General features: G+C 38.0%; 37 protein-coding genes and 9 pseudogenes (2 of these 46 cut by a window edge). 29 read left to right on the forward strand and 17 right to left on the reverse strand.

From position 1 onward, the window contains the following. From H3Z85_03480 to H3Z85_03490, 3 genes and pseudogenes are all read right to left on the reverse strand, one after another. Nucleotides 1-2,867, reverse strand: partial view of an RHS repeat-associated core domain-containing protein gene (locus tag H3Z85_03480; protein QPQ52546.1) — the 5' portion only. It extends 958 nt beyond the left edge of the window; only the first 2,867 of its 3,825 coding nucleotides appear in the window; its start codon is at nt 2,865-2,867; the stop codon falls past the left edge of the window. 4 nt (nt 2,868-2,871) lie between these two features. Next, nucleotides 2,872-5,688, reverse strand: coding sequence for an RHS repeat protein (locus H3Z85_03485; GenBank protein ID QPQ52547.1), 2,817 nt, complete (start codon nt 5,686-5,688; stop codon nt 2,872-2,874). A gap of 5 nt (nt 5,689-5,693) precedes the next feature. Beyond that, nucleotides 5,694-7,306: pseudogene (locus H3Z85_03490) on the reverse strand (T9SS type A sorting domain-containing protein). A 367-nt stretch (nt 7,307-7,673) separates the two neighbouring features. Here H3Z85_03490 and H3Z85_03495 point away from each other — a divergent pair. Further along, the gene (locus H3Z85_03495) at nt 7,674-8,078 is read left to right on the forward strand and encodes a helix-turn-helix transcriptional regulator (GenBank protein ID QPQ52548.1); all 405 of its coding nucleotides are present in this window, start codon (nt 7,674-7,676) and stop codon (nt 8,076-8,078) included. Nucleotides 8,079-8,937: 859 nt separating this feature from the next. On the opposite strand, the gene H3Z85_03500 is transcribed toward H3Z85_03495, so the two are convergent. The 3 genes from H3Z85_03500 to katG all read right to left on the reverse strand — a co-directional run bounded on the left by H3Z85_03500 (nt 8,938) and on the right by katG (nt 13,442). Then, nucleotides 8,938-9,120, reverse strand: coding sequence for a hypothetical protein (locus H3Z85_03500; GenBank protein QPQ52549.1), 183 nt, complete (start codon nt 9,118-9,120; stop codon nt 8,938-8,940). A 104-nt stretch (nt 9,121-9,224) separates the two neighbouring features. Continuing rightward, the gene (locus tag H3Z85_03505) at nt 9,225-10,262 is read right to left on the reverse strand and encodes a phage integrase SAM-like domain-containing protein (protein QPQ52550.1); all 1,038 of its coding nucleotides are present in this window, start codon (nt 10,260-10,262) and stop codon (nt 9,225-9,227) included. 903 nt (nt 10,263-11,165) lie between these two features. Further along, complete coding sequence (gene katG / locus H3Z85_03510; GenBank protein QPQ52551.1) at nt 11,166-13,442, reverse strand: catalase/peroxidase HPI; 2,277 nt, start codon at nt 13,440-13,442, stop codon at nt 11,166-11,168. Nucleotides 13,443-13,888: 446 nt separating this feature from the next. On the opposite strand from katG, the gene H3Z85_03515 reads away from it, so the two are divergent. Together H3Z85_03515 and H3Z85_03520 are read left to right on the forward strand one after the other, a co-directional pair. After that, the gene (locus H3Z85_03515; GenBank protein ID QPQ52552.1) at nt 13,889-14,356 is read left to right on the forward strand and encodes a heme-binding domain-containing protein; all 468 of its coding nucleotides are present in this window, start codon (nt 13,889-13,891) and stop codon (nt 14,354-14,356) included. A 5-nt stretch (nt 14,357-14,361) separates the two neighbouring features. Next, nucleotides 14,362-14,772 carry a DUF393 domain-containing protein gene (locus H3Z85_03520; GenBank protein QPQ52553.1) on the forward strand — a complete coding sequence of 137 codons (411 nt, stop codon included), beginning with the start codon at nt 14,362-14,364 and terminating at the stop codon, nt 14,770-14,772. Between the two features lie 139 nt (nt 14,773-14,911). Here the strand turns inward: H3Z85_03520 and H3Z85_03525 are convergent, their stop codons facing one another. Next, entirely contained in the window at nt 14,912-16,348 is a 1,437-nt protein-coding gene (locus tag H3Z85_03525; protein ID QPQ52554.1) for an alpha-amylase, read from the reverse strand. A 188-nt stretch (nt 16,349-16,536) separates the two neighbouring features. On the opposite strand from H3Z85_03525, the gene H3Z85_03530 reads away from it, so the two are divergent. Both H3Z85_03530 and murA read left to right on the forward strand, forming a co-directional pair. After that, a complete protein-coding gene (locus tag H3Z85_03530; protein QPQ52555.1) occupies nt 16,537-17,199 on the forward strand; it encodes a DUF4290 domain-containing protein in 663 nt (220 codons plus the stop codon). Continuing rightward, nucleotides 17,199-18,506, forward strand: a complete 1,308-nt coding sequence (gene murA, locus H3Z85_03535) for a UDP-N-acetylglucosamine 1-carboxyvinyltransferase (GenBank protein ID QPQ52556.1) — start codon at nt 17,199-17,201, stop codon at nt 18,504-18,506. Before H3Z85_03530 ends, murA begins: the two co-directional genes overlap by 1 nt. 377 nt (nt 18,507-18,883) lie before the next feature. Here the strand turns inward: murA and H3Z85_03540 are convergent, their stop codons facing one another. Together H3Z85_03540 and H3Z85_03545 are read right to left on the reverse strand one after the other, a co-directional pair. Continuing rightward, nucleotides 18,884-19,195, reverse strand: a complete 312-nt coding sequence (locus H3Z85_03540) for a cysteine methyltransferase (GenBank protein QPQ52557.1) — start codon at nt 19,193-19,195, stop codon at nt 18,884-18,886. A 153-nt stretch (nt 19,196-19,348) separates the two neighbouring features. Next, on the reverse strand, nt 19,349-20,017 hold the full coding sequence (locus H3Z85_03545; GenBank protein QPQ52558.1) for a hypothetical protein: 669 nt from the start codon (nt 20,015-20,017) through the stop codon (nt 19,349-19,351). A 99-nt stretch (nt 20,018-20,116) separates the two neighbouring features. On the opposite strand from H3Z85_03545, the gene H3Z85_03550 reads away from it, so the two are divergent. Both H3Z85_03550 and H3Z85_03555 read left to right on the forward strand, forming a co-directional pair. Continuing rightward, complete coding sequence (locus tag H3Z85_03550; GenBank protein ID QPQ52559.1) at nt 20,117-20,827, forward strand: response regulator transcription factor; 711 nt, start codon at nt 20,117-20,119, stop codon at nt 20,825-20,827. A 10-nt stretch (nt 20,828-20,837) separates the two neighbouring features. After that, nucleotides 20,838-22,198, forward strand: a pseudogene (locus H3Z85_03555) (HAMP domain-containing protein). Nucleotides 22,199-22,256: 58 nt separating this feature from the next. On the opposite strand, the gene H3Z85_03560 reads toward H3Z85_03555, so the two are convergent. Beyond that, nucleotides 22,257-23,105 carry a DMT family transporter gene (locus tag H3Z85_03560; GenBank protein QPQ52560.1) on the reverse strand — a complete coding sequence of 283 codons (849 nt, stop codon included), beginning with the start codon at nt 23,103-23,105 and terminating at the stop codon, nt 22,257-22,259. 589 nt (nt 23,106-23,694) lie between these two features. Between H3Z85_03560 and H3Z85_03565 the strand changes: the two genes are divergently transcribed. From H3Z85_03565 to H3Z85_03585, 5 genes are all read left to right on the forward strand, one after another. Next, nucleotides 23,695-24,393: an MgtC/SapB family protein gene (locus H3Z85_03565; protein QPQ52561.1), complete on the forward strand. Its 699-nt coding sequence runs from the start codon at nt 23,695-23,697 to the stop codon at nt 24,391-24,393. Between the two features lie 100 nt (nt 24,394-24,493). Beyond that, a complete protein-coding gene (gene mgtA / locus H3Z85_03570) occupies nt 24,494-27,166 on the forward strand; it encodes a magnesium-translocating P-type ATPase (GenBank protein QPQ52562.1) in 2,673 nt (890 codons plus the stop codon). 169 nt (nt 27,167-27,335) lie between these two features. Next, nucleotides 27,336-28,439 carry an efflux RND transporter periplasmic adaptor subunit gene (locus tag H3Z85_03575; GenBank protein QPQ52563.1) on the forward strand — a complete coding sequence of 368 codons (1,104 nt, stop codon included), beginning with the start codon at nt 27,336-27,338 and terminating at the stop codon, nt 28,437-28,439. 73 nt (nt 28,440-28,512) lie between these two features. Further along, the gene (locus H3Z85_03580; protein ID QPQ52564.1) at nt 28,513-31,623 is read left to right on the forward strand and encodes an efflux RND transporter permease subunit; all 3,111 of its coding nucleotides are present in this window, start codon (nt 28,513-28,515) and stop codon (nt 31,621-31,623) included. Next, the gene (locus H3Z85_03585; GenBank protein ID QPQ52565.1) at nt 31,613-32,881 is read left to right on the forward strand and encodes a TolC family protein; all 1,269 of its coding nucleotides are present in this window, start codon (nt 31,613-31,615) and stop codon (nt 32,879-32,881) included. The genes H3Z85_03580 and H3Z85_03585 overlap by 11 nt, the downstream gene beginning before the upstream one ends. A gap of 197 nt (nt 32,882-33,078) precedes the next feature. On the opposite strand, the gene H3Z85_03590 is transcribed toward H3Z85_03585, so the two are convergent. The 4 genes from H3Z85_03590 to H3Z85_03605 all read right to left on the reverse strand — a co-directional run bounded on the left by H3Z85_03590 (nt 33,079) and on the right by H3Z85_03605 (nt 38,114). Beyond that, entirely contained in the window at nt 33,079-33,534 is a 456-nt protein-coding gene (locus H3Z85_03590) for a DUF1801 domain-containing protein (GenBank protein QPQ52566.1), read from the reverse strand. A gap of 24 nt (nt 33,535-33,558) precedes the next feature. After that, the gene (locus H3Z85_03595) at nt 33,559-34,980 is read right to left on the reverse strand and encodes a hypothetical protein (protein QPQ52567.1); all 1,422 of its coding nucleotides are present in this window, start codon (nt 34,978-34,980) and stop codon (nt 33,559-33,561) included. Nucleotides 34,981-34,995: 15 nt separating this feature from the next. Beyond that, the gene (locus H3Z85_03600; GenBank protein ID QPQ52568.1) at nt 34,996-36,180 is read right to left on the reverse strand and encodes a hypothetical protein; all 1,185 of its coding nucleotides are present in this window, start codon (nt 36,178-36,180) and stop codon (nt 34,996-34,998) included. A 140-nt stretch (nt 36,181-36,320) separates the two neighbouring features. Continuing rightward, nucleotides 36,321-38,114: a T9SS type A sorting domain-containing protein gene (locus tag H3Z85_03605; protein ID QPQ52569.1), complete on the reverse strand. Its 1,794-nt coding sequence runs from the start codon at nt 38,112-38,114 to the stop codon at nt 36,321-36,323. A gap of 220 nt (nt 38,115-38,334) precedes the next feature. Between H3Z85_03605 and H3Z85_03610 the strand changes: the two genes are divergently transcribed. The 4 genes and pseudogenes from H3Z85_03610 to H3Z85_03625 all read left to right on the forward strand — a co-directional run bounded on the left by H3Z85_03610 (nt 38,335) and on the right by H3Z85_03625 (nt 42,094). After that, nucleotides 38,335-39,540 (forward strand): pyridoxal phosphate-dependent aminotransferase, encoded by a 1,206-nt coding sequence (locus tag H3Z85_03610; protein ID QPQ52570.1) that lies wholly within the window; start codon nt 38,335-38,337, stop codon nt 39,538-39,540. 10 nt (nt 39,541-39,550) lie between these two features. Next, complete coding sequence (locus tag H3Z85_03615; GenBank protein QPQ52571.1) at nt 39,551-40,036, forward strand: hypothetical protein; 486 nt, start codon at nt 39,551-39,553, stop codon at nt 40,034-40,036. Continuing rightward, nucleotides 40,033-41,052, forward strand: a complete 1,020-nt coding sequence (gene murB / locus H3Z85_03620) for a UDP-N-acetylmuramate dehydrogenase (protein ID QPQ53833.1) — start codon at nt 40,033-40,035, stop codon at nt 41,050-41,052. Before H3Z85_03615 ends, murB begins: the two co-directional genes overlap by 4 nt. Before the next feature lie 237 nt (nt 41,053-41,289). Continuing rightward, nucleotides 41,290-42,094, forward strand: a pseudogene (locus tag H3Z85_03625) (pyrroline-5-carboxylate reductase). Here the strand turns inward: H3Z85_03625 and H3Z85_03630 are convergent. Continuing rightward, nucleotides 42,084-42,496 (reverse strand): annotated as a pseudogene (locus H3Z85_03630) (VanZ family protein). The pseudogenes H3Z85_03625 and H3Z85_03630 overlap by 11 nt on opposite strands. Nucleotides 42,497-42,551: 55 nt before the next feature. On the opposite strand from H3Z85_03630, the pseudogene lnt reads away from it, so the two are divergent. Beyond that, nucleotides 42,552-44,187: pseudogene (gene lnt, locus H3Z85_03635) on the forward strand (apolipoprotein N-acyltransferase). Nucleotides 44,188-44,393: 206 nt separating this feature from the next. Here lnt and H3Z85_03640 read toward each other — a convergent pair. Then, a complete protein-coding gene (locus tag H3Z85_03640) occupies nt 44,394-46,076 on the reverse strand; it encodes a T9SS type A sorting domain-containing protein (protein ID QPQ53834.1) in 1,683 nt (560 codons plus the stop codon). Between the two features lie 270 nt (nt 46,077-46,346). Between H3Z85_03640 and H3Z85_03645 the strand changes: the two genes are divergently transcribed. The 6 genes from H3Z85_03645 to H3Z85_03670 all read left to right on the forward strand — a co-directional run bounded on the left by H3Z85_03645 (nt 46,347) and on the right by H3Z85_03670 (nt 48,798). Further along, nucleotides 46,347-46,589 (forward strand): 50S ribosomal protein L28, encoded by a 243-nt coding sequence (locus H3Z85_03645; GenBank protein ID QPQ52572.1) that lies wholly within the window; start codon nt 46,347-46,349, stop codon nt 46,587-46,589. A 6-nt stretch (nt 46,590-46,595) separates the two neighbouring features. Next, entirely contained in the window at nt 46,596-46,778 is a 183-nt protein-coding gene (gene rpmG, locus H3Z85_03650; protein QPQ52573.1) for a 50S ribosomal protein L33, read from the forward strand. Nucleotides 46,779-46,797: 19 nt separating this feature from the next. After that, complete coding sequence (locus H3Z85_03655) at nt 46,798-46,947, forward strand: DUF4295 domain-containing protein (protein QPQ52574.1); 150 nt, start codon at nt 46,798-46,800, stop codon at nt 46,945-46,947. Between the two features lie 89 nt (nt 46,948-47,036). Next, nucleotides 47,037-47,504: a RidA family protein gene (locus H3Z85_03660; GenBank protein ID QPQ52575.1), complete on the forward strand. Its 468-nt coding sequence runs from the start codon at nt 47,037-47,039 to the stop codon at nt 47,502-47,504. Between the two features lie 15 nt (nt 47,505-47,519). Continuing rightward, nucleotides 47,520-48,473 (forward strand): signal recognition particle-docking protein FtsY, encoded by a 954-nt coding sequence (gene ftsY / locus H3Z85_03665; protein ID QPQ52576.1) that lies wholly within the window; start codon nt 47,520-47,522, stop codon nt 48,471-48,473. Nucleotides 48,474-48,543: 70 nt separating this feature from the next. Then, nucleotides 48,544-48,798 carry a GlsB/YeaQ/YmgE family stress response membrane protein gene (locus tag H3Z85_03670; protein QPQ52577.1) on the forward strand — a complete coding sequence of 85 codons (255 nt, stop codon included), beginning with the start codon at nt 48,544-48,546 and terminating at the stop codon, nt 48,796-48,798. Between the two features lie 68 nt (nt 48,799-48,866). Here the strand turns inward: H3Z85_03670 and sppA are convergent, their stop codons facing one another. Continuing rightward, a complete protein-coding gene (sppA, locus tag H3Z85_03675; protein ID QPQ52578.1) occupies nt 48,867-50,621 on the reverse strand; it encodes a signal peptide peptidase SppA in 1,755 nt (584 codons plus the stop codon). Nucleotides 50,622-50,642: 21 nt separating this feature from the next. Here sppA and folK point away from each other — a divergent pair. The 6 genes and pseudogenes from folK to H3Z85_03705 form a co-directional block, all read left to right on the forward strand. Continuing rightward, nucleotides 50,643-51,058 (forward strand): annotated as a pseudogene (gene folK, locus H3Z85_03680) (2-amino-4-hydroxy-6-hydroxymethyldihydropteridine diphosphokinase). A gap of 17 nt (nt 51,059-51,075) precedes the next feature. After that, the gene (locus tag H3Z85_03685) at nt 51,076-52,200 is read left to right on the forward strand and encodes an OmpA family protein (protein ID QPQ52579.1); all 1,125 of its coding nucleotides are present in this window, start codon (nt 51,076-51,078) and stop codon (nt 52,198-52,200) included. 61 nt (nt 52,201-52,261) lie between these two features. Further along, nucleotides 52,262-53,784, forward strand: a pseudogene (locus tag H3Z85_03690) (OmpA family protein). Between the two features lie 211 nt (nt 53,785-53,995). Then, on the forward strand, nt 53,996-55,429 hold the full coding sequence (locus tag H3Z85_03695; protein QPQ52580.1) for an OmpA family protein: 1,434 nt from the start codon (nt 53,996-53,998) through the stop codon (nt 55,427-55,429). A gap of 77 nt (nt 55,430-55,506) precedes the next feature. Continuing rightward, a pseudogene (locus H3Z85_03700) lies at nt 55,507-57,412 on the forward strand (RecQ family ATP-dependent DNA helicase). A 119-nt stretch (nt 57,413-57,531) separates the two neighbouring features. Continuing rightward, a pseudogene (locus H3Z85_03705) lies at nt 57,532-57,671 on the forward strand (methionyl-tRNA formyltransferase) (it continues 810 nt past the right edge of the window).

A 57,671-nucleotide genomic window follows, 5' to 3' on the forward strand; every position in this document is an offset into this window, starting at 1 on the left:
CAAGTTGAGGGAGCATCAGGTCTGGTATCTGTAGGCATCGAAAACTGACGAGGTTGCATCCCATCCGGATCTATAAAGCTTATCGGGTTGTTAAAGGCATAATTATAAGGAGAATATCTTCTCATAGCTTCTGCCATAGGATCTATAACGCCCCATCTTCCTAGATCAGGCATATACATTCTAGCTTCAAAATCATACATTCCTGTTTCCTGGAGTTCTTTACCTCCAAACTTGTAAGAATGATAATTAGAGAATGGGGACATGTTACTGCCTCCAATATGGTTGAGCCCAAATGGATAGTAGTTGTTGGTTCCGGTAATTTCAGGAGCACCTGCGCTGTTTCTTGTGAAACTTACTCTTACATTACCTAAATGGTCTTTGTATTGGTAAATATAACGGTTTTCCGTGAAACTATAAAAGCCTTCTGCGGTAGGGATAAAATCCAATGTCCATAAAGGTCCGCCGGGGAAAACAGGACCAATAATTTTGGTATAGGCCTGCTCTTCATAGGCACTTTCAGTTTTACAGGTACGGCATCCTTGTCCATCATCTATATTGGTATACTGAAAGCCATCCAGATAATCTGTGGTTTGCGTTCTGGGTAGTCCCATATAAGCCTGTTGAACAGATATTTTTCGGAGTTTTGCTCCGTCTGCTCTATAGATGTGATCAATATTTGTGTTAGACACTTTTCCTGCCCCATTGGTTGATGAAATAGATAACTGATTCTGAAGACTTAACAGATTATAACCCATCTTCTGAATTCCCTTATCCTTCATATTGATCATATTTCCGTTCAAGTCATAGTCAATCGTATTATTTCCGCCTTCATATCCGGTGTCGTTCAATGCGTTTTCAATGACTTTATCCAAACGGTTTCCGGTATACTGATACACCAGGTCATCAACCTGAGTGGCCGTAGTTCCTGTTATTGGAAAAGCATTCCTTTTCAGGGTTTTGATGTTTCCGTTCAGGTCATAAGTCGCATATTCATTATAATAATTGTTATACGGATTGGTCGTATTGGGTTCTGTATATATGGCATCTTTTAACCTGTTTAACGGATCATAGGTGTAAGAATATCTTTTCAATACGCCGTCTGAAGCAGACTTCCAGTCAATTTCAGAGATATTTCCATTGCTTTTTCCCGGAGCAATATTGGTGTAGGCCGGGTTCTGGTATTTCAGTTCATACCCGAACAGTTTAGTGCCCAATGCTACCGGATCATTGATTTTCGTAAGAGCCCCACGAATGTCATACTGATAATCGATACTCTCCAGACCATTTCCTACTTTTTTGTTGGTGATCTGTGACAATTCATTATAGGCATTTTCAGCCAGCATTTCCACAGCTTGCCCTCCTACCTGATGACGATGTCTGATCATTCTGTTTTGTCCGTCATAATCAAAACTTTGGGCAATGACCATTTCTTTATCACCACTCAGTCTTTTGTGATATATTTTGGTCTGTTTTGTTACACCTGCAAAATCCAGCTCATTTTCAATTCTGCTATAACCACCTAGGTGATTGATAGTGTATGTACTTATCAATCTTCCTTCAGCATCGTAATACGCATAATTCTTTGTCCAGTTATCATCCTCAATATTTTTGACAAAACTGAGGGTAGGCATTGCCTGTGTGTTTACCACTGCATTTCCCGTATCAGAAATAACAGGTTTTCCTAACACAGAAGATGGAAAAGGCGGATTAAAACTGTAGGCTGGATAGGTATCATAATAGTTGATTGATAGCAGTTTTACCCAACCAGCCACAGGATAAGTACTATTAGGATTATAATATACATCCATTCCTTCCCGGTTAAAGAAAACAGATGAAGTTCTACTAACATTATTGCTACCATACGCGGTGGCTATAATCTGTTCAGCACTTCTTCCTCCACCTGAATTTATCCCGGTAAATGTTACTCTTCCGAACTTATCATATTTAGTGTACAACCATTGTCCTTTTTCTCTTAAGTTGGCATCCTGAGTGGCTACCGGTCTGTCCTGAGCATCATAGATCATATAATCCCAGCCTCTCCCAGGGACTTTTTTCTCTACCAACCTCCCCTGTCCGTCGTAGCGATACTGGTAACAGAGATTATCCAATGTGGCCTGATCAGGAGTCGTACCCGTTACGGCCATCGGAGGAATGACATAGACCAGTTGTCCGTATTCATTGTGGAGATAGTAGGTATCTACATTTTGTGCCCCGTCATTTTTTCTAACGAGGATGGTTTCTCCTTTTCCGTTTTTAAATTCCGTACCGGTATTTCCGTCGGGATCGGTTATCGTATTTTTTCCCAATTGATTGGCAGGGTAAAAAACAGGCCCGGAAATAGCGGTTTCCGTCCTGCCGTCTACCCAGGTAGTGGTTACGCTATATTTTCTGACTTCGCCGTCAATATTGGTTCCGTATCCAAGGCCTACAGGCTTTTGAGACCATGTATTTCCGGCAGGAACCACCTGGCTGACACGGCCTGCAAACAGATTATCATATTTTTTTTCCGTATAAATTTTTTCATTCCCATAGCCCGCAGCAGGAGCATTGGCTAATGGATTGGCGTAAAGTGCCCCGTTCTGACTTCCGTTTTGAGGAACAGGATAATAACTTTTAGCCTGTCTTCCCTGGGCATCGTATTCCACAGGTAATACCACATCTCTTCCCAAAGGGGTCGCTTTAATGGCTATCGACTGGATGGGTCTTCCCAATCCATCAAAATACTGTACAGATTCTGATTTTTTAGTACAGTCTCCATCCATACAGGTTTTACTGTAGACATAGTTCTCATTAGTGCTGAGGTTGGTTTGCGCAAAGGAAATTCCCGCTACAAACAAGAGATTGAATCCTACTATAATTTTTTTCATGGTATTAGTGTTTGTAGTTGTATTGATTCTCCGTCAGGGTTTTTCCATCTGAATCTTTTACTTTAATTAATCTTCCCGCCGTATCATACGCATTGGTGGTTCTGATTCCGTTAGCTGATATGGAATTGGTTATTCCAACCAAAGGATCATACGTTGAAGTGGTAATACTGAAGTCTTTCAGCGCCGGATCTTTTCTTAAGGTATCCAATGCCTGAAGCAATGCAGGTTCATTAGCTGGGTTATCATTATCTGCATCAGAAGCTGCAATGGCAGCAGTTACACTGGACAAAGAAGCAACTTGAGCATAAGATGCTCCTGCAATAACAGCAATAGGCAACTTTTGATTATATCCCCAGACGGTCGTACTTGGAATACCGTTTTTTCCGGTGGCTTGCACCAGGTTTCCTTTACTATCGTAGACATCAAGGGTAGAAGTCGTAACCGGAGCCTGGGTTTGTCTGTCGTATACTATAACAGAGCTTGGATACAAATGAGATCCATTATCAAATTTGGTTTCCGACTTCCCGATTGTTTTTCCGTTTTCTTTTACTTCTGACTCAAGTAAAACCCCCGTCATATTGGCTTCCAGTAATCTGGTGTGGTTTTTATCCTGAGCATACTTATAGAACGTTTCTGTTACCGTTCCGTCAGGAGCGATACTTTTGGAGCTGGAAGGTTTGAAATTGTCTGCTCTCACATTATTTTCCCCTGAACTTTGCAGGAAAGAAGATGCGGTACCGGAAGGATACGCCACAGAACTTGTTTTGGTCTGGCTGGTAAATGCAGGTTTGGAGTAGGTTTTTGTGTCTCCTATTTCATAGACACTATTATCTACTTCCGTGAAAGTATAATTATATTCATCTTTGGCCAGCAACTGATTACTATCACTATAGATTTCTTTTTTTTCTAACACCCCTGACTTCACCAGATTATGGTAAGGACGAAGGGGAACAGTGTTTCCATTATAGACATAAGAATAGGAAGGATATTCTGATGGAAGTTTAAAATAATATTGACTGTAGCCCTTTCCTGAATCTTCGCTTACCTTTACATTCCTGTATATCACTTCACCTGATTGCATCTCTCCACTGGTATCTGTTGAATTCAATTTATTATAGCTGTATGACATCGACTGGATCGGCATTGTGCTACTTACATCATTATATCTGTTGATGGATTTGATTCTCATCCCTGCAGGACTTGAGTTCCTGTAAGGACCCGGTTTATACATCAATTCTGTATAAGAAAAATTACCGCTTCCCCCATGGACATAAGGAATCGTAATGGTAACGGTATATTGTCCCGGATAGTTATAAAACTTCTTTCCCGACACCTTAGTATTGGCAAAAATGGTTTCATTCCCTCTCTTTAAAGTATAGGACATTTTCTGGTTCTCCTTTATGGGTGGCGGTATGGTAGGAAATCCTGTATTGGGATCAATCGGTCCTGGTATAAGATTATACTCAATAGCAAAGTCAAACCATAATGTTTTTTTCTTGGTAGGATCTCCCGGAATGGTAAACGTGTAAGTTAGCGATTGAGTAGTATCAAAATTCTGCAATGGATACTGCTGAGTATATTGAATACACATATCAATAAGGTCGCCACTTATTGATTCCAGATAAGCTGCTGAGTTTCTATCCTTATAAACCTCTCCGGTTTCATAGACATATTCTGTTGCGCCTTTTGTCGGGAAAATAATTTTATTCAGCATTCCGTAAGGTTTGATGATCTGTGTGCCCCCACAATTTAAGCTTCCTGAAGAGTTTGAACTTAAAGGGTTATATAAAAATGACGTTTCTTCCAAAACGGTCTGCCCATCCATTTTTTTGATCTTATCCAACTGTCTTATTTTTGAAGTACTTTCTACAGAACCCGAAGGAAACGGATAAGAATATTCAAAGGCATATTCTGCGGTTTTGGCGTATTTGTTATTGAGAATAATCTTTTTAATACTATAAGGCTCATTCTTTGTTTTTTCCAGTGCCTCATCATAATCGTACACCATTTCTATATTTCCGAAAGCCGTGCTTATTTTTTCCAGCTGGCAGGTTTTATAGAAAAGTGTGGTTTTATCGTCAAGATATTTAGCTTCTTTTTTATAGGTAAAGCTGGCGACCTCCACTCCGCTGGCATTTTTGATGCTGCTCAGATAAAATGCAGAATTGAATTCTGTAGAAGAGATCTCACCAATATCATTACTACTTAATAGCGCAGCAATTGAACTGTCATTAAAGTGATAGGTATTTCCCTGGTCATCAGTAATGGTAAAGGAATCTACGATAAGCGTTGCTACGTTATTTTTTCTGGTATAGGCTATCTTAACATGATTGAGTGGGGAGAGGTCAATCAGGCTAAAGCTATTCTGCTGTATATTTCTTTCGATTTTAAACTTTCCTGAAAGACCGGGAACACTGTAATAGTATTCGTCATCAAACACATTTTTCTCATAATCCGGGCTGTTCAGATCCTGATGGATTTCATCCAGCAAACCGTTAATTTTTCTGGAAATAGCTCCTCCTTTAGGCATAAACCAGCCTGCCCCCATTTCTCCTACCGTTTCACCAGAACCCGCACGGTCATAGCTGAGCTGCAACCCCACTCCGGAACCATATCCCGGAAGACTCAGTAATGGCATTGAGATTTCAGGAACTCCCGACGCAAGAGAAGGCGGATTATCATTAAAACTGGCAAGAGGGGCCAGAGAAGGAACGGGATTGGGCATATTTCCAAAATTGACTCCTTGAAAGTTATTAAGCTGTCCCATGGCAGTCCCGCACCATAAGGCCAGAACCGCAGCATAAAAATAATTTTTCTTCATATTGGTTATTGTTTGATAAGCTTAGCGTTAGCTGTTTTATTGGTATCTGTTTTTATCGTCACCAGATAAGCACCCTGTGCTAAAGCCTGCGTGTTGATCTTAGTTACTTTATTCTTCGTTTTCAAACTCTGAAGCTGTCTTCCACTCATATCATACAACACAATCTCAGCTTCTTTGAAATCAAACCCTATTTCTACATACGCATAGTCTGAAACAGGATTCGGATAGATTTTAATATCGTATTTAGGAATCAACTGATCTACTTGTTTGTCGCCCAGCTTCACAATCTTCCAGTTTTCTTTTCCTAATTCTTTGGCACTGGTTCCGGCCAAGATAATGGAGCCGTCTCGGTTTAATTTCAGGTCTGCCAGTCTTTCCTCTTTTTGTCGGGATTCTCCGCTTACGTGCTTTCTCCATTGTTCATTTCCGTTTCCGTCCAGGTAAAGCATCCAGAAGGTTTCGTCATCTTTTTCAACGCGTCCTTCGGCTTGAGTGTAACCACCTAAAAGAATTCCTTTTGTAGATTCTCCGTTGATGACGTTCATTCCCATCAGAATGTCGCGGTTTTTGAAATTGTAGGACTTTTGCCATTGTTCATCGCCTCTTTCATTTAAAGCAATTAACCAAAGGTCTGTTCCTTCTTCAATCCCTACAGTTTTGTTTCCTGACCTTTCCGATCTTGATTCTCCACCGATGACAAATCCTGTAGACGTTAAAGCAAGCGTTCTGATATGATCATCTCCTTTCCCGCCAAAATTCTTTTCCCATTCTACTTTGCCTTTTTTGTCGAGCTTTACAATCCAGTAGTCACCTTCCCCGAAATTGCTGCTGGATTTTGGCATCTGGCTGATGGCTATTGAAGTTGTTGTCCTTTCAGATTGCTCTCTGTTTCCTGTTGTTGATGACGCATTTCTCACCCCAGTCGTAGCGCTTCTGGAATAGATGCCCAATAATGCTCCACCATCTTTCGTAGGAATCATTTTTTCAACCTCATCAAGACCTTTTCCGCCTAGGATTAATTGAGAAAGTTCTTTCCCATCTTTATCCAGTCTCGTGATCCAGACATCTTTTAAGCCATAGCCTTTAGATGAGTTTTGAATATTCCCGGCCACAAAGAATCCTAAATCCGTCGTTTGGATGACGGCTCTGGCTTCTTCATCAGAAGTACTTCCCAACGTTTTCTGCCATAATTCATCTCCGAATTCATTGATTCTGATCAGCCAGATGTCTGCTCCTCCTTTGGAATCATCTTTTTATCTAATCCTTTTCCTGACCAGGACGTACCAGATAGCAGAAAGCCACCCTCCTGTGTAGTTACGGTAGCCGATAAATAATCGTGATTTGTTCCTGAGAAATACTTTTCCCAGACCTGTTCTCCTTGCTGATTAAGTTTAATGAAATGAAAGTCATAACCGTTGTTTTGTTTACTTTCCTGCTGTAATTTATTGCCCTGAATAGAGCTTCCTGTGATCAGATATTGTCCGTCAATAGTAGCGGTCACCTGACTTACAAAATCCTGCGTTGAGGATTTAATGTCTCGTTGCCAAAGAACTTCCTGAGCATCGAAATAACCAAAGACCGTGCATATCAGAAATGCGCTGAAATAAAGTTTTTTCATTTTTGTTATTTAATAATTTGATGTGAATTTAAAAACTAATTACAATTCCCAGTATAGGGAAAATCCCATTTTAACATGGGTTTTTTACGGTAGACTATTTTTAGCCCGATTGATAATGCATTTTCATAGATCTGATTTATATTATGGTATTTCAAAGCTATCAAACCAATGCGACAAAGCATGTCGCATATTATTATTTTAGGTTGCATTTCGATAAAAACGTATTAAACACTATTTTACGAAATGGCTTTTAAAGATGTCAAATAATGCTTTATAAAACAATTCCAGTATGAATAAAATACAATTCCATTTGGAATAAAGTTTTTCTATAAAAATATTACCTTTACAAACATAAAAATTATGTAATATGAATAACGGCATAGGTTTCAAAATAAAAAGATTGAGAGAACAGAAAGAAATTTCTCAAGAAACTTTGGCATATCAATTAGACATTTCTCAAAGTTATCTCAGTAAAATAGAAAACGGAGTAATAGAAAAAATTGATTTCCTTTTTATGCAAAAGATAGCCGATTTTTTTAAGGTAGAACCGCAATATTTTTTGGAAGACCAGATCGTTCAAAACAATACCGATAATAACCATAATTCTGCTGTGGGCAATATTTATAGTACTGTCACAATACATAATACAATTTCTGAAAATGTCTTAGAAAATTTAATTGAAAACCAAAAACAGCTAACGGTACAACAGGAACAAATAACTCAACTTATGACAATGCAAAATAAGTTAATAGAAAGTTTACTAAAGAATTAAATTTATAGAGAATAAAGTCTGCTGCTATTAGGAATTCTTTATAAAATAAATTTTTAGACTATCTTTTTATTCTTTTTCACATGCGTGGTGAATAGTGGGATAGAGATCAAAGAAAGTATTACTTGTATTTTCGCGCATAATGAGATAGGGATAAACTCGGCTCATGGTTTTATTCCAAACTGGTTTTAAGGTTTGTGATAACCTAAATCACCAAGAAATTTTGAATAAAAAAAATACCTTTTAATATTATAATCTATTAGGTGATTAAATCTGGCCTGAGATATTTTTTATCGAGTAAGAAAAACGGCTATATCAATAATTCTTTACAATTCAGAATATATTTTTTCAAGTCTCAGTTTTGATAATAGAAGATATTAGTCTTTGTTCATAACTAAACTCTTTTTTACAAGTAAGAATACTCGGTTGCCCTGTTAATAATTACCGAAGCTCCTGTACATAAAGTGAGCTTTGCCGATTATGTTATGACATGCAAAGAATCTTACTCAAGTATAGCATTTATTTTCTGATTCTGTCAACGTTTAGGTTTACGTCATTTTCTGCTATGCATAAATACTTAAAAGCTGACAGGACAAAAAAAAAGATCAAAATAAAAACCAGTGGGTTATTTTGGTTTTGCAATTTCAGATATTTTCAAATTCTGGATGTCAAGTTTTGACAAGTTTTTATCATCTTCTGTTCTTTGTTTTTCTATATTTAAAGTATTTTAATATTGGTTTTGTAGGTTTCAAACATTAACATTTACTCTACAACATTTCATACTTTTTGATTTGGGTTATTTTACTGGGTTTTTGGGATTTTATTTCTCTTTAATATTAATTAAAACACTTTTAAGTTTCATTTAAACACTATTTCTAACCTCATTAGCATCTTTTTTAGTTTCCTTATCCAATTGCTCCCAATAAGAAAACATCTGCTCAGAAAGGGTACTGTTATCTATTCCAATATATTCCAGAAACTCCTTTTCTGTTTTATGACCTGTAACACTCATAATGATAGCAGTAGGAATTTTTGTATAATACATCGTGGCAAAGGTTCTTCTACAAATATGGGAAGAAGCTAATTCATGCATAGGATAATCACCAAATACAAAATGTTTTTTATCATAATCATATACCCGTCCATACTCTATCCTATCAATACCTGCCAGTTTGCAAATCTTTTTAGATTCTCATTAAAAATAGTTTTCGCACTTTCTATATTTTCTGAAAATCGAGCAGGAAACTTGCCCACTCTTTTATCCAGTATCTTTCTTACTTCAATATGAATAGGAACCAAAACAGGAGCCTTAGTTTTCTTCTGACTCAGGTTAATAAATTCTTTACCATTAATCATAAGAATTCTTTCAGTGGTCATTCTAAAAAGATCAGAAGCCCTCTGACCAGTATAACATCCAATGATCAGCCAATCACGAGTTTGTTCTAGCCTTTCTCCTACAAGCAGTAAGTCCTGTATCTTTTTTAGCTCTTCAATTTTTAAATAAGGGGTTGGGGTAAATGTTGTAAATCCTTTGATTTCTGTAAGCTGATCATGCACTTCTATATTATCAATTTTAGCATCTTTAAATATTGTTTTGGTATACTTCAGATATTTCCCAACCGTGTTATCATTTAAATTCTGTTTTCTCAAAAAAGAAACAAATCTATTACCGACCGAAATATTATAGTCCGATACTTTCAACTTCTTTTTTTCAGTCTTCAAAAAATCCTGAAATTTATTTATTATAGTCAGATGCTTTTGCTGAGTTCTTTTTGAAATGGGTTTACCTTTATATTTCCGGTATGGCAGAATATTAAGTGTATAATGTACTAAATAATTTTCTATAAAATCCAACTGCTCTGTTTTTCTCCCACCTGAATAATAAGCTTCTATGATTTCTTCTAGCCACTCTCCATTAATAATCTCACTCTCTGAACGTTTTCTGTACTGTTCTAAAATAAATGCTTTCAGCTTATCTAAAACACTTTCCAATTCATTTTGTCGATATTGATCTTCCCTGCTTAATGCCGTTCTTTGGATCACCATTCCTTTTTTAGCATTCCAATCCTCTGGATTAATAGTCTCTCTTGTAGCTCTTTTATATACTTTATTTGCCCCTATAGAAAAACGAGCATGTAATGTGGAATTAGGTTTCTTTGACTGGAGTATATATTTTAAAGTGGCCATAATTGAATGGTTGAATTTTGAATAAGACAAAATTAACCATTTAGTCAATATCTAGTCAATTTTATTGCTTTTTATTTTAAATCTATTTTAATTCATTTAACTAATAGTGAAACAAAACCAAATATAAATAGCTCATTATCAATAATTTAAATAATCTCAAAATACAACCCATATAATATAAATTTAAGTTAATTAAATCATTACACTCCCTGTGGGTCTACCAACCACCCTTTTTTAAGGGTGGTTTTTGTTTTTCTAATATATAGTCAATAAGTTATTTTTTTCATAATTTATACCTTGTTTGGATAAAATATGATTCCGTTCCAAGAAACGGAATCATATTTCATATTTCAAAATGTCATTGAGGAGTTTATTCATAGAGGAAACTAAATAATTCACATAACGGTTTTTCATCTGGAATATCATCAGCAGAAAGTATTAAAAAATGAATTACAGGCACTGAAACTTCTATAACCTTAGATATTTTTTCCAATGTTTCATCTGCAAATAATATTATCCTTTGATAACTTACGATATAGCAGTTGTACTTTTATCTATACTTTCAGGTAATGAGGATGACTATGGATCAAAGTTCTATATGGCATACATTACACTAAAGGATTTGTGTGATATTTTAAAATATGAAATAATATAGTATAAAGAATCAAAAATAAAAGATGATTATTAGTAGTCTTTTTTAAAGAATAAGAAGTATAGTTTTTAATCCCACGCTGTCGCGCGAATCCTTTCGCATGGCATTTTTATTACAACTACTTTGTATAAATCCTCCTAATTTATATTTTACCAAAACCTATCTTATAAATAAAAAGCCTGTTGATAATATTCAACAAAAAAGACAGCAACCCACTGTTGCTGTCCCTTTGATATAAAAACATTACATTATTAAACAAGATCAAATCGGTCCAGATTCATCACTTTCGTCCAGGCTGCCACAAAATCATTAATAAATTTACCTTGTGCATCTGCACTTCCGTAAACCTCAGCCACAGCTCTTAATTCAGAATTGGATCCAAAAACAAGATCGGCACGGGTTGCTGTCCATTTTGGCTGACCTGTTTTACGATCTGTTCCAATATACACTTCTTTTTCGTCTGACATTGCATTCCATTGAGTTCCCATATCCAGAAGATTTACAAAGAAATCATTCGTAAGAGCTCCGGGACGGTTGGTAAATACACCATGTTTCGAGCCATCAAAGTTAGCATCCAGGGCACGCATACCTCCTACCAACACCGTTAGTTCCGGAGCCGTAAGGGTTAATAACTGGGCTTTATCAATCAACAGAGATTCTGTAGACACGGTGAATTTTCTTTTCAGATAATTACGGAATCCGTCAGCAACCGGCTCCAGGTATCCCATAGATTCAATGTCGGTTTGTTCCTGAGAAGCATCCATTCTTCCCGGAGCAAAAGGAACTTTTACCTCATGGCCCGCATTTTTTGCAGCAGATTCTACGGCGGCATTTCCTGCTAAAACAATTACATCTGCTAAAGATATTTTCTTACTTCCGTTTTGAGCATTGAATTCGTTTTGGATTCCTTCCAGTACTCCTAATACCTTTTGCAATTGGGCAGGATTATTGACTTCCCAGTTCTTTTGAGGCTCCAGCCTGATTCTGGCTCCGTTTGCTCCGCCACGCTTATCACTTCCTCTGAAAGTAGATGCTGAAGCCCATGCCGCAGAGACCAGTTCAGAAATACTCAATCCTGAATTCAGTACTTTAGCTTTAAGAAATTCAACATCAGAATCATTAACCAATTCATGGTTTACTTCCGGAATAGGATCCTGCCAGATCAGTTCTTCCTGCGGAACATCAGGTCCAAGGTAGCGCGCACGAGGCCCCATATCTCTGTGGGTTAATTTAAACCATGCTCTTGAGAATGCGTCTGCAAAGGCATCGGGGTTTTCATAAAAATGTCTTGAGATTTTTTCATACACAGGATCCAGCCTCAGCGAAAGGTCTGTCGTTAACATAGTAGGTCTGTGTTTTTTAGAAGAATCGAAGGCATCAGGAATAATTTCTGCTCCGTCTTTCGCTACCCATTGGTGAGCTCCGGCAGGGCTTTTTGTCAGTTCCCATTCATTTTCAAATAGGTTTTTAAAGAAATAATTGCTCCATTGAGTTGGAGTTTCTGTCCAGGTTACTTCCAGTCCACTCGAGATTGCATCTCTTCCGCTTCCGGATTTATAAGTACTTGCCCAGCCAAGACCCTGTTGCTCAATTCCTGCACCTTCCGGTTCTTTACCCACATGATCTGCAGGACCGGCACCGTGAGTCTTACCAAAAGTATGTCCTCCTGCAATCAAAGCTACGGTTTCCTCATCATTCATCGCCATACGCCCGAAAGTATCACGTATATCCTTAGCGGCTGCGATCGGATCAGGATTTCCGTCAGGACCTTCAGGATTTACATAGATTAATCCCATTTGTACCGCGGCCAGTGGCTTTTCAAGATTTCTTGAGTGAATATCTCCGTCTGCGTCATCATCTGTAGGAAGTACTGCAGAACGTCCCTCTACTACGCCTTCCGAGCCATGGGCATACCGTAAGTCACCTCCCAGCCACGTTTTTTCTGATCCCCAATATACATCTGCATCCGGTTCCCAGACATCCTCACGTCCACCTGCAAATCCGAATGTTTTGAATCCCATAGATTCCAGGGCAATATTTCCTGTAAGAATTAAAAGGTCAGCCCATGAAATATTTCTGCCATATTTTTGTTTGATAGGCCATAATAATCTTCTTGCTTTATCCAAACTTACATTATCCGGCCAGCTATTCAAAGGGGCAAAACGCTGTTGCCCAGCTCCTGCTCCTCCTCTACCATCTCCTACACGATAAGTTCCTGCACTGTGCCATGCCATACGGATAAACAGAGGACCATAATGTCCGAAATCTGCCGGCCACCAATCTTGTGAATCAGTCATTAAAGCATGAAGATCTCTTTTTACAGCTTCAAGATCAAGATTTTTAAACGCTTCGGCATAATCAAAATCTTTATCCATAGGGTTCGATAAAGATGAATGCTGACGCAGAAGATCTACTCTAAGCTGATCAGGCCACCAATCCTGGTTTTGGGTTCCTCCACCTGCTACATTCTTTTTCATGGCTCCGTTGTGAAACGGGCATTTACTGATGTCATTCAAATCTTTTTCCATTGTCGTTTATTTATTTTTTATGTTGATTAGCAATTTTCTCTGTTGTAAGAACATGACAAACTTACAACGTTCATTTAATAAATACAATCTATTAATAATTATTTCAATGATAGTTAAAAACTATAAAATAATATTTCCAACGTGATGTGTTCCAAGGTGGAATTGTGGTATTAAGTTAGTCATTTTTTACATCCAATCAGTTACTTATACCCAATTTAGAATAACTCAATGTAAGGGAGAGTTTCAGTTGGAAGCAGGAAACCTGGAGACTGGAAGTTGTAGCAGACGGAAAAATAATTTTGTGTACATAAAAGTAATAAGTATAAAAATTGAAAACGTGGCCAATCCGTTTTCAATACTTTCCACGTCATTTTTCCAGCTTCTGGCCTCAGCCCCCTTCTTCAAAAAAATTACTTATCTTTATATTTCACTAAACATGACCATTTATGAAAAAAATATTAGTTATCATTCTTGTGGCATTTATTATGATTCAGTTTTTTCCTATCGATAAAACCAATCCTGCTCCAACTCCGGGAATGGATTTTCTCAGAATTAAAAAGACGCCGGATCCCATTGCCAAAATCATTCGTACTTCGTGTTATGACTGTCATTCCAACGAAACGAAATATCCATGGTATGCTAATATTTCACCTGCCTCATGGTACGTCAAAAATCATATTGACGAAGGAAGAAAAAATCTGAATTTTTCTACCTTTGCAGTATACGAACCCAAGAGGCAGCTTCATAAACTGGAAGAATGCATAGAAATGATTGAGAAGAAAGAAATGCCTCTTGAATCCTATTATATCGGACATCAGAATGCAAAACTGACAGACACCCAACGCGCTGATCTTGTCAGCTATTTTAAAAAGACCAAAGAAGATACAGAGAGAGGAATCATGTTTAACAAATAGAAATTGTGGAAAACTGGGAACATAAATATATTGTATTTTTTGACGGAGATTGTGGAGTCTGCAATTTCTGGGTACAATGGATTCTTGAACGGGATACGAAAGATCAGTTCATGTTTGCTTCATTACAATCTGAATTCGGACAGCAATTTCTGTCTGAGCGAGGATTGGAAACAAAGGAATTCAACACTATGTATCTTTGGAAGCCCAAACAATATTACCTGATTAAATCAAGAGCTGTTCTTAAAATAGCCAATTTGCTGGGAGGAATCTATAAACTTTCGGCGATTGGAAAAATTATTCCCCGTTTCTTAAGCGATAAGGTGTACGATGCTATTTCAAGAAACAGGATGAAACTGGCGAACCAAAAATGTTACTTACCAGATAAGCATCAGAAGAAAAAATTTATTCAGATTTAATAATATAATCTCCCGCAAATCTTACAGATTTTCCAGAGAGCATTTGTAAAACAATTGCACAAAATCTATATTTTCAGCAAAATCTGCGAGAATTATAATTATTTGATACATAATGCAGAGTGAATCCATCACTCTTTACTCATAAATTAAGCGACCATACCGAATAACTATTCGGAGGGCACTGGATTTTCACCCACTTATCTCCTTGCGTCGTCGGATACCAGCCTGAATTTCCTGTAAAATCTTTGATCTGCTGACTGCTCCAGTTTGTCTCGATCCATCGTTCCTGCCAGCTGGAAGAGGTATTAATATAGACAACGAGTCCCGGATTTCCGTTGTACCCGTTACGTCTCGCAATATATTCATCATTATCGGTATATAAAATAGAAGTAGTTCCTGTCGCTTTGTTATTATGGATCCAGATCAGATTATTCATTCTTTCTTTGTTCAGCCACTCTTCATAATCTCTGTAAAAAATAGTAGGATAACCTTCATGGGTTAAGATGTAGGCATATGCCGGCATTTTATTGTTGATGATATCGGTATCATGATTGGCCACAAAAGTAACGGCCTTGTAGGGATTTCTTTTCCACATCATATCATCATTCAAAACATTTAAATTACCATTATCAAAGGCTTCATCCATCTTATAATAGGCAGCAAAATCAAAAACGGAGCTGTTGGCATTATTGGCCCACGATTCCAGAGTATTGACATTGGAATCCCATAGTTCCCCAACGGAAAAGCCTCCTACTTTAGAATTCCATGTACTGACTACCCATGGTCCGAATCCTTTAACGTAATCGAATCTCCATCCATCAAATTTCATTATATTTTTATAATATTTTGCTACAGAATCATCCCTGCCCCACAACCAATCCTGTACATGCGGGTTGGCATGGCACAAATCGGGAAATCCTCCGAATGAACCTTCATCGTTGTTTCCGTATGCATTTTTATAAAAGTCGTTATAATTTCTTTGAAATTTTCCCGAGGCCACTCCCGAGAAGTCTGTCCACGTATTGGTTCCCGTAAAAGGATTGGCTTCAGATTGCCCGCCACTATTATGATTGATGACGATATCAGCATATACCTGCATATTTTCAGCATGGGCTTTTGTAATTAAAGCTTCCAGCTCTGTTCTTGATCCGAAACGGGTTTCTACAGTTCCGTTTTGATTAAAATTTCCAAAATCATAATAATCTGTAGGGTCGTATCCCATGGACAAGGGACCATTCTGAGCCTTTGAAGCCGGCGGCAGCCATACGGCACCGATACCCGCAGTAGACCATGCTGTCAGTTTATCTTTAACGATGTTCCACCAATTTCCTCCCTCGGGAACATCCCAGTAAAATCCCTGCATCAAAACGCCGCCACCCGGGCCTGCTACAAATTTTCCCTGAGCTCCTGAGCCTTTTCCGGTATCAAATGGTCTTCCGTCATGACTGGTAACATTGACTATTTTGTCATGAACTTCCTGCTGTTGGGAAGACTTATTAATAATCTCATCATTATTCTGACAGGAAACAACGAGCCCTAAAGCCAGTATTGAAGGCAGAAAATATGTTTTTTTCATTGTACTATTTAATTATCATTTTATTAAGTAAGTTACGATTTAATTGAAAACAAATTCCATTTAAAGTGAAATATGATAATTTTCATCAGAAAATCATATTAAAACAACGATCAGTATTTTCATTAAAAAATCATAAATTTTCAAGATTCTCGAAACAATTTTTCTTTTAATGCATATATTTGCATTCTATGGAATACAACACCCAAAAAACTCAGCTTCACATGCCGGAATATGGCAGAATTATACAACAGTTGGTTGAGCGCTGTAAAGAACTTCCTACCAAAGAGGAAAGGAATGAAATGGCTATGGCAATCATCGATTTTATGGGTCAGAGAAACCCGCAACTTCGTGATGAAGAAAATTATAAACATAAACTTTGGGATCATCTTTTTATTCTGTCAGACTATGATTTGGACGTAGACTCTCCTTATCCGTTTCCAACGATGGAGCAGCTGGCAGAAAAACCTAAAAGAATGGAATACCCAAAACTTCAAGGTGATTTTAAATTTTACGGAAAAAGTATTCTTCAATTAATAGAAAAAGCAATTGAACTGGAGACGGGCGATGAAAAAGAAGCCCTTATCGAAGTCATTGCCAATAATATGAAGAAATCATATAATGTATATAATAAAGAGCACGTAACGGATGATGTTATTTTTCGCCATCTAAAGGAATTGTCTGAAAACAGACTCGATCTTACCGGAATTGATTCTCTTGAAAAAAGTAAGATCTATTATACCAACAATAACAACCGGAATAATAACAATAACAACAACCGGAACAATAACAATAATAACAAAAATCAACCTAACAAGAAAAGGCATAACAATAATCATAAAAACAGAAAATAATGAGTGGAACATTTCAGATAAGAGGAGGAAAAAGACTGCAGGGTGAAATAACTCCACAAGGGGCCAAAAATGAGGCCCTACAGATTTTGTGTGCAGTTTTACTAACTGACGAAGAGGTAAGAATTAAAAATATTCCTGACATCCATGACGTTAACAGGTTGATTGAAATTCTTGGAGATTTCGGAGTAAAAGTAACTAAAAACGGACACGGAGATTATACCTTCAAAGCCGATCAGGTAAATTTTGATTATATAAAATCCAACGAATTCAAAAAAGACGGAGCCAAATTACGTGGGTCTATCATGCTGATGGGGCCAATGCTGGCACGTTACGGAGAAGCTTATATGCCAACACCGGGAGGTGATAAGATCGGAAGAAGAAGATTAGACACCCACTTCCAGGGACTGGTGGAGCTTGGTGCTGAATTCAACTATGATGAAGAAGAGTATTTCTATTCTTTAAAAGCAAAAGAACTTAGAGGAAAATTCATTTTGCTGGAAGAAGCTTCTGTAACCGGAACCGCAAACATTGTCATGGCGGCTGCCCTGGCAAAAGGAAAAACAAGAATCTACAACGCTGCCTGTGAACCTTATCTTCAGCAATTGTGTAAAATGCTGAACAGAATGGGTGCCAACATCTCAGGAATCGGTTCCAACCTTCTTACCATTGAAGGAGTAGAATATTTGAGGGGTACAGAGCATACCATGCTTCCGGATATGGTAGAAATCGGATCCTGGATTGGTCTTGCGGCCATGACAAAGTCTGAAATTACCATTAAAAATGTAAACTGGAACCAGTTAGGAGTTATTCCGAATACATTCAGGAAATTAGGAATTCAACTTGAGCAAAGCGGTGATGATATTTACATCCCTGCTCAGGAACATTATAAAATTCAGAAATTTATTGACGGATCGATTCTGACTATTTCTGATGCCCCATGGCCGGGATTCACTCCGGATTTATTATCCATTATCCTTGTTGTGGCTACTCAGGCGAAAGGTAGTATTTTGGTTCACCAGAAAATGTTTGAATCCAGATTATTTTTCGTTGATAAATTGATCGATATGGGTGCCCAGATTATTTTATGTGATCCGCACAGGGCTACTGTAATCGGTTTAAATCAGGAAGCTCCGTTGAGAGGGACCACCATGGTTTCCCCGGATATCAGAGCCGGAAACGCCCTTCTGATTGCAGCTCTTTCTGCAGAAGGAAAATCCATTATCCACAATATCGAGCAGATTGACAGAGGATATGAAAATATCGATGGAAGATTAAAAGCAATCGGAGCCGATATCGAAAGAATCTAGAAATTTATTTTTATTACTATAGAGCGTTCAGAGTGATCTGAGCGCTTTTTTATGAGTACGTCCATTAAAAAAGTAAATCTGATTATATGGTATGGGCATGGAAGCTTTCGTGTAGGAATTCATTTTTTATCGCTTTGTAAACCACCCCGTCAAAAATTCTTTGAATTTTTGCCACCCCTCCAGAGGAGGGGAATTTTAGTTACATCAATTAGATTTGTACAGGATTAAGGATTTAGTGAAGATCTATTTTTGTATCTGTTCTTTTTTCCACCTTGCAATATTTGTGTAATTCTCGGGAGTATACAACCATTCTTACTATAAAATAAAAGTGCCCGGCAATACCGGGCACTTTCGTAATTAAAACTATATGAATCTCCTTATAAGTACGTTCTGCAGGTATATTCCACTGTTGTACTCAAAAGTTTATTTTTATTCAGATAAAAATCAAGTTGCTGATAATCTTCTGAACTGACTTTAATGTATAATTGAACGGTTCCAAAGCTATACCCGTTTACATATTCAACGTTAGCAGATAAGACTCTGTGACAAATCCCGAATTGATTGTAGATAGCATGCATTAAATGTTCAAATTTCATTTTGCCATTCAACTCTATTTCCAGGATCAATTCTTTTTTGGGCAGGTTAATTTTATTTTGCAAAACCTGCGGGCTAGGATTAGTTGTAATCATTGCTAAACATTTTGGGTTAAACATATTCAGATCATATTGCTTTCTGCGTTAAATCTGTCACAAAAATATAAAAAAATATTAGTCTACCAAATTAGTAGACTAATATTTTTTAAATTTTAACAAAAAAAGAAGCCTTTTGAGCTTCTTTTGTCCTTAGAGTTCTGTAATTCTTTCCAGTTTATCCGAACCTGCCAACCCGTTGGGATTGCAACCCGGCTCTCCTTCAGGAACTTTCAAATTCCTGTTTTTATAAAATTCTTCCCAGAATGTATTGGTTTTACCGGTTTTGGGGTCGATAAAAGTCATCGGTTCAAGTTTAAAAATATGGTCTTCCCTGAAAACTCTTTCCACAAAATCTGAACAGTAGTAAGAATTTTCATCAAGGATATAAGTAAAGTTATAAGGTTTACCCAACATTGAGTTTGCCTTTTCAATAGCAACCGGAATCGCCTTTTGATATTCAGGTTTCAGACGATAAACGACTACCCGTTGCCCCTCACTCCTGCGATCTTTCATAAATGCTTCAAAAGCCTGTTTCTGGGAACCACCTTTGGGCGCTGCATGCAATACGAATCCTTTACTTCCGTCTTTCTCTAGCATACCGATGTGATCAAAAGAGGCCTTCTTTTCTTTTTGGGTGACATTATTGATGGCTCCCGACAATCCTGTCTCTTTTGCCGTTACAAAAAGCAAATCACCGTTTTTAAGCTGTGATATCGGAGAGGTTTTACATCCTGTCAACAGCAGAATCATAAAGAATAAAACTCCGCAAATGGTTGCTTTTTTAATCTTTTTATAAGAAGATATTTTAATTTCTGACATTCAAATCGTATTTCGTGATCAAAATTACAAAATAGAATTCATTACATTTGTGTGAAGTATTCACCAGGCCTCATATTATCCAAATATTCCAACATTCTTATGCCACATATTTTATTAGTTGAAGACGATGACAGACTTTCAAAACTGATTACAAAAGGTCTTCAGGAAGCTGAATTTGAAGTAAGTATGGCTTACGATGGAAATACGGGGCTGAAGCTTGCCTTGCAGACCAATTTTGATCTTGTGGTAACTGATATTGTTCTTCCGCACAAAAGCGGTATTGAGTTTTGTCATGAAATAAAAGCACTGAAACCCAACCTTCCGGTAATTATGCTGACCGCACTAGGAACAACCGATGATAAACTTGAAGGATTTGATGCCGGAGCTGACGATTACATGACCAAGCCTTTTGAAATGAGGGAGCTGATTGCGAGAATTAAGGTCCTTTTAAAACGGTTTTCCCAGCAGAAACAGCAACAGGTTTTTGTTCTAAAGTATGAAGGAATTGAAATGAATCTGGAACAAAAAACAGTCAGCAGAAATCATATACCGATCAAATTAACGCCAAAAGAATTTAATTTACTTAAGTTCATGATGGAAAATTCGGAGCGTGTTCTTTCCCGTAGTGAAATTGCTGAAAAAGTATGGGAAACCCACTTTGATACGGGAACTAACTTTATTGATGTTTACATTAATTATCTCAGAAAAAAGATTGATAAAGATTTTGATGTCAAACTAATCCATACCAAGGCAGGGATGGGCTTTATCCTGAAAAAAGACTACGAAACCGGCACTACCCAGATGAACTAAAACCAGAAAGATGAAAATAAGAACCAGGCTTACACTGCTTTTTACTTTAATCACGGCAATGCTGCTAAGTATTTACAGCATTTCGATTTATTATTCATCCAAAGAAGCCAGAGAAAAATCTTTTTACGGCGAGCTGCAAAACGAAGCGATTGCCAAAGCCGATTTGTTTTTCCAGAGTTCACTTCCGGAACAGGAAATGCATCAACTTTATAAAAATAACAACAGAACCCTCAATGAAGTTCAGGTCGCCATTTATGACAACAATAAAGAACTTATATATCACGACGATGCCAAAGTAGATTATGTGAAAGAAACTCCGGCGATGCTCTCGGAAATATTCCTGAAAAAGAAAATCAGCTTCTTTCTGGATGATTTACAGGTGATCGGAATGGTTTACCAGTACAACGGAAAATCTTATGCCGTAACAGCTGCTGCTTACGACAAATATGGATATGAATTTCTCACCCACTTACTGACCATCAGCATTATTGCTTTTATCAGCATTTTAATCCTGATTTACCTTGCCGGAATACTGCTTTCAAAAAAAGCATTAAGTCCGCTCAGTGACATGGTCAGTCAGATTAAAAAAATTACTGCAGGAAGATTACAGCTAAGACTCCAGACTACTGCTGAAAAAAAAGATGAACTGAATGAGTTGGCTCAAAATTTCAACGGCATGCTCGAACGTCTTGAAAATTCTTTTGATGCTCAAAAATATTTCGTTTCCAACATTTCTCATGAGCTCAGAACGCCTCTGTCAGCAATTATTACCGAGCTCGAACTGGCTTCTGAAAAAGATCAAACCAAAGAAGAATACCAACAAACGATTCGGTATGCCTTGGGTGATGCCCGTAACATGGTGAAGCTCTCCAACAGTCTGATGGACCTTGCCAAAGCCAGCTATGATCCCAACGAAATCAGTTTTTCTGAAGTACGTCTGGATGAAGTTCTTCTGGAATCCTATTCTAAAACTATCAAAGAAAATGAGGGTTACCGGGCATTATTGAATATTGCTGACACAGTTGAAGAACAGCAGCTGGTTATTCTGGGAAATGAATATCTTCTCCGGGTTGCCTTTAATAACCTCATCGATAATGCATGTAAATATTCGCCGGAACATTTGTGTTCTATTGAAGTGAATGCAACAGAAGGTACTCTTCAAATCCGTTTTATCAATACAGGAATTGTTATTTCTCCCAAAGATTTAGAACATATTTTTGAACCTTTTTACAGAAGTGAAAATGCAAAAAAGAAAAGGGTCATGGTATCGGGCTTTTCCTGACGGAAAAAATCATTCATCTTCACAATGCAGTTATTACGGTAACATCGGATAATAAGGCTACTATTTTTACCGTAATTTTCACCATCTGATTTCTATATTTAACGACAAAAATCTCACTTAAAGATATTTATTCATTAATGATATTTTTTAATGGCTGTTGGCTCTCTTACTAAAAACAGTCGTTCCTATACTTGCTGCAATTACACAGATAATGGAAATCCACTGCAGGAAACTCAGGTCTTCTGCAAGGAATATCAATCCTGAAAGCGCTGCAAATGCAGGTTCAAGGCTCATCAGAATGCTGAATGTTTTTGCCGGCAATCTTTTCAATGCCATAATTTCCAGCGAGAATGGCAATGCACTTGATAAAATAGCCACGCCTAATCCTTTCATAAAAATAACAGGTGTAAGATTGAAAACGGCTCCATCCCATATCGTAAAGGGAATAATAACCAGGCTGGCGAATATCATTCCGGTAGTGACCGCGTCTTTCCCATCCATAATTTTGGCTACTTTTCCGCCCATAACAATATAGACCGCCCAAAACATCCCGGCAAGAAATGCCAGTCCGAGGCCGATTAAATCCACATGATCACTCTTCCAGGGAACAATCAGTAATATTCCGACACAGGCAAGCAATGCCCAGACCACATCCAACAGTTTACGCGAAAGTGCCAGTGCAAGAAACAAAGGTCCTGCAAACTCCACGGTAACCGCCAGTCCCAACGGAATTCTTTGAATGGCCATATAAAAAATAAGATTCATTGCTGCCAGACCTATTCCGTACAAGGCACAATATTTCCATTTTTGGGCAGTAAACTGTAAAAATTTCGGACGGTTAATCAACGTTAGCAAAACAGCGGATAACACAATCCTCAAGGTAACCGTTCCGATAGGTCCTATCAAAGGAAAAAGCTGCTTCGCAATGGAAGCCCCTCCCTGGACACAAATAATGGCCAAAAGCGTTGCGGGTATCGCTATATTTGAATTCTTCATTTCTAAAATCTCATCTTAATATAACCCATCTTTGGAAAAGAATTTTCCGGACCTGAGTAATTTTTCCGCTATAAATCACAATTGAAGTTTATAGTCTACACTAGTTTGCCACAAATGTATTGAAATTTTGTTTTTTATCATGGATACAGATCTCAACTTATTAGCACGTCTTACTTTCAAGGTTATTCTACAAAAACCGATATTCCGTTAATCTCTGTACCCCAAATTTAATCAGGATACCTTGGTTTTAAATCACGATAGGTTTGTATAAAAACGCACCAATAATTTCACCTATCTTCTCTGATATAGACGCAATCAGAATTAAAATTTTATGATTTATCTAGTAAGAAGGTTTCGTTATACAATGGCAAGTGATAGTATCATGTGATACTATCAAATATATACTTTCTAATAATTTTCTAATAACATTCTAAGACCTTTCTAACAGCCTTTCTCCAAAGCTCACAATACCTTTGCAGCAAATAAAAACCCCTATGGATACTGATTCATCCCATTATTACAACCATTAAGTATTCTCCTCTATATCTTTCTGTATAGCGGCTGAATGCTATAAAAAAACAGAAAGATTATGACTACACCGGAATTTACAATTCGTCTCTTTACCGCATTTGCCCTTGGCGCCAGTATTGGTTTTGAAAGACAATGGCGTCAGAAAAGCGCGGGTCTTCGCACCAATACTCTGGTGTGTCTGGGTTCTGCGGCATTTGTTCTTTTATCCATCAGGATCGGAGGTGATGCCACCGGAAGAATAGCTTCTTATATCGTAAGTGGTATCGGCTTTCTGGGTGGTGGAGTCATCATGAAAGACGGACTGACCGTTCGGGGACTCAATACGGCCGCCACCATCTGGTGTTCTGCATCCGTCGGTGCTCTCAGTGCGATGGGCTATCCTTTTGAAGCAGCTATAACCAGCAGTTTTATCATCCTCACCCATGTTATTCTCCGCCCGCTAGGTGTAAGACTTGGTAATAATATCAACAGCAGAAGCCATTACACTGAATACCTTCTTACTATTAAATGCAAAAGTGAAGTAGAAAATCACATCAGAGTACAGCTGATGCAGTCTTTAAGCGGAAATGACAAGGTATTGCTGAAATCTCTCACCAGCGATGATAATGGCTTACCAGAGAATGCCATCATTACGGCGGAAGTTCACTCTTCCACTCCACAGGACAGTTTTATGGAAAAAACAGCCAGCAGATTGACGATCGAGGATAAGGTCATCAAAGTAAGCTGGGAAATTATAGGTACTGAAAACGATTTATAGCATTTGAAATCGCCATGATTAGCAAACACAAATGAAGATGACGCGATGCTGTATGACCTTAAAAACAATAAATCACTCCGTATAAACAACAACTGAAGCAATGTTAAAAAAATCTTCAAACAAAAATCTCAATTCAGCAGCACTGGTAAAGTTGAAAGAAGCTGCGTCTGAGAACGAGAAAATGGTGGATGCTATGCTGGAATCTTCAGAAGAAGGACTCAGCGAAAACACGGTAAAAGACCGTTTAAAAATTTACGGTAAAAATGAAATTGCCACCCAAAAGGCTCCCTCATGGGTAAAGCAATTTGCCCATTCATTCTTTAATCCTTTCAATTATATTCTGGCCTGCATTGCTTTGATTTCATTATTCATTGATGTTATTCTGGCTCCGGCCGAAGAAAAGGATCTCAGTACCAGTATTATCATTTCGGTAATGCTATTGTTCAGTACTATCTTGAGATTCATTCAGGAGTTCCGAAGCAATAAGGCTGCTGAAGCTTTAGAGAAAATGGTTAAAACAAGCTGTCTGACCAAAAGAAAATTTAAAGAAAACGAAGAAATTGAAATTACGGAAATTGTTCCTGGAGATATCGTAGTTCTTTCAGCCGGTGATATGGTTCCTGCCGATTGCAGAATTATGAAAAGCAAGGATCTTTTCATCAGTGAATCTATTCTCACCGGAGAAGCGCTTCCTGTAGAAAAAAATGCATTTCCTGTCCATGATGCTAAAGACAAAAATCCTCTTACCCTGCAAAACATTTGCTTCATGGGAACCAATGTGGTAAGTGGCTCTGCAACAGTTGTTGTTGCCAACACCGGTATTTTCACGTACTTCGGGAGCATCAGCAGAAGTCTGGTTTCCAAAAGACCAGAAACTGCTTTTGACATTGGAGTTAATAAAGTAAGTTTTTTGCTAATCCGCTTTATGCTGGTAATGACGCCCGTTATTTTTCTCATCAACGGATTGGTAAAGGGTGACTGGATGCAGGCTTTATTATTCGCTATTGCGGTAGCTGTAGGACTTACTCCGGAAATGCTTCCCATGATTGTTACTGCCAATTTAGCAAAAGGAGCGGTCAACATGAGTAAAAAGAAAGTGATCGTTAAACGGTTAAATGCCATTCAGAACATCGGGGCTATGGATATCCTTTGTACCGATAAAACCGGAACCCTGACTTTGGATAAAATTGTTTTGGAAGCTCACCTCAACGTTCGCGGTATTGAAGATGATGAAGTTCTGAAATGGGCTTACCTTAACAGTTTTCATCAAACCGGTCTTAAAAATCTGCTCGATCAGGCAGTCCTTGATCACGCAGAAGTTCATCATCTCTTGAAAGCCGATGAACTTTATCTGAAGGTAGATGAAATTCCTTTTGATTTTGAAAGAAGAAGAATGTCTGTGATTTTGAATACGTCCAAAGGCAAACATCTGATGATTTCCAAAGGTGCTGTGGAGGAAATGCTTTCTTTATGTAAATACGCTCTGGACCCCGGAGAAGACCATAGTCTGCATATTGAGAATGATAATATTGTTCCATTGGATGATCTTGTGAAACAACAGATTATCAAAATGTCTGAAAAACTGAATGCAGAAGGATTAAGAGTTTTATTGGTTGCCATCCGTGAATTCGATGGAGATCATCCGCTGAATTATTCCGTATCGGATGAAAACAACCTTACGTTAACCGGTTTCATAGGCTTCCTTGACCCTGCTAAACCTTCTGCGGCACCAAGTATACAGGCGTTACATAAATTAGGTGTTGAAGTAAAAGTGGTGACCGGAGATAATGATATTGTAGCCAAAAAAATATGCCATGATGTAGGAATTCCTGTCAACACCATTATGCTGGGAGATGAATTGGATAACATCAGTGATAAGGAATTAAGTAAAGATATGGAGCTTTATTCCGTTTTTGCCAAAGTCAGCCCTTTACAAAAGCAGCGTATTGTAAAAATCCTCCGTTCAAAAGGACATACTGTAGGGTTTATGGGTGATGGGATCAATGACGCGGCAGCCATCAAAGAAGCCGATGTAGGTATCTCAGTAGATACCGGAGCAGACATCGCGAAAGAAAGTGCGGATATCATCCTGTTGGAAAAAGATCTGATGGTACTAAGAAGCGGAGTGATCTATGGCAGAAGAACCTTTGGGAATATCGTAAAATATATAAAAATGACAGCCAGCAGTAATTTCGGAAACATGTTCAGCATGATTGGAGCCAGTGCGTTACTGCCGTTTTTGCCGATGCTGCCGTTACAGATTTTAACCCAGAATTTACTGTACGATGTTTCCCAATCTTCTATTCCTTGGGATACGATGGATAAAGATTTTCTGGAAAAGCCAAAAAAATGGGAAGCTGGTAGCATTAAAAATTTCATGCTGTACATCGGGCCGCTAAGTTCCATTTTTGATTACGTGACTTTTGCAGTGATGTTCTTTATTTTCAAAGCCAACACTCCCGAAAACCAAAGTTTATTTCAGACGGGTTGGTTTGTGGAAGGATTATTATCTCAGACCTTGATTGTACATATTATCAGAACGAAAAAGATTCCTTTCATCCAAAGTTGGGCTGCCGCTCCAGTAGTTGCTTTAACCAGTCTGATTATGCTGATCGGAATAATGATTCCTTTTACCCCGGCAGCTTCCTATCTGAAAATGCAACCGTTGCCTTTAGCTTATTTTCCTTACCTCATCGGAATTCTTACAGGCTATTGTATCCTCACTCAGTTTGTGAAACAATGGTTCATTAAAAAATTTGGACAATGGCTCTGACAGGCGATTCTAATAGTTTTCTAATAACTTTCTAAAGACTTTCTAACGGACTATCAGAAACGTTGAAAATACCTTTGCGGCGATAAAAGGGGTTTAAAAAATTCTAAAAACACAATAAAAGCTTGAAAATAAAAATCTAAGATTTAATTCCTTGTTATAAACATTTTATATGAGAAGAATAATAGTAACAGTAATACTTTTGGCAGTTGTTACATCCTGTAAAAATTCCAAAAGTGAAGACACTCAGAATCGGGATTTGCAACTGAACGGGAATAAAGTCACCGTTCCTGAAAACAATCCTGTTTTCAAAAAAATAAAAACCGAAGTCGTTTCTGAGCAGGAACACAGTGATGGTGTTGTTTCTGCGGGAACTATTCAGGCCATTCCCAATCATTATGCTGAGATTGCAAGTCCTTTTTCAGGAAGAATTACAAAATCTTTTATTCAGTTGGGGCAAAATGTATCTGCAGGCAGTCCGCTATTTGAGATTCTTTCTTCCGATTATTTTGCGGTCCAGAAAGACTACACGGATGCTTTGAATGATGTGCAGCTTGCAGAGAAAAATTATAAACGTCAGCAGGATCTTGTCAAACACGGCGTAGGAATACAAAAAGAACTGGATGAAGCGGAGACGGATTTTAAAAATAAAAAAACTTCCCTGTCAAATGCTACTTCCGCTTTAAAAGTCTACAACAGCAAAGGAGGCGGCATCGGAAGTCCTCTTATTGTAAGGGCTCCGATCAATGGAGAGATTATTTCCAACAAAATCGTTAACGGTCAATATCTGAAAGGAGATGCTGATCCGGTGATGATCATTGCTGAACTTTCTAAAGTATGGATTTCAGGGGATGTTAAAGAAAAAGATATCCGCTTTGTCAATACAGGAGACCATGTATCGGTAAAAGTAAGTGCCTATCCGGACAGAAACATTACAGGGAAAGTATATCATATCAACGAAATCGTAGACGAGAGTACACGAAGCATAAAAGTCCTCATTGAGTGCGATAACCCGGACAGAAAATTAAAACCCGGAATGTATGCTACCGTTAATTTTTCAACAACTCCTGTCCGAACGGTCATGATTCCAGTTACCGCATTAATGCAGCAGGACAGCTCACAGTATGTATGGATAAAAACCGGTAAGAATCAATTTGCCAAACGCTCCGTCACCACCGGAGAAACAGATCAGAAAACAGTAAGAATTACCTCAGGATTGAAACCGGGAGATACCATCATGACTGAAGGGGGAATTTATATGCTGGATGCAAAATAATGTCAATGAAGTTAAAGGTATAAAGCCAGTAAGAGATGTCGTCTTTTAAAACTTTATACAAAAATTAAGAATTATGAAGCAATTACTTACAATCTCTATACAGAAGAGATGGCTGATGCTGGCCCTCTTCGTCTTACTGGGGTTTTTCGGATATTATTCCTGGACCAAATTATCAGTGGAAGCCTATCCCGACATTGCCGATGTTACCTCTCAGGTTGTAACACAGGTTCCGGGACTGGCGGCTGAAGAAGTAGAACAACAAATCACCATTCCGCTTGAACGCTCATTAAACGGGCTACCGGGAATGCATGTGATGCGAAGTAAAAGTACTTTCGGGCTTTCTATTATTACAATGGTTTTCGATGATGGTGTGGATGACTACTGGGCAAGGCAGCGTATCCAGGAAAGGCTGTCTGATGTGACACTGCCTTATGGTGCACAACCGGGTCTTGACCCGCTAACCTCCCCTATCGGCGAAGTCTATCGTTATATTATTGAAAGTAACAACCACAGTTTACGCGAGCTGACGGATTTGCAGAAATTCGTTATTATTCCCCGCATCAAACAGGTGTCAGGGATTGCAGATGTCACCAACTTCGGAGGAATCACCACCCAGTTTCAGGTTGAACTGGATCCTCACAAACTCGAACAATACGGGCTTTCATTATCTGAAGTAACCGAAACGATTTCTAAAAATAATGTCAGTGCCGGAGGAAGTATGCTTCCCCGAGGAAATCTGGCGTATGTTATTCGTGGAATAGGTCTGGTAAAAGATTTGAACGATCTCGGGAAAATAGTGGTAAAAACAGAAAACGGTGTTCCTGTCTTTCTGAATGACGTTGGAACCTTAAAATACGGGAACCTTGAAAGAAAGGGAATTCTTGGCTATACCGACAGAAAACGAAATTATTCCGAAAGCGTGGAAGGTATTGTTCTCCTGCTGAGAGGCCAAAACCCCTCGCAGGTACTGGAAGGTGTTCATCAGGCAATCGAAGAATTGAATAATGAAACCCTGCCGGCAGGAGTAAAAATCCATCCTTTCCTGGACAGAACAGATCTTGTGGATACAACCCTTCATACCGTTTCTCACACTCTGACAGAAGGAATCGTACTGGTTATTATTGTCCTCATTGTTTTCCTCGGAAGCTGGAGAGGTGCTTTACTAGTGGCTATTACCATTCCTTTGTCGCTGTTATTTGCATTTATCCTGATGCATTTTACCAATATTCCCGCGAACCTTCTTTCTCTTGGAGCGATCGACTTTGGAATCATTGTAGACGGTGCCATCGTGATGCTGGAAACCATCCTTAAAAAAAGAGAAGATAACCCTGAAGAAGCTCTGGAAGAAAAAACAATTACCAAAAGAGTGATTGAGGTAGCCAAACCTATTTTCTTTTCTACCATTATCATCATCACGGCGTATCTTCCATTATTTGCTTTTGAAAGAGTAGAGAAAAAATTATTTACTCCCATGGCATTCACTGTAGGATATGCTTTATTCGGAGCCCTTGCCGTGGCGTTGCTTCTGATCCCGGGAATAGCGTATGTTATTTATCGAAAACCACAAAAGATCTATCATAATAAGTGGCTGGAAAAAATAAGTACTGCCTATGGAAAAAGAGTAGAAAAAATAATGAAGGCTCCCAGAAAAGTCATTCTACCTGTAAGCATCGTCCTATTATCTGCCGGAATTTTATCTTACACCGTAGGAAAAGATTTCCTGCCCGAACTGGATGAGGGTTCTATCTGGCTGCAGGTACAGCTTCCACCGGGAATTTCTCTTGCCAAAGCTAAAGAAATGAGTGATACCTTACGGGCCAGAACTTTAAAACATTCGGAAATTACCTACATGATGGTGCAGGCCGGACGTAATGATGACGGAACAGACCCATGGACCGCTTCCCACTTTGAAGTTTCCGTAGGAATAAAACCTTACGACCAATGGCCATCCGGAAAAACAAAAGCAGACCTGATCAAAGAGCTGGCTGCCGACTATAAAGATATGCCTGGATTCACTGTAGGTTTTTCACAACCGATGATCGACGGGGTAATGGATAAGATCTCAGGGGCGCATAGTGAATTGGTTGTAAAGGTATATGGCGATGATTTCAAAGAAACCAGAAGAATTGCCGAAAATGTTTTATCAACATTGCATAAAATTCCGGGTTCTGCCGATCTAGCTATTGACCAGGAACCTCCGCTGCCCCAACTTCAGATCATTGCCGACAGAGATAAAATCGCACAGTATGGCTTAAACGTAGCTGATGTCGCCGATCTCATTGAAGTGGCACTCGGAGGAAAAGCTATTTCCCAAATTTTTATCGGAAATAAAGTCTATGATATTTCCTGCCGATACACAGAAGACAGCCGTGATACTCCCGATAAAATCGGAAACCTGATGCTTACCTCTGCTACCGGAACCAAAATTCCATTATCACAGGTGGCAGAAGTAAAATTAAGCACAGGGGAAAGCACCATAACCCGTGAAATGAATAAACGACATCTCACGGTGAAGCTTAACCTGCGGGGTACCGACCTTTCTTCTTTCCTGAAAAAAGCTCAGGATCAGATTGAAAAGGATATTACCTACGACCATGAAAAATATCAGATCAAATGGGGTGGTCAGTTTGAAAACCAGAACAGAGCGTATTCCAGGCTGGCATTTATTGTTCCGTTGGCATTGGCGGTTATGTTCCTGTTATTGTACGGGGCATTCGGAGACTTTAAGCAGGCTTTGGTTCTGATGTCGATTGTTCCGTTGGCTTTATTCGGGGGAATGCTTGCCCTCAATATCCGTGGAATGTCCCTGAATGTATCTTCAGCAGTAGGATTCATCGCTTTATTCGGGGTTGCTATACAGAATGGAGTGATCATGATTTCCCATATCAATGACCTGCGAAAGAAAGGTTATGGCCTCAAAGATTCAGTAATCAAAGGAGCTCATGACCGTTTCAGACCGGTACTGATGACGGCAACTGTTGCGGTGATCGGTCTATTCCCGGCATCTCTGGCAACAGGAATCGGTTCAGATGTACAACGACCTCTGGCTACAGTAATCGTTTACGGACTGATGTTCTCTACTATTTTAACCCTTTTCGTGCTACCGGCTATTTATTATATGGCAGAACGTCGCAATGAAAAACAAAATCCGGAATCAAATGAAGCAATTACATATGAAGAGTAAAATTCATTTTATCATCGCCACTGTCATGGTAATGAGCCTTACAGGAATGGTAAAAGCACAGGAAAAGGAGCTTTTGCGTTTTGATGAATACCTGAACCTGGTTGGAAAGAAAAATCTCGGATTTGCCTCCCAGAAATACAATGTGAGCAAGGCAGAAGCAGCCATCCGGACGGCCGGTATGTTTCCGGATCCCCAGCTGGAAGTGGAAACAACCAACAACGGGGTGAATAAAAATATGGGGTATGTGTATGGCACTTCCGTCGGATGGACCCTGGAACTGGGTGGTAAGAGGAAAGCAAGGGTGAATCTTGCTAAAGACCAATCAGAGCTTAGTAAAATACAATTAGAAGATTTTTTCAGAAACCTTAGAGCCGATGCAAGCCTAGGATATGTGGATGCTTTAAAATCAAAATCATTGCTTGAAGTACAGCAGGATTCTTACAAAAATATGCTCCAGTTGGCAAAATCCGACAGTATCCGTTATCAATTAGGAACTATATCGCTGGTGACTTCAAAGCAGAGTAAATTAGAAGCGGCATCCCTGCTCAATGACGTCTATCAGGCTGAAAGTGCTGAACAACAGGCATTAACTAATCTCTCTGTATTTATTAGTGATCACAGAACAACAGGCAGAGATGTAGACGGAGATTTTAACGCCTTCAACAGAGAGTTCAATATTGATGACCTGATGCTTCAGGCACTCAATGAAAGAGCAGATCTATTGGCGGCCAGACAAAATACACAGGTAGCCAAAAGCCAGATCAATCTTGAAAAAGCGAATCGTGTGATCGACCTGGGACTGAGTGCCGGGGCAGAACGTCACACGGAAGCCACCAACGAAATTGCTCCTTCTCCCACAGTAAATGCCGTAAAAGTAGGCGTAAGTATTCCTTTAAAATTTTCCAACAGAAGAAATGCCGGATTGAAAATAGCTGAAATGGCTCACTCGCAGGCTGAGGTTGAATATCAACAGATCGAACAAGGAATACGGGCTGAAGTTATGCAGGCTTACCAACAATATACGGCCACTCAAAAGCAGGTAAAACAATTCCACAACGGAATGCTCAGTGAAGCAAAAAGTATCCTGGATGGTATTATTTACAGCTATAAAAGAGGAGAAAGCTCTATTCTGGAGGTTCTGAATGCACAACGTACTTATAATGATGTAAGAAAGGATTATTACCAGGCTCTTGCAGACAATGCTGCGGCATTAATAGAACTTGAGCGCCGGGCAGGGATTGGGGATATCGAGTTTTAAGGTAGTGGGAAAAAACGGAGAAGGACGAGGGAGTTTTTTCAAAACCGGGCATCAAATGAAGACCTAATTTGTTGCTTTGTGTAGCCCGAAATTTTTCCTCAAAAGGCTAGTATTTCTCAATAGTACAAAAAAGGTTTCCAACTTCCCCCTTCCCGCAAATAAAAATCCCTGGAATTGTAGAAATTCCAGGGATTTTTTTATTTTTTATACTGAGATTCATACATGCTGATCCAGTCTTCTACCGTCATTTTTCTGCTCAATTCACCGATTAATTCAAAAGGGATATCTTCCACTTTTTTAAAACGAACACAGGACTTCCCCATGTCCAGTTTTTTCTTTGAATGCTTAGGGTATTCAGCCACAAACCAGTCCAGAAGCTCCGGTGTAGAATATAGCCCCATATGATATAAAGCAATAAAATTCTTCTGGGAAGCCAGATTGATAAACGGCAAAGGGGTATTGGCAGCACAATGATAACCGGCAGGATAGGTTTTCAACGGGACCGCCCATCCTATCATTCCATAACTGGGATTTTCTTCAAAACCGTTTGGTAAATTCTGATTGATGGTATTAAAAAGCTTTGTAAAAGCCTCTTGTCTTTCTTCAGGAATCTTTGAAATATAATCTTCTATAGATACGGCTGGAATCTGCATGATTTATTTTTTTCTAATGTACAATTATTTTATAAAATTGTATACACTAAACATCTGAACATCCTTACCGTTTTTTTGTAAGAACATCATTTTATTAACGTTAGGAACATACTGAATCATATTACCGTCTGCAAACCCATAATTCTGGAAGAAATTTCCTCCTTTATAAGTAAGATTTACTTCCTGAGGTTTCAAAGTGGCAAAATCAAAAACTTTCATAGAAAAGCCGGTGTTTCCAAATGCTCCTTTAGGATAAAATGTAGAAATATAAAGGTTATTTCCTGATTCTGTCACATGAATTCTTTTTCCCGTAGAAGCTCCCGCTGCCACAAACTGTGTCACATCACCTTCTTTATTAAATTTCATCAGCATTCCCGCTTCCAGTTTATATACAGGATCCGGAAAACGATTCATAGCTGTAGGCATCGGTCTCGTTACCGTTTCCTGCTGAACAGCCATTAGAATATCCTCTCCTTTGATGATGGTTTTGATGACTTTCACATCGTTCATATCTTTATCACCTCCCAAATTGGTATTGCTGATCACTGCTTTCCCGGACTTCATATCATAGAACATCACCGTTCCAAATGTGCTGGCACCAATAGTCACTGCAGCTTTTTTTCTTCCGAAAGAGATCAGATAATCATTATCATTTTTACTGACCGCATATAGCTTTTCAGGAATGTATTTATCATCAAAAGGAAGGTCTTTATCTTCTGTATTGGAAAGTAATTCCAGTTTATAAGACTCTTTCCAGCCGGCAGCTTTACGCAATACGACAATTTTTGCTGAATTGGTCAGTGCAAAAGATTTTTCCACATAGTCACTACTCAAGGTAATTTCTTTGTTCCAAACGGGAGAAAGCGTTCTGAGATCCAGGACAAGAACATCATTGATATTTTCTGTTTTTTTATTTGCAAATCTGTCATTAAAGATGGCCGCGTATTTTCCGTTTTCTGAGAAAAGAACATAGGTAGTTCCGGATCTGTTGGCAGATTCAATGCTGTACTTTGCGATACTTTTTGTCGTAAAAGTTCCGTCTTTTTTACTGAAAACATGCTGGAAAACTTCCTTTCTGTTTTCTTTTCCAAAGTACTCTTCCGTGAATGCTACGAACTTATCATCATCAATCTGTTGTGATCCTAAATAATTATGAAGCACTCCATTGGTTTTGTTAGCGTAATCTTTAGTGTAAGTGTCAACCAGACTTCCGTTCTGATCCAGTTTTCTCATCAGTAATTTCTTGTGAGGAAACACATTTCTCATTAGCCCGTCAATATTGATTGCACTGAACATATAAGAACTGTAATCATCGGCCAATACTAGTTTATCATCAATTTCAAGGTTGGCATCTACAGTAAATTTTGTACCCTCAGTTACTTTGGTCTGGGCAAATGAGTATACAGAAGCCGTCATTAATGCGGAAGCAATAATTTGTTTAATCATATTATTTTCAAATTCTTAGTTATTGTAAATTTTTTCTTCTAATCTCTTCAGTTCAAGATTAGCATCGTAGGACAATTTGATATCAACCAGATGTTCCTGTAATTCGTTTAGATATTTTTCTGCTTCCTGATAATTTCCAAGGGCAATATTCAATCGTATCAGATTAAAATAAAGGTATTCACCGATCTTTTGATTGTAAGCCGCTTTTTTATCCTGGTAATTTACTTTTGTCAAAGCACTTTTCCAGATATCAATGCCTTTCTGCATATTTTCCATAGCCACTTTATTGGGAGCATAATCAGGTTTTGCCTGAAGTTTTTTCAGGTTGGTTGTAACGTAGATATAGGCTTTTTCCAGATCATCATATTCTCCTTTATTCTTTACAGTAGACAATGTCACCATAGAATTAATGGTCTGATACCCGAAATTATCATTAATAATATTCCGTGTACGATCCATAGTTCTCTGTAAGAAACTTTTTTCCTGAGCATTCAGGTTGATCTCATTGGTAGGCACGCTCGCTACTTCCGTAAAATCGGAAAAATAAGTTTTATCAAGCTTTACAGCTCCATTTTGTTTCCCGATAATTCTGGTTGGCTGGTTGGCAAAAGTTTTCCCCTGGTTATCCTGAAAATTTGTTCTCTCCATTTCAATGGAAATGTCCAGATAATTTCCTCCTTTTGAAAAACCAATCACATTCATTTGAGAAGCCAGGATTTTATTGTCCACGATCAATGCCTCTTTTAAATCAGGCTGTCTGTAAACCGGCACCGGTGGGATATTCAGTACAGGTCTGGAGGGAATTCTCAATACCGGACCACCATTGTTTGTTGCAATTTTTTCAACCGCTGATAATTTACTGTATTCAGCAGACTCCAGTTTATATTTTTCCTGAAGTTTTTTTACTTCTGCATCATAATCCTTCAATCTTTCTGCATGCTCCAGCTTGGCAGACTCTACATTGGCCTGATAATTATCTACCTGTCTCTGGTAATCTTCTTTGGATTGTTTGATAACATCATCCTTGGTAATATTGTAAGGTGATTTTACGGTGATCGTATAATTTCTGTTGGCAAGATCTGTAGCGAAAACAGGTTCTTTTAACAATTGAAAACTGATGGTCTCCTTATCAATTCGCTGTGCATGCGAAAATGATGAGCACAATAACGGAATTAAATAAAATAGTTTTAATTTATTCATGGGTTTTGTTTTTTCGGCGCAAATGTATAATAATTTCATCAACTTAATATCAAATAAGGTATTAAATCAATTCTTTTCTAATTTTTATAAAAAAGACAGCCATTAAGTTGGCTGTCTTATGAAATTATTAATCTTCAATACTATTTTTTAATGGCCTTTACTGTTGATTTGGAGCCATCTTTAAAGTAAAGGGTTACAAAATATAATCCGGTACCAAGCTCGTTTAAATCAATTTGCTTTGTAAAACCGTCAATACTTTTAACTACTCTACCCAATGCGTCTCCAACAGTTATTTTATTCACATCCTTAGTATCGGAAAGGTATAAGATATCTTTAAAAGGATTTGGGTGAATATTTATCTTAGGTGTCGTTGTTTTAACTTCAGAAGTACTTAACTGTGCATTTTCGACAATAAAATTATCAACATAGAAGTTATAATCCGGGGTATCATCTACCGTTCCGTCTGTTCCGTAAAAAGCAAATACAGTATTAGCCCCGATATTATTGACTAAATCATAAGTATATTCATTAGAAGTATTGGAAGGCGTATTGCTGGTACCCCAGGTTTTCAGGATGTCCCATGTACTACCTCCATCATTGGAAACCATGAAATGAATTACATCATCAGAGCCCATTGTTGAAGCCGCAGTTCCGGAGTAGGTGGTTACTCCAAAATTAAATTTCGCTCTGTAGCCGCCGCCAGAAAGATCAAAAGGAACAGTCTTTAGCCATCCTATCGTATTGGTTGAATACAGATTTATTCTTGCTGAGCCGGTAGTACCAACGTTGAGGAACCCGTCAGCAGTCCAGCTGCTTCCATTTCCTGTTGGTCCCGTAGCCGGTGTTCCTCCTGTAAGATTCTCCCAGCATGAGCCCGGGAAGCTGGCAAAATCATTAGTATAAGGCGGGATCATTGCTCCGCACAACGTTTTAAATGTCCCTACAAATGACCATGAGCTTTGTCCTGTTCCACCACTACAGTTTGTTCTTACCCAGTAATAATAGTTCGTACTTGGAGATAAATTTCCGATAGTATATGACGTTCCGGTAACTCCGGGATAATTTGGCACAGCACTGCTTAGTGGAGTTGTAGCACTTGTACTATAATATATATCATGACTCGCAGCCTGAGTGCCTGCAGGAACCGTCCACGAAATCAGAGCAGAATTGGCAGTAATTGCTCCTACCGAAGCTAATGTCGGAGCAACGCAAGTACTATAAGCATCCGCTGAAAATGCAAATATATTGGCAACACCGCTACTGTTTGTTTTGGTAATCGTAACACTTTGAATAGGTTTGTTTTGATTAGCCGGATCAATATTTAAAACTGTTTGATATAATCTTGGATTCGTTGTACTGGCCTCCAAGCTGTTTGTATTCCTGAGAATCCTTCCTATTCCACGGATAGCGTAATTATTGCCATCATACCAATCCGGAACACTTTGCCCTGTAAAAGCCTGAGAGGTATTATCCGTAAAGTTTACTGTTATATTGACTGTAGAAGCCCCACTTCCACTCGTTGAAAGCATATATAATTTAAAGGCTGCTACAGGATTTGTAAAAGTAATGGTACCCGTATTACTACCTGTGTTACTACTACTGATTCGCAGTGAATTGCTTCCACTTAAATCTCCAAGCTGAAAGGTTAAGCCGGGCGTTGAAGCCACAGCAGAATTAATAATACCGTCAGTCGGAATACCATAAGTAAGAGGAACACTGGTAGCAGTAAGTTGAAAATCTCTTGCTACAAAATTGTAAGAAACTCCGTCAACATCCAAGGTCGTAGATGCATTGGCAGCACCTATTCCGTTGGCAATTACATCTTCCGTATACCCTGACTGTACAGGCATCGTTTGAAAATTTTGAGCCATCATAAAAGATGCAGAGAAGAAACCAATCACAGGCAATGCCCTAGAAAATAAATTTATTGTCATATTTTTCATATTTGCTTTGAAAATTAATAAAAATATTAATATAAAAATAATATTGTTGATAAAAATTCAACATTTAACGAAAAAACACTATAATAAATTATAAAAAGTAGAACAACTTTTCATGAGTAAAAAGCAATCCGGAAATAAGATTCACTTCTTCTGCTCTTAATTTTATTATTGAGAAATTAAATCCTATTTTTGTCATACAAATTTTTAAACAATGCCGAATATTTCAAACAGAGCACTGCACATGCCGCCATCGCCGGTAAGAAAACTGGTTCCTTTTGCATTACAAGCAAAACAGAAAGGAATAAAAGTATATCACCTTAATATCGGGCAGCCTGATATTGAAACTCCGGAAACAGCTTTAAACGCTTTAAAAAATATTGATTTAAAAGTATTGGAATATGCACTTTCTGAAGGCAATATCGAATATAGAAAGGCCCTTACTGAATATTACCATTCACTAGGTTTTTCAGATTTGACACCGGATAACTTCATGGTAACGAACGGAGGTTCTGAAGCCCTTAATTTTGCTATTTCCACCTTATGCGACGAAGGGGATGAAGTTATTATTCCTGAACCTTATTATGCCAACTATAATGGCTTCACAAGTACATTCGATGTGAACGTAGTTGCAGTACCTTCTACTATTGATACAGGATTTGCCCTTCCGCCGGTAGAAGAATTTGAGAAAAAAATTACAGAAAAAACAAGAGCAATCATCATCTGTAATCCGGGTAACCCTACAGGATACCTGTATACCCGTGAAGAACTTCAGCAACTTGCTGAAATTGCTTTAAAATATGATATCGTCATCATTTCTGACGAAGTATACAGAGAATATGTATATGACGGAAAACAGCAGGTATCTATGCTTGACTTCCCTGAATTAGCAGAAAACTGTATCATTATCGACTCTGAATCCAAGCGTTATTCTATGTGTGGTGTAAGGATCGGATGTATGGTAACCCGTTCAAGCAAAATCCGTAATGCAGCAATGCTTTTTGCTCAGGCAAGACTAAGTCCGGTTCTTCTGGGACAAATTGCAGCAACAGCAGCTCACCAGAATGATGGCCCGTACATCAGAGCTGTAAGAGAAGAATATACTCACAGAAGAAATGTATTGGTAGATCTTCTGAATGCTATTCCGGGAGTAATCTGTCCTAAGCCGAGAGGTGCTTTCTATTGCGTTGCCGAGCTTCCGGTTGACGACACAGAAAAGTTCGCACAATGGTTACTTGAGAAATATTCGTTGAATAACGAAACCATTATGGTTGCTCCTGCAGGAGGATTCTACAGTGATCCTGAATTAGGAAAAAAACAGGTAAGAATTGCTTACGTTTTAAAAGAAGAAGACTTAAAAAGAAGTGCTGAAATTCTGAAAGAAGCTTTAAAAAAGTACAGAGAAGAATTTAGCCTTTAAATTATACAGCATGCCGACAACAAAAAATCTCCATCTGAAAATCCTGTTTTCGATCTTTTTGCTGTCGGCATTGTTTTCTTGTGACACCAAACCGCAGAGGCCACCTGCCGCTTCCAAGAATTCGGATGAGATACATTCGATCAGTATATCTCATATTGGCGGAACTTTAGGAGAATACACCATTATAAAAGTCACAAAAGATTCTGTTTTTGCTGAAAAAGGAGCCACCATCAATCATACTCACCAGCAATGGGTTTCGGCTATCAGCAATGATACCTGGAAGCGACTTATATCGTCCATTAACGTTAAAGATCTGGATGATATCAAAAGTTCGCCAAGTCAGCAGTCGGTAGACGGAATTGATGAAACCTTCCAGATCCGTACTCCTAAAAAAGCTCATATCTACGTTAATTCTTTTGCAGATACTGAACATTATAAACAACTTCAACAGTTTAAAGAACAATTAGACAACATTCTTCCCAAAGAATACCAATAAACATGCAAGAAAATTTTTCCTTACAATCTTATAATACTTTTGGTGTTGATGCCAACACTCAATATTTTACAGAAGTAAAAAGTATTGAAGAACTAAAAGATGCACTTACGTTTTCAAAAGACCAATGTTTACCCATTTTGTTTTTAGGCGGCGGAAGTAATATCCTTTTGACAAAAAATTTTAATGGCCTGGCTGTTAAAATCAACCTAAAAGGAATATCCGAAGAGATCATTAATGAAAATGAGGTTCTCGTGACCGCAAAAGCGGGAGAAAACTGGCATGAATTTGTGATGTACTGTTTGCAGAAAAACTTTGGCGGACTGGAAAACCTTTCTTTGATACCGGGAAATGTTGGTACTTCACCCATGCAGAACATAGGTGCTTACGGGACTGAGATTAAAGATACTTTTGTCAGCTGTAAGGTCTTGGATGTAGAGAATCTTGAAATCAGAACATTCAACCTGGAAGAATGTAAATTCGGCTACAGAGATTCCATTTTCAAACAGGAAGGAAGAGGGAAATACGTTATCCTGGAAGTCTCTTTTAAACTGACTCAAAAAGATCACCATATCAAAACAGAATATGGGGCCATCAAATCCGAACTGGAACATTTAAATATTCAGAACCCCACTATTCAGGATGTTTCCAGAGCTGTCATCAATATCAGACAGAGCAAACTGCCGGATCCCAAACAAATCGGAAATGCCGGAAGTTTTTTTAAAAACCCGACGATTCCTCTGGCTCAATTTGAAAGCTTACGACAAAAATTTGAAAATATCCAGGGCTATCCAAACGGAAATATGGTAAAAGTCCCGGCCGGATGGCTGATTGAGCAATGTGGATGGAAAGGTAAGCAAATTGGGAATGTTGCTTCTCACAAACTTCAATCCCTGGTCATTGTCAATGCGACAGGAAAAGCAACCGGACAGGAAATTTTTGATTTCTCCACCGACATCATCAATTCTGTGAAGGAGAAATTCGGAATAGAGCTTGAGCGGGAAGTGAATATTATTTAAATAGACAGGGCTGAATCAATAATGACTCAGCCTCTTTTATTTTTTAGAATTACCACTAATGCACGAATGAAATAATCCGTTTAATAGTGGTAATCTATAGAACCTCTTATCAAAATTTTCAGGCTTCGAACAAAATTTATAAAATGTTTTTTATGCCAAACCACAACAAATCCATTCTTCTCTAATTACTATAGTATTTGTATAAATTCTTATTTTAGCTGAAAATAGAAGCACAATATGAAAATAGCGATCCTGGGAGCCGGAAATATGGGACTTTCTTTTTCAAAATCATTTTTGAAATATGAACTGATCAAACCTGAACATTTACATCTGATTATCAGAAATGAGGAAAAAAAAATCAAAAATAGCTGAAGAATTTCCCAAATCTAAAATTTCCACTTTTGAAGAAGTAAAAGACATCGATGCCGACCTGATCATTATTGCGGTAAAGCCACAGGATTTTCAAACGGTTGCCCAAAATATTCAGTTTACTTTAAAAGATAATCAGATGGTATTATCTATCATGGCAGGGATTAATATAGGTAAAATTCAAACATTACTGAATCATCCTCTTGTGGTAAGAGCAATGCCCAACTCTCCTACTCTTCTTGGAATGGGAATCACAGGATACACAGCTGCAGAAGGCATTTCCTTTAGTCAGCTCATCAATATTGAGAGATTACTGAATAGCACAGGAAGGTCTGTTTATCTGGAAAATGAAGAACTTCTGGATGGCGTTACTGCGCTGTCAGGAAGCGGGCCGGCCTACTTCTACTATATCGTTGATGCCATGATTAAAGCAGGAATTGAAATGGGCATTGAGGAAAACCTGTCTCAACTTTTTGTAAAGCAAACCATGCTGGGTGCTTACCACCTGATCAACAATTCTGAAAAAAATCTTGAAGAACTGATTAAAGATGTAGCATCCAAAGGAGGTACTACTGAAGCGGCCTTAAAAACATTTGAAGACAGTAATTTTAAAGGGATTTTACAACAAGGGATTCTGAACGCCGAAAAACGCGCTAAGGAACTCAATAACTAAATCTTTTTTCAATTTTTCTGCAAAGCAACCATCCTGCGTATGCACCAAAAGTATTCAGGATAATATCATCGACTTCAAATATTCTCATTCGGGTAAAATACTGAAGCGCTTCCACAATCACAATTGCTGATATAAATGTAAAAATCAGTGGTGTTACTTGTTGCAATCGGGGGAAAAACCAGCCCAGAAACCCAAAAGGAATAAACACACCACATTTCCCAAAACAATAGTGACCATGTTTTTCCAATCACTGGTCCCCCGGATAAATTTTATGGTTGAAAAAACCGGCTCTACAGTAATCAAATGATCTTCATACCGGAATCTGCCCATTCCTAAAAACATAAGATACAGCAAAAATAAAGTATAAGGGATAATGATAATTTTATAAAATTTCTTTCCCATCAGGTGCTAAGATATTCATTTCAAAAACATTAAATTTGTATATTAAAATAATTTAATGAAATACGTATTACTTACACTTATTTCAGCAATGCTGCTGTCGGTTTCATGGCCAACTTATGGAGTTCCGTTTTTTATATTTTTTGCCCTTGTTCCCCTTCTGATGATGGAACACGGAATCTCAAAATTTTCAGATTATAAAAGGAAAAGCTGGATGGTTTTCGGACTTTCTTACTTGTGCTTTGTGATCTGGAATATCGTAACTACAGGCTGGTTGTATGGCTCAAAAAAATCCGGATGGCAGCCATTCTATGATGGCCGTGGTATTTCCGGTACTGGTTAATTCTCTTTTATATTCTCTGGTTTTCCAATGTTATCATTGGTATAAAAATGCACAGGGAACCTATTGGGGATTGGCTTTTTTCGTGGCGATCTGGATGAGTTTTGAAAAATTTCACCTCGGATGGGAGCTGACATGGCCATGGCTTAATTTAGGAAATGCGTTTTCAGAATATCCTAAACTGATTCAATGGTATGATACTCTGGGCGCAACCGGCGGAAGTTTCTGGATTTTATTGATCAATGTTTTAATATTTTATACAGTCAGAACTTTTGAAGCCGGGAGAAAAAGAAAAGACCTGATCAGAAATTCATCTATTGTCCTTGCTTTAATTGCCATTCCTATGGTTATTTCAGTGATCAAATACAATAATTTTGACGAAAAACCGTCAGGGCAGGTCAATGTACTGATGTTGCAGCCGGACCTTGATCCTTATGCTGAAAAATATTCCAAAGACAGTCTCACTATTGAAAATGATCTTTTGGCACTGGCTGAAAAGAATTCAACCGGTAAAATCGATTATTATCTTGCTCCCGAAACAGCACTTCCCGGAAGAGGTTCTATCTCTGAAACAGCTTTTGAAAAAAGCTTATTATTGAACAATCTCAAAGATTTTCTAGCCAGACATCCTGGATCTGTATTCACAACGGGAATTTCATCACATCATTTATATTTTGATCCTTCAGCAATGCCTAAAGAAGCTTACCAGATCAATCAGGGAGTTTGGGTAGCCAGTTATAATACGGCCATTCAGGTGGCACCGAATCAGAAGGTACAGGTCTATCATAAAGGAAAACTGGTTCCCGGAGTTGAGATCTTCCCTTACATGAGTGTTTTAAAGCCTTTGCTAGGTGATGCCATGCTAAATCTGGGCGGTACGGTTGCTTCTTTAAGTACAGACAAAGAAAGAGTGGCTTTTTCCAATCCTTACAATAAAGGAAAGATTGCTCCGATTATCTGTTATGAAAGCATTTATGGCGAATTTGTCACGGATTATGTAAAAAAAGGCGCCAACTTTCTCGGTATTGTAACCAATGATTCATGGTGGGGCGTAACGGAAGGACACAAACAACTTTTATCCTATGCAAGATTAAGAGCCATTGAAACACGAAGAGAGATCGCCCGTGCCGCCAACAGTGGAATTTCCGCACACATCAATGCAAAAGGTGAAGTGGAAGCCGATACCTTCTATGGTGACCAGACCGCCTTATTTGCAAAAGTTAATCTTTACGATACCATGACTTTCTACTCGAGAGCGGGAGATATTTTATCCCGATTTTCAATATTTGCTTTAGGGTTTTTATTGTTTTATTATTTAATTAAATGGTTTCAGGCCAAGACAAAGAAAACATAGTAAGATCACAATATATTTATACTCATCCAATATAATCCGCGTCATTTGCAAAAATCTTAGGGAATTTAAATAGACTCCCGCCGGTTGAGCAGATGACGGAGTTTTTTATTTATTAGACATATTCCTAAGCAAATAAGAAAATTAAAAAAAGAAAAGCCAGCTGGACGTCTGGCTTTTCTCATTGATAGAAGATAGAATTGATTCAATTACTTAATCGTAAGTTTCCTCGTGGTTATTTCGTTTTTTATCTTCAGTTTTAATAGATATACTCCTTTAGGTAAGTGAGAAACGTCGATAGACTGATCTCCTTTTAACATGATATTCAGTTTCTTTCCGTCCATTGCATACATTTCAGCTTCCGATGCCTTTTCTCCCCTAATAAATACTTTATCTGATGTGGGATTAGGATAAATACTCACCTGATTTCTGATCGTTTTAACTTCAACAGTTCCCAATGTACCTGCCACGGAAGGATCAGAATATGCTTTTGATGCATCAATTGATCGTACACTCCAGAAAACATTCTGAATAGCCGGATCAAGATCCAGGAACCATGAAGGAGTAGTTACCACATATTTTGCAATATCCTGCCCTCCCTGGGCAGATCCCACTCTAATTTCATATCGCAGTGCATTCACGGGTGTCTTATCATCAGATGCTCCGTCCCATGTAAAATTGAATCTGTTGCCTGTTTTTGTAAGATTAAGGCTGGTAGGCGGGGTTGGTTTCATATTGACCTTTGCAGAAGTATTTTTAAAAAGTTTTGTCAAAGACGGCAGATCCGAATGGGTCCAATCAAATCCTCCCAACAAAACATCCAAATGGTTATCATTATTAAAATCAAACAACTGCAATACTCCAGGGCCTCCCAAATGATACAAACCGGTAGCAGTTTCTTCAGCAAATTGTTGAGAAGACGGATTATATAAATACGTTTTAACAAAAGCATTATAATCTACATTTCCGGATACGATAAAATCATAATATCCGTCGTCATTCAAATCGCCCACACTTACTGAAGCATCAGAAACTTCGGGCATATTGATGTGCTGAGCCGTAAGAATACCTGTTCCGTCATTCATCAGCACAGCAAAATAGCCATTGTCATTTTCATCTTTACCTATCACGACAATATCCTGAAAACCATCTGCATTGAAATCAGCGAAATCAATTTTACCAACAGAAACAGGATCCAGATCTTGTGTCGGAACCAATGTTCCTCCCTGATTCATATATACTTTAGCCACCGGAAAACCTTCGATATCTGATCCGATAACGACCAAATCAAGAAGATGGTCATTATTCAAATCAACCACTTTAAAGCTTCCGCTCTGGGTTCCGTCCACCCAGTTTTCAGTCATGTTGAAACCTGCTCCAGTATTTTGATAAAAATCCAGAGTATTTCTGAAGCCACCGCCATGAGCATATTGTGTCCCATTGACTGCATAATCCGGTTTTCCATCATGATTGAAATCAAAAACCTCCATAGATCCGTAAATTTTTCCGGGAAGCTCTTCCTCTTTTACAAAAGCTGAGCCTGTATTTCTGAAGCGGTATTGTTTGTAATTAACAACATCCATATAGCTCAGACCGGTAGAAATAATATCCATTAATCCGTCATTATTATAATCGATAAATTTGATATCTCCAAGATGGGTAACTGCGCTCAAACCAGCATAGGGAGACAATACTCCGCCATTATTTACATATACTTCATTAAACGTCTGATCTACATTCCCGTCTCCATCTGAATCTATTGCTCCGTTGAACACAATGTCCTGTGTACCATCATTATTCATATCAGCAATATCTGCTGCTGAATAATAGAAATTCGTCATTCCTGTTTGTACTTCAGTAAAGTTTTGTGCCGTTACAGCAATAGGAAGCATCGACAATAGAATATAAATTCTCCTCATAATTATTTTTATTTAGATTAATTAAAAACAAAGATAGGATATTAAGTTCGCCGGACTAAAAAGTGGCAGTATGAAATATATCAGCCCTGATTTTCTGCGAGATCCCGATAATTCGGATATTTTAAAAATTCAATATTATTAATCAGTTACTTATTTGCAAATATTTTCCAAAAGATTTGTCTATCTAAAAAATTCTTCGTTATTTTGCACTCTCAAATATTATACAAATAAGAACATCGAGATATGTCAAGAATTTGCCAAATAACAGGAAAGCGTGCAATGGTTGGTAACAACGTTTCTCACGCTAATAACAAAACGAAGCGTCGTTTTGAAATTAACTTATTAGAGAAGAAGTTTTACCTTCCGGAGCAAGATAAGCACGTAACACTGAAAGTATCAGCTCATGGATTGAGAGTGATTAACAAGATTGGAATCGAAGAAGCTATTGAAAGAGCTACTAGAAACGGATTGATTAAAAAGAATTAATAAATCATGGCAAAAAAAGGAAACAGAGTTCAAGTAATCCTTGAATGTACAGAGCACAAAGAAAGTGGTATGCCAGGAATGTCTAGATACATTTCTACAAAAAATAAAAAGAACACTACAGAGAGATTGGAATTGAAAAAATACAATCCTGTTCTTAAGAGATCTACCCTTCACAAAGAAATCAAGTAATTTATAAATATAATTTACAATGGCAAAGAAAGTAGTAGCAACCCTACAAACTGGGTCTAAGAAAATGACTAAAGTGGTGAAAATGGTTAAGTCTTCTAAATCAGGAGCTTACATTTTCGAAGAAAAAGTAATGAATGCTGACGAAGTTGACGGTTATTTGAAAAAATAATCAGTACTTTGTTTACAATATAAAAAACTACTCATATTTTGGGTAGTTTTTTTGTTATCTTTGTTCACCAGATTATTAATCAGTAAAATATGAAAAAGATTCTTGCTCTGTTCTGCACAGCAACTTTTCTATTTTCATTCAGTCAGAAAACGATGAACCCTGTAGAATATAAAAGTTCGCCAAAAGTTTTCAACATTAAAGGATTATCGCAATCAGTAAGCATTGATTGTGGCAGTTCCCAAATGATTTTATTATCCGGGCAGGTTCCTTTGGATCCGGAAGGCAACCTGGTGGGAAATACCGTAGAAGAACAGAGCCGTCAGGTTTTTATGAATATTGAAAACATCCTGAAAGAATACGGTGGTACAGGTAAGGACATTATAAAACTCGGAATTTTCATCAGAGATATATCCAAAACTCCTGATTTCAGAAAAGTGAGAGATTTGTATATTAATCTTGAAAACCCTCCTGTAAGCAGCCTTATAGAAGTAAGCAGGCTTTTCAGAGATGACGTTCTTATCGAGGTGGAAGCCACAGCAGTGATTAAAAATAAATAAGAATAAACTAAAACAATGAGTTGGTTTAAAAATATTTTCAAAAAGGAAGAAAAAGAAACACTTGACAAAGGGTTGGAAAAATCCAGTCAGGGTTTCTTTGAAAAAATGACGAAAGCCGTAGTCGGTAAAAGCAAGGTGGATGATGAGGTACTTGATGATCTTGAAGAGGTCCTGATTGCATCCGACGTAGGCGCCTCTACGACCATCAAAATCATTCAACGAATTGAAGAACGTGTCGCCAGAGATAAATATGTTGGCGTAAACGAACTGGATCATATTCTTAGGGAAGAAATTTCAGGATTACTGCTTGAAAACCCGCATGCGGGAACAGGAAATATTGACACTTCTAAAAAGCCTTACGTCATTATGGTCGTGGGCGTAAATGGTGTCGGTAAAACAACTACTATCGGAAAACTGGCTCACCAGTTTAAATCAGAAGGCAAAAAGGTTGTTTTGGGTGCTGCCGATACTTTCAGAGCAGCAGCAGTTGATCAGCTGGTGATCTGGAGTGAAAGAGTTGGCGTTCCTATTGTAAAACAGGAAATGGGTTCTGATCCAGCTTCTGTAGCGTTTGACACCGTACAAAGTGCCGTTGCCCAGAATGCTGATGTGGTGATCATTGATACTGCAGGAAGACTTCATAACAAAATCAACCTGATGAATGAACTTTCTAAAATCAAAAGGGTAATGCAAAAGGTTATTCCTGATGCGCCTCATGAGATTTTATTGGTTTTAGACGGTTCAACCGGGCAGAATGCTTTCGAGCAGGCAAAACAGTTTACTGCAGCCACGGAAGTGAATGCATTAGCGGTAACAAAACTTGACGGAACTGCTAAAGGAGGAGTTGTTATCGGGATCTCTGATCAGTTTCAGATTCCGGTGAAATACATTGGCGTAGGCGAAAAAATGCAGGATCTTCAACTTTTTAATGGTACGGAATTTGTAGACTCATTCTTCAAGAAAAGATGATGAAAATCATACTTTCCCTTATTTTACTAAACAAATCATTTAAATATTAACAATTAAAAAATTTGAAACTATGGGAATTTTAACTTGGATCTTATTTGGTCTTATCGCTGGAGCCATTGCAAAATTAATCATGCCGGGTACTCAGGGAGGCGGATGGCTTATGACAATTATCCTGGGAATTATAGGAGCGTTTGTTGGAGGATTTATAGGAAGTTTTCTTGGTTGGGGAACAGTTGAAAGTTTCGACTTCAGAAGCATGCTGCTAGCCGTGGGAGGATCACTCATTGTCCTCTGGATCTACGGAATGGCAACAAAGAAAAGCTGATACGTATAAAAAATAAAATCCCGGGTCTGAAATTCAGATCCGGGATTTTTGTGTACAATATAATTTAGTTAGTTAACCCTAATCTGGTAAGGCATTTCCATTTTAATGTCAGACTGTAATTTTTTGTCTGTGATCTGCTGTAAGATCTCATAATTGGATTTACCTATTTTACTCTTGATAATTCTTGCCGATACATCTTCCTCATTAAGATCTTTGAAGAGCTGTTCTACAGGAGACATTTTCTTAGGGAAAGAATCTACATGATACGATTTTAACCCTGCTTTTTGTGCAGCAAATTTTACGGCATCATTTAAAGTTCCTAATTCATCTACCAAACCGATCTGCTTGGCACGAACTCCGCTCCATACTCTCCCTCCGCCAACATTATCGATTTGCTCAAAAGTCTGCTTTCTGTTTTGCGTTACAAAATGTACAAACCTTTTATACGTACCTTCAACACTTCTTGTCATCATATTTACTCCGTAAGGTGTAACCCCATTTAAACCTGAATAGTACATAGAGTTGGCATTTGTAGCAACAATATCCGCGCGGATTCCATTTTTACTGGCAATATCTTTATAATAAGGCATTACTCCGAAAACTCCGATAGATCCAGTAAGAGTGTTAGGTTCTGAATAGATCTTATCTGCAGCCATCGCCACATAATAACCTCCTGATGCTGCGTAATCACCAAAAGATACAACCAAAGGTTTTTTCTTTTTCAGCTGTTGCAGTTCAAAAAGGATTTCATCTGAAGCATTGGCACTTCCTCCCGGCGAGTTGATTCTGAAAACGACCGCTTTCACCTTATCATCTTCCTGAAGCTTTTTAATATATTTTACGTATTTTTCAGAATGGATGTCATTATAATTATCTCCGTTATTAATAGATCCCGAAGCATATAATATTGCCACTTTCTCGCCTGAACTATCTTCATCCGCATAAGAATTGATATAGCTGGCCAATGATATCTTGCTCAGTTTCTCTTTATCTTTGATATTTAATTTTGCCTTAATCAGATCTTCATATTCTGTTTTCTGAATAAGTTTATCTGCCAGTTTATATTTCAGCCCAAGTTCCGGAATCATCCCATATAAACTATCAACGACTGTTTTAAACTGAAGGGTGTCCATCTTTCTCGAAGCAGCCATTTTAGTGGATGTATTTTTCCAAAGGTCATTTAAAAGGGCACTCAGCTGTTCTTTGTTTTCAGGAGAAATATCATTTCTTAAAAAGGGTTCAACGGCAGCTTTAAATTTCCCGTGACGGATAACTTCAATACCTATTCCATATTTATCCGCAAAATCTTTAAAGAAGGCAACTTCAGTAGAAAGCCCCTTAAGTTCTATCCCGCCTGCAGGATTAAGATAATACTGATCAGCTACCGATCCTAAATAATAAGCGGATTGCGAAACTCCATTTCCGTAGGCATACACAAATTTTCCGCTCTTTTTAAAATCTTCAATGGCGTTTCTGATATCATCAATCTGCGTCAATCCAGCATTTAAGTCATCAGCCTCAATACTTATCCCTTTAATATTATCATCAGTTTTGGCTTTATTGATAGCTTCCAAAACATCATATAAAAGAACACTCTTGTTTTGAGTTCCGATTCCAAACAGTCCCATTTCTTCTTCTGTAGGACTATCTATAATATTTGTTTTTAAATTAATCGTAAGAACCGAATTCTTTTTCACCACTACCGACTTATCACTTCCCATAGAACTAAACACAAGCAGCATAATGAAAAAGATGAAAAATAAAGCGCAAAGTATCACAATTGCGACTATATTTGCCAAAACATTTTTAAAGAAACTTCTCATAAAATCAATCAATTTACTAATATGTCGCAGCAAAAGGTAGTTTTGTTACTAGGAAGTAATCTCGGAGATCAAAAAAAAATATAGAGCTTGCATTACGCAAAATAGAAGAGGCAGGAAATAACATTTCACAAATAAGCGAATTTTTAATATCAGATCCTGTAGAATTTGCTAGTTCCAATATTTTTTGTAATATTGCAACAATAATATTCACGCATTATACACCAATTCAATTGCTTGACTGTTTAAAGGGAATTGAAGTTGAAATGGGAAGAATTAATGATTCAAAGGCTTCCGGAGGCTATGCTGACAGAATAATAGACATTGACATCATTACGTATAATGAATTGAATTTTAAATCAGAAAGATTAGAAATCCCTCATAAAAAACATCTTTTTGAAAGGGAGTTTTCTAGAATATTATTAAAAGATTTTATTTAAAACATAAAACATATTGTATGAAATTAGGTTTATTATTATTGGCCACACTGCCTATCGCAGCTTATGCACAAGCTCAAAACAGCAGTACCACAGTAAACTCTTCAACTGAGTACCCTAATACCTTTTCTTCGGGTTCAGCTAATGTACAACCTTTTGACAACAAAGCCAGACGCTTTAGAGATTGGTCCGTTTCCGTAGGAGGCGGTGCAGCATTTATGGTTCATTCTGCTTTAACATCCATCAACAAGGATAAAGTCAACTGGGGATACAGTGCGTATGTAAGTATTGACAAACAAATCTCACATACATTTGGTGCAAGTATAATGTACACAAGAGGAGAAACCAAACAAACAGGTCAGCTACCAGGTGTTCCAGGACAAATGGCAGGTGTAGCAACTGCTACAACACAGTTTGATCAGGTTTCCCTATTAGGGGACATCAACTTCTCCAATCTGCTAAGAAGAGTAGATAATCATTCTCCTTACCGATGGGCATTCCATGGTTACGGAGGACTGGGACTTATGGGTTATAGAACGTCTCTGCATGATAATGACAGAAACAGATGGAGTGACAATCCTAAAAGGGTACCTTCATTCGTTAAAAAAGATCTTGATTTCGGATCTATATTCTATCAGTTTGGTTTAGGTTTAAAATATAACGTGTCTAAACTTATTGACATTGAAGCCAGAACCATGTATCTTATCAGTGGTGAACAATCATTTGACGGAAGCGGTTACAACAATTCAAGTTATGATCCTGCAGCTCCTGTAGAATCAGGATACAGATACACGATTCTTAACAATAAGAGATCTTATAATGCCTGGACAGTTACTTTAGGTGCTTCTTTCAAAATAGGAAAGCAGGAAACTCATCTGGCATGGCATGATCCTCTTCAGGAAGCTTACTACAGAACAAATGTCTTAGAAAATGCTTCTACAGACTTTGTAGTTTGTGAAAAAGGAGATAAGGATAATGACGGTGTATGTGACGACTGGGACAGACAGCTTGACACTCCTGCCGGAGCAAGAGTGGATGGTGCCGGAGTTGCATTAGACATGGATCTTGATGGCGTTATCGATCTTTACGATAAGTGCGTTACTGTACCGGGACCTGTTGAGAATAACGGTTGTCCGACTAAATAATATAACAAAGTGGCTTTTAGCCACTTTGTACTTTTCAAAAAAATCATTATAATAATACACGATGAAATTAAGTTTAGCAATTGCTTCACTGGCTTTGGCAATCCCTGTCGCCAGTTTTGCACAAGACTCAACTGCAGCCACAGACGGAAAATACCCTAATACATTTTCTTCAGGTTCTGCAAATGTATCCCCATTTAACAACCAAGCAAAAAGATTTAACGACTGGTCTATCTCAGTAGGAGCTGGTGTTCCGCTAATGCAATCGGCTGATTTGACGTCAATCAAAAATGGTAACGGTAAAAACCTTTTTGGATATTCTGCTTATGTAAGTATTGACAAAGCAATCACCCATGCTTTTGGCATCAATTTACAATACGACAGAGGTGAAACCAGACAAGGATGGTTCAATACTAAAGATGCTGCTCCTGATGCAAAAGCTGTAGCCGGTAGAACTCAGTATGATGCGATCTCTATCTTAGGAGATATCAACTTCTCTAATTTATTGAGAAGAGTTGACAACCACTCTCCTTACAGATGGGCACTTCATGGGTATGGTGGTGTTGGTACTATCGCTTACAGAGCATACCAGAAAGACAGCAAAGGACAACAGCTGATGACGGAAGTTAAACCATTCAAGCTTGGATCTTTCTTTGCTCAGGCTGGTGCCGGTTTAAAGTTCAAAGTTAACAGAAGAATCGACATCGAAGGTAGATTAATGTATGTAATAACAGGTGATGATACCTTTGACGGAGGTGGAGATCCATACAGCGAGGTTAACAGACGTTCTTCACAGGTTTCCGACAACTTCTTCAACGCTACCTTAGGTCTTTCATTCAAACTTGGAAAACACGACTCTCACCTGATGTGGCATGATCCTCTTCAGGAAATCTATTATAAACTTGATGTATTGGCTAATAAAAAACAAGACATTGAAGTATGTAAAAAAGGAGATGCTGATAATGATGGAGTATGTGACGATTGGGACAGACAGCTTGACACTCCTGCCGGAGCAAGAGTGGATGGTGCCGGAGTTGCTCTAGACACAGACTTAGACGGTGTTATTGACCTTTACGATAAGTGTGTAACGGTTCCGGGACCTGTTGAAAACAACGGTTGCCCTGTGAAAAAGATAACAATCAAACTGCTGTAGAAGTAGAAAAAACATTGAAAGACATTTACTTTAACTTTAATAAAGCAACCATAAGACCTGAATCTAACAGTAAATTGGATCTTGCGGCTTCCATTATTAAAGAAAACGGAGGTAATTACCTGTTGACAGGTCATACTGACATTAAAGGAAGTGCTGCTTATAACCTGAGATTATCTAAAGAAAGAGCTGCAGCTGTAGTTTCAGCTTTAGAAAACAGAGGTGTTAGTGATAATGTACTAAAGTCAAGAGGAGTAGGTTCTGCAGAAGCTAAGATTCCTGCCTCAGCTTCAGATGCTGAAAGACTAGCTGACAGAAAAGTAACGGTAAGATTTGTTGAAGGTTCTGAGTGGAATTCTATTAAAAAGAAAGACTATGAAGATGCTCCGGTGAAAAAAACTGTGAAAAAAGCACCAGCTAAGAAAAAGAAGAAATAACTTCTTATTATATACAAAAACCGAAAAGAATTGTTCTTTTCGGTTTATTTTTTTTCTACTACGGAATATTTTACATACCTTTATATCATATTAGGAGTATACCGTATAGAATATATTAACTAATCTACAGGCGTACTTAAAAAAATAATATAATATCACTTTTTTAACGTAAAAAATCATTTAAAATAACTTAACTTAAAAAAATAACACTATGAAATTAAGTTTAGCAATTGTTGCATTAGCGATGGCAATTCCTACCGCTACTTATGCACAAGACTCAACGGCAGTTTCAAAAGGAGAGTACCCTAATACATTTTCTTCTGGGTCTGCAAATGTTTCCCCATTTACCAACCAATCGAAAAGATTTAATGACTGGTCTATTTCCGCAGGGGTTGGAGTTCCATTGATGCAATCGGCAGATTTAACATCAATTAAAAATGGTAACGGTAAAAACCTTTTTGGATATTCTGCTTATGTAAGTATTGACAAAGCAATCACCCATGCTTTTGGGTTAAAGCTTCAATATGACAGAGGTGAAACCAGACAAGGATGGTTCAATACTAAAGATGCTGCTCCTGATGCAAAAGCTGTGGCAGGTAGAACTCAGTATGATGCGATCTCTATCTTAGGAGATATCAACTTCTCTAATTTATTGAGAAGAGTAGATAATCACTCTCCGTACAGATGGGCACTTCATGGGTATGGTGGTGTTGGTACTATCGCTTACAGAGCATACCAGAAAAACATCAATGGACAACAGCTGATGACGGAAGTTAAACCATTCAAGCTTGGATCTTTCTTTGCTCAGGCTGGTGCCGGTTTAAAGTTCAAAGTTAACAGAAGAATCGACATCGAAGGTAGATTAATGTATGTAATAACAGGTGATGATACCTTTGACGGAGGAGGAGATCCATACAGCGAAGTTAACAGACGTTCTTCACAGGTATCTGACAACTTCTTCAACGCTACTTTAGGTCTTTCTTTGAAATTAGGAAAACACGAATCTCACTTAATGTGGCATGATCCACTTCAGGAAATCTATTACAAACTTGATGTATTGGCTAACAAAAACCAGGATATCGAAGTATGTAAAAAAGGAGATGCTGATAACGATGGAGTATGCGACGATTGGGACAGACAACTCGACACTCCTGCCGGAGCACGAGTGGACGGTGCCGGAGTTGCTCTAGACACAGACTTAGACGGTGTTATTGACCTTTACGATAAGTGCGTAACGGTTCCGGGACCTGTTGAAAACAACGGTTGTCCTAATACCGCTGGACCTGTAATAGAAACAGAAACTAAACTGGAAGGAATCGAATTTGATTTAAATTCTGACAGAATTTTACCTTCAAATACTCCTATTCTGAATAACGCTGTAAACTATATCAATTCTTCAAATGGAGGTTATAAAGTAATCGGAGCTACTGATACAAGAGGTACTGATGCTTACAACCAGAAATTATCAGAAAGAAGAGCAAACAACGTTAAGAACTACCTGATTAAAAATGGTGTTCAGTCTGGTAAATTACAATCAGTAGGTAAAGGTGAAAAAGACCTTAAATACCCTGAGTGTGAACCAGCAACAAAATGCCCTGAATGGAAAAACAGAGCAAACAGAAGAGTATACTTCGAAGCTAAATAGTAAACTTATTATTTATTATATCAAAGTCACGCACCGCGTGACTTTTTTTGTTTTAATACTTTCCTTACTTTTACATCATGATTTCGCCGCAGGATTTTCAAAAGCTAAAATATGATACTCTTAAGTATTTTTGGGGCTACACCGGCTTCAGAGATTCTCAGGAAGAAATTATCAATTCCGTTATTAATGAAAAAGATACCCTGGTCCTGCTCCCTACGGGCGCCGGAAAATCATTATGCTACCAGCTTCCTGCGTTATTAAAAGAAGGAACCTGCCTTGTCATTTCACCTTTGCTTGCTTTGATGAAAGATCAGGTAAACCAACTTAAATTCCGTGGCATAGAAGCAGAATACTTATCTTCCGAACTGGATGAATATGATGCGGAAACTATTTACGACCGATGTAAAGAAGGACTTACAAAATTACTATATGTATCCCCCGAAAGACTGACGAATACTCAATTTTTTGCAAAACATTGAAGAAATTGAACTTTCCTTTATTGCAGTTGATGAAGCTCACTGTATCTCAGAATGGGGACAGGATTTCCGTCCGAGTTATCAGAATATTAAAGGCTTTAGAAGCAATAACCCTGAAATTCCATGCCTGGCCCTTACCGCTACAGCTACCACAAAAGTGTTGGATGAAATCAAAAATAAACTGGAACTCAGAAATCCTTCCGTCTTTCAAAAAAGTTTTAAAAGAGATAATATCAGAATCTTCACCGAAGAGGTTTCTGACAAATTTCAACGGGTACTGGATATTCTAAAATACAATAATGACTCAGGGATTGTCTATGTAAGAACCAGAAAGGAAGCAGAATTACTGGATGAATTTTTAAAGAAAAATCAGCTAAAAAACGTAGATTACTTTCATGCCGGCTTAACAGCCAAAGAAAAAAATATAAGACAAACAACCTGGAATAAAAGTGATAATCACGTCTTGATTTCCACGAATGCCTTTGGAATGGGAATCGATAAAGACAATGTACGCTTTGTACTCCACTACTCTCCTGCCGCATCTATTGAAAATTATTACCAGGAAATCGGGAGAGCCGGAAGAGACGGTAAAGACAGCTTTGCTTTTATGCTCTGGAACAAACAGGAACTTTTGAATTTTGATGAAATTTTAAAAAATCAAATTCCCAATAAAGCTGAATTTTTAAAGATCATCAGTTACCTCTACTCTATTTTTCAGGTTGCCGAATTTGAACTGCCGGAGAAAACATTCCAGCTGAATATCTCCGGAATACAAAACTTCACCAGATTGTCTAAAGCGAAAATTAATAATATCCTTAATTTCCTGCACAATCAGGAGATTATCTATCACAATGACAACAAGAGTTTATCTTCTCTTGAACTTTTCATTAAATCTGATGAGATTGATCAGTTACCTCAAAAAGATGCCTATTTTATCGAGCTTCTACTCCGTTCAGTGTCCGGAATTACGACTCATAAAGTAATGTTCAGTGAGCAGCAGGTCAGCAATAAAATCGGAGTAAGCCCACAATTGATTAAAGAACGTTTGAAAGAACTTCAACAGAAGAATTATCTAGAATATATTGACGGAGCCCTGTCTAGTATAAAGTTTTTAAAACCAAGGGATGAGAGGGCCATTCAGAATGCGTACTGGAAACTCTTTGAACATATCCAGAAAAATAAAATCCAGAAATGGGAAGAGATGAAGTTTTATGTAGAAAATAATGATTACTGCAAAATGAAACTTATCCTTGCTTATTTTGGTGAGAAGAATTCAAAAAATTGTGGTCAATGCTCTGTTTGTGAAAAAAATAAACAGTCCATCTTCGGTAAAAATATTTCACAGCAGATCATTAACCTATTAGCTAAAAAAGCTTCTACTATTGAAGAACTTTCCATACAATTAAGCTATCATTCCAAAGAAAACATCTTAGAAAATCTTATCTTTTTGCTTGATTCAGGAAAGGTGAAAATGCTAAACTTCAGAACCTATGCACTGAATCATTAGGATTTTGTGTATAATTAGTCGTATAAAAAATCCCATCAACATACTCTAAAAACTCAGAACTCTATAGTAACGGAGCCCTTCCCATTTCTCATTTTTAAGTAAAAACTTATCTTTGTGTTATGAAATCATTGAAAGTCGTTTTTTTAGGTACTCCTGAGTTTGCAAAAACCTCTCTGGAGGCTATTCATCAATCTCACCATCACGTGGTAGGTGTGGTAACCGTTGCCGACAAAGCAAGCGGACGTGGGCAAAAGATTAA

Origin of the sequence: Chryseobacterium indologenes, from assembly GCA_016025055.1 — a bacterium.
Taxonomy (GTDB): domain Bacteria; phylum Bacteroidota; class Bacteroidia; order Flavobacteriales; family Weeksellaceae; genus Chryseobacterium; species Chryseobacterium indologenes.

Coding starts and splice junctions, on each gene's coding strand:
- H3Z85_03600 (QPQ52568.1), bottom strand. CDS start 36,180: ATGAATAAATTAAAACTATTTTATTTAATTCCGTTATTGTGCTCATCA.
- H3Z85_03550 (QPQ52559.1), top strand. CDS start 20,117: ATGCCACATATTTTATTAGTTGAAGACGATGACAGACTTTCAAAACTG.
- H3Z85_03605 (QPQ52569.1), bottom strand. CDS start 38,114: ATGACAATAAATTTATTTTCTAGGGCATTGCCTGTGATTGGTTTCTTC.
- H3Z85_03645 (QPQ52572.1), top strand. CDS start 46,347: ATGTCAAGAATTTGCCAAATAACAGGAAAGCGTGCAATGGTTGGTAAC.
- H3Z85_03530 (QPQ52555.1), top strand. CDS start 16,537: ATGGAATACAACACCCAAAAAACTCAGCTTCACATGCCGGAATATGGC.
- H3Z85_03615 (QPQ52571.1), top strand. CDS start 39,551: ATGCCGACAACAAAAAATCTCCATCTGAAAATCCTGTTTTCGATCTTT.
- ftsY (QPQ52576.1), top strand. CDS start 47,520: ATGAGTTGGTTTAAAAATATTTTCAAAAAGGAAGAAAAAGAAACACTT.
- H3Z85_03580 (QPQ52564.1), top strand. CDS start 28,513: ATGAAGCAATTACTTACAATCTCTATACAGAAGAGATGGCTGATGCTG.
- H3Z85_03590 (QPQ52566.1), bottom strand. CDS start 33,534: ATGCAGATTCCAGCCGTATCTATAGAAGATTATATTTCAAAGATTCCT.
- H3Z85_03655 (QPQ52574.1), top strand. CDS start 46,798: ATGGCAAAGAAAGTAGTAGCAACCCTACAAACTGGGTCTAAGAAAATG.
- H3Z85_03685 (QPQ52579.1), top strand. CDS start 51,076: ATGAAATTAGGTTTATTATTATTGGCCACACTGCCTATCGCAGCTTAT.
- H3Z85_03525 (QPQ52554.1), bottom strand. CDS start 16,348: ATGAAAAAAACATATTTTCTGCCTTCAATACTGGCTTTAGGGCTCGTT.
- H3Z85_03585 (QPQ52565.1), top strand. CDS start 31,613: ATGAAGAGTAAAATTCATTTTATCATCGCCACTGTCATGGTAATGAGC.
- H3Z85_03660 (QPQ52575.1), top strand. CDS start 47,037: ATGAAAAAGATTCTTGCTCTGTTCTGCACAGCAACTTTTCTATTTTCA.
- katG (QPQ52551.1), bottom strand. CDS start 13,442: ATGGAAAAAGATTTGAATGACATCAGTAAATGCCCGTTTCACAACGGA.
- rpmG (QPQ52573.1), top strand. CDS start 46,596: ATGGCAAAAAAAGGAAACAGAGTTCAAGTAATCCTTGAATGTACAGAG.
- H3Z85_03505 (QPQ52550.1), bottom strand. CDS start 10,262: ATGGCCACTTTAAAATATATACTCCAGTCAAAGAAACCTAATTCCACA.
- sppA (QPQ52578.1), bottom strand. CDS start 50,621: ATGAGAAGTTTCTTTAAAAATGTTTTGGCAAATATAGTCGCAATTGTG.
- mgtA (QPQ52562.1), top strand. CDS start 24,494: ATGTTAAAAAAATCTTCAAACAAAAATCTCAATTCAGCAGCACTGGTA.
- H3Z85_03695 (QPQ52580.1), top strand. CDS start 53,996: ATGAAATTAAGTTTAGCAATTGTTGCATTAGCGATGGCAATTCCTACC.
- H3Z85_03495 (QPQ52548.1), top strand. CDS start 7,674: ATGAATAACGGCATAGGTTTCAAAATAAAAAGATTGAGAGAACAGAAA.
- H3Z85_03545 (QPQ52558.1), bottom strand. CDS start 20,017: ATGTCAGAAATTAAAATATCTTCTTATAAAAAGATTAAAAAAGCAACC.
- H3Z85_03575 (QPQ52563.1), top strand. CDS start 27,336: ATGAGAAGAATAATAGTAACAGTAATACTTTTGGCAGTTGTTACATCC.
- H3Z85_03610 (QPQ52570.1), top strand. CDS start 38,335: ATGCCGAATATTTCAAACAGAGCACTGCACATGCCGCCATCGCCGGTA.
- H3Z85_03540 (QPQ52557.1), bottom strand. CDS start 19,195: ATGATTACAACTAATCCTAGCCCGCAGGTTTTGCAAAATAAAATTAAC.
- H3Z85_03500 (QPQ52549.1), bottom strand. CDS start 9,120: ATGTATTATACAAAAATTCCTACTGCTATCATTATGAGTGTTACAGGT.
- H3Z85_03640 (QPQ53834.1), bottom strand. CDS start 46,076: ATGCTTCCTATTGCTGTAACGGCACAAAACTTTACTGAAGTACAAACA.
- murA (QPQ52556.1), top strand. CDS start 17,199: ATGAGTGGAACATTTCAGATAAGAGGAGGAAAAAGACTGCAGGGTGAA.
- H3Z85_03565 (QPQ52561.1), top strand. CDS start 23,695: ATGACTACACCGGAATTTACAATTCGTCTCTTTACCGCATTTGCCCTT.
- H3Z85_03560 (QPQ52560.1), bottom strand. CDS start 23,105: ATGAAGAATTCAAATATAGCGATACCCGCAACGCTTTTGGCCATTATT.
- H3Z85_03595 (QPQ52567.1), bottom strand. CDS start 34,980: ATGATTAAACAAATTATTGCTTCCGCATTAATGACGGCTTCTGTATAC.
- H3Z85_03670 (QPQ52577.1), top strand. CDS start 48,544: ATGGGAATTTTAACTTGGATCTTATTTGGTCTTATCGCTGGAGCCATT.
- H3Z85_03515 (QPQ52552.1), top strand. CDS start 13,889: ATGAAAAAAATATTAGTTATCATTCTTGTGGCATTTATTATGATTCAG.
- H3Z85_03485 (QPQ52547.1), bottom strand. CDS start 5,688: ATGAAGAAAAATTATTTTTATGCTGCGGTTCTGGCCTTATGGTGCGGG.